This window comes from Streptomyces sp. AM 4-1-1 (assembly GCF_029167625.1).
Classification (GTDB): Bacteria; Actinomycetota; Actinomycetes; order Streptomycetales; family Streptomycetaceae; genus Streptomyces.
Genome location: NZ_CP119145.1, coordinates 4,427,765 through 4,485,170, shown reverse-complemented (window position 1 = coordinate 4,485,170; position 57,406 = coordinate 4,427,765). Strand labels below are relative to the sequence as shown.

General features: G+C 73.1%; 45 protein-coding genes and 3 pseudogenes (2 of these 48 cut by a window edge). 21 read left to right on the top strand and 27 right to left on the bottom strand.

Annotated features, from left to right (window positions below):
• Both purU and PZB75_RS18975 read right to left on the bottom strand, forming a co-directional pair.
• On the bottom strand, nt 1-451 hold the beginning of the coding sequence (purU, locus tag PZB75_RS18980) for a formyltetrahydrofolate deformylase (protein WP_275536501.1). Its footprint begins 458 nt before the window's first position; the window shows 451 of its 909 coding nt (coding positions 1-451); it begins with the start codon at nt 449-451; the stop codon falls past the left edge of the window.
• 28 nt (nt 452-479) lie between these two features.
• Nucleotides 480-926: a hypothetical protein gene (locus PZB75_RS18975; RefSeq protein ID WP_275536500.1), complete on the bottom strand. Its 447-nt coding sequence runs from the start codon at nt 924-926 to the stop codon at nt 480-482.
• Between the two features lie 223 nt (nt 927-1,149).
• On the opposite strand from PZB75_RS18975, the gene PZB75_RS18970 reads away from it, so the two are divergent.
• Complete coding sequence (locus PZB75_RS18970; protein WP_275536499.1) at nt 1,150-2,442, top strand: ABC transporter substrate-binding protein; 1,293 nt, start codon at nt 1,150-1,152, stop codon at nt 2,440-2,442.
• Nucleotides 2,443-2,552: 110 nt separating this feature from the next.
• Here the strand turns inward: PZB75_RS18970 and PZB75_RS18965 are convergent, their stop codons facing one another.
• Both PZB75_RS18965 and PZB75_RS18960 read right to left on the bottom strand, forming a co-directional pair.
• On the bottom strand, nt 2,553-4,037 hold the full coding sequence (locus PZB75_RS18965; RefSeq protein ID WP_275536498.1) for a hypothetical protein: 1,485 nt from the start codon (nt 4,035-4,037) through the stop codon (nt 2,553-2,555).
• A gap of 245 nt (nt 4,038-4,282) precedes the next feature.
• Nucleotides 4,283-5,665, bottom strand: coding sequence for a transcriptional regulator (locus PZB75_RS18960; RefSeq protein ID WP_275536497.1), 1,383 nt, complete (start codon nt 5,663-5,665; stop codon nt 4,283-4,285).
• A gap of 251 nt (nt 5,666-5,916) precedes the next feature.
• Here PZB75_RS18960 and PZB75_RS18955 point away from each other — a divergent pair, with 251 nt between their 5' ends.
• From PZB75_RS18955 to PZB75_RS18945, 3 genes are read left to right on the top strand one after another with little or no spacing between them, the layout of a single operon-like run.
• The gene (locus PZB75_RS18955) at nt 5,917-6,600 is read left to right on the top strand and encodes a bifunctional DNA primase/polymerase (RefSeq protein WP_275538763.1); all 684 of its coding nucleotides are present in this window, start codon (nt 5,917-5,919) and stop codon (nt 6,598-6,600) included.
• Nucleotides 6,601-6,638: 38 nt separating this feature from the next.
• A complete protein-coding gene (locus PZB75_RS18950; RefSeq protein WP_275536496.1) occupies nt 6,639-7,487 on the top strand; it encodes an ABC transporter ATP-binding protein in 849 nt (282 codons plus the stop codon).
• Nucleotides 7,484-9,145, top strand: coding sequence for a transporter (locus PZB75_RS18945; protein ID WP_275536495.1), 1,662 nt, complete (start codon nt 7,484-7,486; stop codon nt 9,143-9,145). Before PZB75_RS18950 ends, PZB75_RS18945 begins: the two co-directional genes overlap by 4 nt.
• A gap of 628 nt (nt 9,146-9,773) precedes the next feature.
• Here the strand turns inward: PZB75_RS18945 and PZB75_RS18940 are convergent.
• Nucleotides 9,774-10,634: pseudogene (locus PZB75_RS18940) on the bottom strand (alpha/beta hydrolase); the annotation flags it as partial.
• A 792-nt stretch (nt 10,635-11,426) separates the two neighbouring features.
• Nucleotides 11,427-12,119: a metal-dependent transcriptional regulator gene (locus PZB75_RS18935; protein ID WP_275536494.1), complete on the bottom strand. Its 693-nt coding sequence runs from the start codon at nt 12,117-12,119 to the stop codon at nt 11,427-11,429.
• Between the two features lie 220 nt (nt 12,120-12,339).
• Here PZB75_RS18935 and PZB75_RS18930 point away from each other — a divergent pair, with 220 nt between their 5' ends.
• Complete coding sequence (locus PZB75_RS18930; RefSeq protein WP_275536493.1) at nt 12,340-13,095, top strand: SIS domain-containing protein; 756 nt, start codon at nt 12,340-12,342, stop codon at nt 13,093-13,095.
• 511 nt (nt 13,096-13,606) lie between these two features.
• On the opposite strand, the gene pdxH is transcribed toward PZB75_RS18930, so the two are convergent.
• On the bottom strand, nt 13,607-14,233 hold the full coding sequence (gene pdxH / locus PZB75_RS18925; RefSeq protein ID WP_275536492.1) for a pyridoxamine 5'-phosphate oxidase: 627 nt from the start codon (nt 14,231-14,233) through the stop codon (nt 13,607-13,609).
• A 244-nt stretch (nt 14,234-14,477) separates the two neighbouring features.
• Between pdxH and PZB75_RS18920 the strand changes: the two are divergent.
• A pseudogene (locus tag PZB75_RS18920) lies at nt 14,478-14,729 on the top strand (citrate/2-methylcitrate synthase); the annotation flags it as partial.
• Nucleotides 14,730-14,821: 92 nt separating this feature from the next.
• Here the strand turns inward: PZB75_RS18920 and PZB75_RS18915 are convergent.
• The 8 genes from PZB75_RS18915 to PZB75_RS18880 form a co-directional block, all read right to left on the bottom strand.
• The gene (locus PZB75_RS18915; protein ID WP_275536491.1) at nt 14,822-15,496 is read right to left on the bottom strand and encodes a TetR/AcrR family transcriptional regulator; all 675 of its coding nucleotides are present in this window, start codon (nt 15,494-15,496) and stop codon (nt 14,822-14,824) included.
• On the bottom strand, nt 15,484-16,218 hold the full coding sequence (locus tag PZB75_RS18910) for an enoyl-CoA hydratase family protein (protein WP_275536490.1): 735 nt from the start codon (nt 16,216-16,218) through the stop codon (nt 15,484-15,486). The genes PZB75_RS18915 and PZB75_RS18910 overlap by 13 nt, the downstream gene beginning before the upstream one ends.
• A 105-nt stretch (nt 16,219-16,323) precedes the next feature.
• Entirely contained in the window at nt 16,324-17,580 is a 1,257-nt protein-coding gene (locus PZB75_RS18905; RefSeq protein ID WP_275536489.1) for an acyl-CoA dehydrogenase family protein, read from the bottom strand.
• Nucleotides 17,577-19,547, bottom strand: coding sequence for a biotin carboxylase N-terminal domain-containing protein (locus PZB75_RS18900; protein WP_275536488.1), 1,971 nt, complete (start codon nt 19,545-19,547; stop codon nt 17,577-17,579). The genes PZB75_RS18905 and PZB75_RS18900 overlap by 4 nt, the downstream gene beginning before the upstream one ends.
• 7 nt (nt 19,548-19,554) lie before the next feature.
• Entirely contained in the window at nt 19,555-21,153 is a 1,599-nt protein-coding gene (locus PZB75_RS18895; RefSeq protein ID WP_275536487.1) for a carboxyl transferase domain-containing protein, read from the bottom strand.
• Nucleotides 21,150-23,147: an acyclic terpene utilization AtuA family protein gene (locus PZB75_RS18890; protein ID WP_275536486.1), complete on the bottom strand. Its 1,998-nt coding sequence runs from the start codon at nt 23,145-23,147 to the stop codon at nt 21,150-21,152. The genes PZB75_RS18895 and PZB75_RS18890 overlap by 4 nt, the downstream gene beginning before the upstream one ends.
• A 29-nt stretch (nt 23,148-23,176) precedes the next feature.
• Entirely contained in the window at nt 23,177-23,968 is a 792-nt protein-coding gene (locus PZB75_RS18885) for a TIGR03084 family metal-binding protein (protein WP_275536485.1), read from the bottom strand.
• Nucleotides 23,969-24,143: 175 nt separating this feature from the next.
• Nucleotides 24,144-25,094: an EamA family transporter gene (locus PZB75_RS18880; RefSeq protein WP_275538762.1), complete on the bottom strand. Its 951-nt coding sequence runs from the start codon at nt 25,092-25,094 to the stop codon at nt 24,144-24,146.
• Nucleotides 25,095-25,458: 364 nt separating this feature from the next.
• On the opposite strand from PZB75_RS18880, the gene PZB75_RS18875 reads away from it, so the two are divergent.
• On the top strand, nt 25,459-26,439 hold the full coding sequence (locus tag PZB75_RS18875; RefSeq protein WP_275536484.1) for a LysR family transcriptional regulator: 981 nt from the start codon (nt 25,459-25,461) through the stop codon (nt 26,437-26,439).
• 60 nt (nt 26,440-26,499) lie between these two features.
• Here the strand turns inward: PZB75_RS18875 and PZB75_RS18870 are convergent, their stop codons facing one another.
• Nucleotides 26,500-29,505, bottom strand: a complete 3,006-nt coding sequence (locus tag PZB75_RS18870) for an FAD-binding and (Fe-S)-binding domain-containing protein (protein ID WP_275538761.1) — start codon at nt 29,503-29,505, stop codon at nt 26,500-26,502.
• Nucleotides 29,506-29,978: 473 nt separating this feature from the next.
• Between PZB75_RS18870 and PZB75_RS18865 the strand changes: the two genes are divergently transcribed.
• The 6 genes from PZB75_RS18865 (at nt 29,979) to PZB75_RS18840 (ending at nt 35,404) form a co-directional block, all read left to right on the top strand.
• The gene (locus PZB75_RS18865) at nt 29,979-31,643 is read left to right on the top strand and encodes an ATP-binding protein (protein ID WP_275536483.1); all 1,665 of its coding nucleotides are present in this window, start codon (nt 29,979-29,981) and stop codon (nt 31,641-31,643) included.
• Nucleotides 31,640-32,068, top strand: a complete 429-nt coding sequence (locus PZB75_RS18860; protein ID WP_275536482.1) for a roadblock/LC7 domain-containing protein — start codon at nt 31,640-31,642, stop codon at nt 32,066-32,068. Before PZB75_RS18865 ends, PZB75_RS18860 begins: the two co-directional genes overlap by 4 nt.
• Nucleotides 32,065-32,433, top strand: a complete 369-nt coding sequence (locus tag PZB75_RS18855; RefSeq protein ID WP_275536481.1) for a DUF742 domain-containing protein — start codon at nt 32,065-32,067, stop codon at nt 32,431-32,433. The genes PZB75_RS18860 and PZB75_RS18855 overlap by 4 nt, the downstream gene beginning before the upstream one ends.
• Nucleotides 32,414-33,094, top strand: a complete 681-nt coding sequence (locus PZB75_RS18850; RefSeq protein WP_275536480.1) for an ATP/GTP-binding protein — start codon at nt 32,414-32,416, stop codon at nt 33,092-33,094. The genes PZB75_RS18855 and PZB75_RS18850 overlap by 20 nt, the downstream gene beginning before the upstream one ends.
• A 424-nt stretch (nt 33,095-33,518) precedes the next feature.
• The gene (gene serC, locus PZB75_RS18845) at nt 33,519-34,637 is read left to right on the top strand and encodes a phosphoserine transaminase (protein WP_275536479.1); all 1,119 of its coding nucleotides are present in this window, start codon (nt 33,519-33,521) and stop codon (nt 34,635-34,637) included.
• Nucleotides 34,638-34,792: 155 nt separating this feature from the next.
• The gene (locus PZB75_RS18840; RefSeq protein ID WP_275536478.1) at nt 34,793-35,404 is read left to right on the top strand and encodes a Uma2 family endonuclease; all 612 of its coding nucleotides are present in this window, start codon (nt 34,793-34,795) and stop codon (nt 35,402-35,404) included.
• 60 nt (nt 35,405-35,464) lie between these two features.
• On the opposite strand, the gene PZB75_RS18835 is transcribed toward PZB75_RS18840, so the two are convergent.
• Together PZB75_RS18835 and PZB75_RS18830 are read right to left on the bottom strand one after the other, a co-directional pair.
• A complete protein-coding gene (locus PZB75_RS18835) occupies nt 35,465-35,989 on the bottom strand; it encodes a GNAT family N-acetyltransferase (RefSeq protein WP_275536477.1) in 525 nt (174 codons plus the stop codon).
• A gap of 79 nt (nt 35,990-36,068) precedes the next feature.
• Nucleotides 36,069-37,070 (bottom strand): WD40 repeat domain-containing protein, encoded by a 1,002-nt coding sequence (locus PZB75_RS18830; protein WP_275536476.1) that lies wholly within the window; start codon nt 37,068-37,070, stop codon nt 36,069-36,071.
• Nucleotides 37,071-37,176: 106 nt separating this feature from the next.
• Between PZB75_RS18830 and PZB75_RS18825 the strand changes: the two are divergent.
• Nucleotides 37,177-37,518 (top strand): annotated as a pseudogene (locus PZB75_RS18825) (hypothetical protein); the annotation flags it as partial.
• Here the strand turns inward: PZB75_RS18825 and PZB75_RS18820 are convergent.
• A complete protein-coding gene (locus PZB75_RS18820; protein WP_275536475.1) occupies nt 37,503-38,009 on the bottom strand; it encodes a hypothetical protein in 507 nt (168 codons plus the stop codon). The pseudogene PZB75_RS18825 and the gene PZB75_RS18820 overlap by 16 nt on opposite strands.
• Nucleotides 38,010-38,100: 91 nt before the next feature.
• Here PZB75_RS18820 and pip point away from each other — a divergent pair, with 91 nt between their 5' ends.
• Nucleotides 38,101-39,072: a prolyl aminopeptidase gene (gene pip / locus PZB75_RS18815; RefSeq protein ID WP_275536474.1), complete on the top strand. Its 972-nt coding sequence runs from the start codon at nt 38,101-38,103 to the stop codon at nt 39,070-39,072.
• Nucleotides 39,073-39,312: 240 nt separating this feature from the next.
• On the opposite strand, the gene PZB75_RS18810 is transcribed toward pip, so the two are convergent.
• From PZB75_RS18810 to PZB75_RS18795, 4 genes are all read right to left on the bottom strand, one after another.
• Entirely contained in the window at nt 39,313-40,314 is a 1,002-nt protein-coding gene (locus PZB75_RS18810; protein ID WP_275536473.1) for an aldo/keto reductase, read from the bottom strand.
• 250 nt (nt 40,315-40,564) lie between these two features.
• Nucleotides 40,565-41,137: an RNA 2',3'-cyclic phosphodiesterase gene (gene thpR, locus PZB75_RS18805; RefSeq protein ID WP_275536472.1), complete on the bottom strand. Its 573-nt coding sequence runs from the start codon at nt 41,135-41,137 to the stop codon at nt 40,565-40,567.
• Between the two features lie 295 nt (nt 41,138-41,432).
• Complete coding sequence (locus PZB75_RS18800; RefSeq protein ID WP_275536471.1) at nt 41,433-42,767, bottom strand: MFS transporter; 1,335 nt, start codon at nt 42,765-42,767, stop codon at nt 41,433-41,435.
• 93 nt (nt 42,768-42,860) lie between these two features.
• The gene (locus tag PZB75_RS18795) at nt 42,861-43,301 is read right to left on the bottom strand and encodes a MarR family transcriptional regulator (protein ID WP_275536470.1); all 441 of its coding nucleotides are present in this window, start codon (nt 43,299-43,301) and stop codon (nt 42,861-42,863) included.
• A 133-nt stretch (nt 43,302-43,434) separates the two neighbouring features.
• Between PZB75_RS18795 and PZB75_RS18790 the strand changes: the two genes are divergently transcribed.
• On the top strand, nt 43,435-43,788 hold the full coding sequence (locus PZB75_RS18790) for a hypothetical protein (RefSeq protein ID WP_275538933.1): 354 nt from the start codon (nt 43,435-43,437) through the stop codon (nt 43,786-43,788).
• Here the strand turns inward: PZB75_RS18790 and PZB75_RS18785 are convergent.
• Nucleotides 43,781-45,235, bottom strand: coding sequence for an NCS2 family permease (locus PZB75_RS18785; protein ID WP_275536469.1), 1,455 nt, complete (start codon nt 45,233-45,235; stop codon nt 43,781-43,783). The genes PZB75_RS18790 and PZB75_RS18785 overlap by 8 nt on opposite strands.
• A gap of 220 nt (nt 45,236-45,455) precedes the next feature.
• Between PZB75_RS18785 and PZB75_RS18780 the strand changes: the two genes are divergently transcribed.
• Both PZB75_RS18780 and PZB75_RS18775 read left to right on the top strand, forming a co-directional pair.
• Nucleotides 45,456-45,749: a DUF2530 domain-containing protein gene (locus tag PZB75_RS18780; protein WP_275536468.1), complete on the top strand. Its 294-nt coding sequence runs from the start codon at nt 45,456-45,458 to the stop codon at nt 45,747-45,749.
• A 300-nt stretch (nt 45,750-46,049) separates the two neighbouring features.
• Entirely contained in the window at nt 46,050-48,452 is a 2,403-nt protein-coding gene (locus PZB75_RS18775; protein ID WP_275538760.1) for an HAD-IC family P-type ATPase, read from the top strand.
• 15 nt (nt 48,453-48,467) lie between these two features.
• Here PZB75_RS18775 and PZB75_RS18770 read toward each other — a convergent pair whose 3' ends face one another.
• The 3 genes from PZB75_RS18770 to PZB75_RS18760 all read right to left on the bottom strand — a co-directional run bounded on the left by PZB75_RS18770 (nt 48,468) and on the right by PZB75_RS18760 (nt 54,344).
• Nucleotides 48,468-48,905: a hypothetical protein gene (locus tag PZB75_RS18770; RefSeq protein ID WP_275536467.1), complete on the bottom strand. Its 438-nt coding sequence runs from the start codon at nt 48,903-48,905 to the stop codon at nt 48,468-48,470.
• A gap of 294 nt (nt 48,906-49,199) precedes the next feature.
• Complete coding sequence (locus PZB75_RS18765; RefSeq protein WP_275538759.1) at nt 49,200-52,457, bottom strand: molecular chaperone Hsp90; 3,258 nt, start codon at nt 52,455-52,457, stop codon at nt 49,200-49,202.
• A 933-nt stretch (nt 52,458-53,390) separates the two neighbouring features.
• Entirely contained in the window at nt 53,391-54,344 is a 954-nt protein-coding gene (locus PZB75_RS18760; RefSeq protein ID WP_275536466.1) for a DUF3027 domain-containing protein, read from the bottom strand.
• Between the two features lie 836 nt (nt 54,345-55,180).
• Here PZB75_RS18760 and PZB75_RS18755 point away from each other — a divergent pair.
• The 3 genes from PZB75_RS18755 to PZB75_RS18745 form a co-directional block, all read left to right on the top strand.
• Nucleotides 55,181-56,611: an MFS transporter gene (locus PZB75_RS18755; RefSeq protein ID WP_275536465.1), complete on the top strand. Its 1,431-nt coding sequence runs from the start codon at nt 55,181-55,183 to the stop codon at nt 56,609-56,611.
• Between the two features lie 27 nt (nt 56,612-56,638).
• Nucleotides 56,639-57,118: a DUF2771 domain-containing protein gene (locus PZB75_RS18750; protein ID WP_275536464.1), complete on the top strand. Its 480-nt coding sequence runs from the start codon at nt 56,639-56,641 to the stop codon at nt 57,116-57,118.
• Nucleotides 57,119-57,228: 110 nt separating this feature from the next.
• Nucleotides 57,229-57,406 carry the beginning of a futalosine hydrolase gene (locus PZB75_RS18745; protein ID WP_275536463.1) on the top strand. Its footprint extends 551 nt past the window's final position, so 178 of the gene's 729 nt are visible here — the first part of the coding sequence; the start codon lies at nt 57,229-57,231; its stop codon lies off the right edge, out of view.

The window sequence follows — 57,406 nt, the reverse complement described above, 5'->3', positions numbered from 1 at the left end:
AGGCGGCCAGCTCGGCGAAGTCCGTGTGGTTGGAGACCACCGCCGCGATCTCGACCGGCAGCGCCCCGATCCGGGACCGGAACAGCAGGTCGTTGAGGCAGTGCCCGTACTTGCTGACCATCAGCACGATCCGCATCCGGTCCGCGACCCGGTGGATCTGCCAGTCCATCCGGAACGAGTCGCCGATCGCGGCGAAGCTGGCCCGCAGCTTCTCCACCGTGACCGGGGCGTCCGCCGAGAAGTGGACGCGCATGAAGAACAGGCCGGTGTCGTGGTCCCCGAACTGCTGGCTGTCCTCGATGTTGCAGCCGGTCATGAACAAGTAGCTCGACACGGCGTGCACGATGCCCTGTTTGTCCGGGCACGAGAGGATGAGGACGTACTGCTCGGCGGCGGCGGAGTCGGCGGTGCGAGCGGGGATGGCGGAGTCGGCAGGCTGCGGCGCGGTCATCCTCGTAGAGTGCCACACCGCCCGGCGGTCAGCCGGTTCTGGTCATGATGCGGAGCACGTCCAGCGAGCGCGGTGGGACGTCCGGGTCCTCGCCGTCGTTCGTGGCGAGCAGCACATGCGCCTCGCGGGCCGCCCGTACGGCCTCCGGCCAGCCGTGATGCTCCAGATACGCCGATACGGGAGCGTCCGCGCCCACCTGGTGCATGATGCGCAGCACCCGCAGCACGGCGACGTCCACGAGGGCGGACTCGCCGGAGTCGCGGAAGATCGTCCCGACGTACCTCTCGGCCGACCAGTTGTCCAGCCAGGTGTCCTCGACCAGGCGGTACACGGCGTCGGTGACATCGCCGTACCCCTCCCGGCCGGACAGCCAGCACTCCTGGTGGAAGACGGGGTCGGAGAGCATGTGCAGCGCCGAGCGCACGTTGCTGCGCCAGCGCCACCACGGAACATCGTTGAGCGACATGGAACCCATGGTGGATGAGCGACGCCCTCGACGGGAAGAGTTCTCCGAACCTTGCTGCACGGTTGTCGATCGTACGTTCTCCGCCGGCCGGGGCGCACGGCCCCCGGTTCCGCCCGGCGGGAGGGGAAAAGCGGGCCGGGTGCGGGGCCGCCCCCGTAATTCACCACGGCGTCATCGATTGTTGCCCCGCTCACACTCCCACGTTACTCCGGACGCGGAAACGTGCGGGCCCATGACCGGACGGCGACACCCCTCTTCCCCCCGCCCCCGCCACCGGCGCCTCCTGTGCGCGGCGGCGGCCGGGGTCTCGCTGCTCACCGGCTGCGGGGTGCTCCCTGGTGACCCGGGGGATTCCAGGGAGCCCCTCACCGTGATGACCTGGGCACCCGAGGGCACGGCGGGACCGGCCACGGTGAACATGGCGGGCATGCCCGCCATGGCCGACGCCTACGCCCGCTGGATCAACCGGCGCGGGGGCATCGACGGGCACGAGTTGCGCGTCATCACCTGCGACGAGGGCGACACCTCGCTGGGCGCGGCGAACTGCGCCCGGCAGGCGGTCGACCACCGGGTGGTGGCGGTCGTCGGCTCGTACAGCGGACACGGCCGGGCGTTCATGGCCCCGCTGGAGGCCGCCGGAATCCCGTACATCGGCGGTTACGGCGCCTCCGGCGAGGAGTTCACCAGCTATCTGTCGTACCCGGTCAACGGCGGCCAGTCCGCGCTGCTCGCGGGCAACGGCAAGCAGCTCGCCCGCGTCTGCGAGCGGGTCTCGCTGGTGCGCCCGGACACGGTGGGCGGCGACGGCCTGGCCGCCCTCCTCAACACCGGCCTCGCGGAGGCCCACCGGCCCGCGTCCGCCGACATCAAGGCCCCGGAGGACGCCACGTCCTACGAGGAACCGGCCGCGACGGCGCTCAGGAGGGCGCCCGGCGGGTGTGTGACGGCGGTGCTCGGGGAGCGCACGGAGACGTTCTTCGACTCGTTCCGGCGGCTCGGCCCCGAGCGCGCGGGGGTACGGATCTCCTCGGTGCTCGGCAGCGTCGGCCAGCCGCTCATCGACCGTACGGGCGGGCGCGACAGCCCCTTCGAGGGGGCGTACCTCACCGGCTGGTACCCGGAGTCGGGCGATCCGCGCTGGGACGCGATGCGGCAGGTGATCCAGGGGTACGCGTTCGGTGACGACCGGATCGACCCGGACGACACCGGGGTGCAGACGACGTGGATCGCGTACACCGCGCTGAAGGCGGTCGTGGAGGCGCTGGACGAGCCCCGGATCACCGCGGGCCGGGTGGCGACGGCCCTCAACCGGGGCACGGAGGTGGACACCGGGGGCCTGACCCCGGTACTGCGGTGGGGCTTCGGTGATCTGCTCGGCTCGTCCGCGTACCCCCGCATCGTGAACCGGCACGTCACGTTCCAGATCGTCCGGGACGGGCGGCTGGTCGCCCAGCGCAAGGGGTTCGTGGACGTCACCGAGACCCTGTCCGACGCCCGGCTGTCCGACGCCCGGCCGGCGGGGTGAGGGGCGGGGGTACGGGGTCCCGGGGGCCCGGACGGCAGGCGTCGCGCCCCCTCCACGCCCCGACGCACCCGTTCCCCCGCGCACCCCGCCGGCGTCCGGGCCGGACCCGGTCAGAGCTGGGTGGGGGCCCGGCGGGTGAGGCCGTACTTGTCGGCGATGGTGTTCCACAGTCCGGACGCCCGCTGCTTGGCCGTGCTGGCCTCGCCGCTGGCGCGGTTCGCCTCGGCCGTCTCGGACGTCTGCCGCGCCTTGCCGTGCTTGCACACCTTGCCGTTGTTCTTGGCCTGTCCCGCCCAGGCCGCGTAGTGGTCGTCGGCCGACGCCGACGCCTCCCACGCCTTGGTCAGCGAGGACGCCAAGGCGCCGTGCTCGGGCAACTGGTCGATGGTCAGGTCCCCCAGCCGGGTCACCAGTTCGCGGCGCTGCTCGGCCGCGCCCTGGAGATCGGTGGTGGCCCGGTCCAGGTCCTGGCAGCCCTTGATCTTCTCCACCGCGCCGATCACCGCCGCCCGGCTGCTGTTGCTGTCGGCGAGCAGCTTGTCGAGCGCCTGCGCCTGCGACTCGGCCGGGTCAGCGGCCTTCTCGGCGGGCTTCGACGCGGGTGAACTCGCGGACGCCACCGGCTGCTTGTTGTCCGAGGTGTCTTCGCCGCCGCTCAACAGGGCGCCCGCGCCGAGCCCGACGACGGAACAGCCGACGACGACGGCGATGATCAGCGGGATGTGCCTCGGCTTCTTGCGCTGCGCGGCCCGGCCCTGCGGCGGCTCCGCGTCGGGGGCGGCGGCCTGCTGGTACGCCTGCCGGGGCTGCTGCGGCGGCTTCGGCCGTTGCCCGACCGGGTCGAACCGGGGCAACTGCTGGGTGCCGCCGGACGGTTCGTCGCTGCGGAACAGGCTGTCGAACTCGGCGGGCGGCGGACGGTCGCCGGGCGTCCCGGGCCTGATGCCGTACGGGGCGCCGCCGGGTACCGGGGGGATGTACTGGGTGGCGTCCGCGTCGGAGGGTCCGCCCGGCTGCGCCGACCCCTGCGGGAGGAACTGGGTGGCCTCAGCGGGGCTCTCGGGCGGTACGCCGCCGGGCACGGGCGCGATGAACTGGGTCGCGTCGGCGTCCTGGCCGCCGGGCTGCCCGGCCTCGGGCGGCAGCGGCTGGGCGTACGGCTGAGGCCCGGCCTGACCCCCGTACGGCTGAGGAGGGGCCTGGTTCCCGTACGGCTGCCGCCCCGGCGGCACGGCCGACCCGCCCCCGTACGACTGCTGTGCTCCGTGCGGTGGCTGTGCTCCGTGCGGCTGGCCCTGCGCGGGCGGCAGCGGCTGGGCATGCCCCGGTCCGGGCCGCTGGAACTGGTCCTGCCGCGGCTGCCGCTGTGCGTACGGGGGCTGCTGCGCGTACTGCTGCCGGTCGCCCTGCTCGGGTCCGGGCTCCTGCGGCCAGGACTGCTGCTGCCCCCACGGCTGACCGCCCGCGGGCCCGGTCCGGTCTGCGGTTCCTCCAGCCGCCCAGGGGTCGCCACCCTCTGCGGGCAGCACGAGACCTTCGTGCGCGGGCCGTACAGCAGGGTGCTGCTGTTCGTCGCCCTGACCGCTCTGCGTCACCGGGACTCCTACATGTGAACCTACGGAATCGTCACCTCACGCTATCGGGTGGTCGCGGCGCTGTGCCACGCGCGTGGCGTCGCCCGCCGCCTCCAGGCGGGCACGAGGCGCGCGCCGGGGCCGCACGGTCGGGTGAAGCCGCTGGTGGCGGGCGCCGCGGGCCCGGCTCACCACATCCGGAATCCGGGAATCGGATCGGACGGAGTGCGCTCGGAAGATCCGCGAGGCGACCCCGCGGGCGGGTCTCAGGCCGCCTGCAACTCCATCCTGGCGCCGAACTCGCGGACCGCGGGCTCGTCGCCGTACGGCACGAGGCGCTGCTGAAGGTCCTCCAGATACTCCGCGCCCCGGCTGGAGCGGACCGTGGCCAGGAGTTCCATCGCCTCGGTGCCCGTGTGGCAGGCCTGTTCCACCTCGCGCCGCTGGACCTGGGCCGTGGCGAGCAGGACCAGTCCGATCCCGCGGCGGCGGGCCCGGGACTCCGGGAGGCCCGCCAGGGCCTCGGAGGCACGCCGGGCCGCCTCCTCCGCCTGTCCGAGGTCGCGGTGGCAGTGGGCCAGCTCGTCGGCGAGGTAGGCGTGGTCGAAGTGGGCGATCCAGTCCGGGTCGTCGCCCTTCTCCGGGTCCGCGTGCTCCAGGGCGGTCAGCGCCCGGCCCGCGGCGAGCCGGCAGGTCTGGGCGTCGCCGAGCAGGGCGTGACCGCGGGCCTCGGCCGCGTGGAACATCGCCTCCGCCCGTGGTGTCACCCGGCCGCGCGCCCCCTCCAGGGCGGCGCGGGCCAGCTGGGCGATCTCCCTCGGGTTGCCGAGCTGGGCCGCGAGATGGCTCATCGAAGCGGCCAGCACATAGCCGCCGTACGCCCGGTCGCCCGCCGCCTGGGCCAGTCGCAGGGCCTGGATGTAGTAGCGCTGGGCGAGCCCCGGCTGGCCGGTGTCGATCGCCATGTAACCGGCCAGCTCGGTCAGGCGCGCCACCGCCGCGAACAGCTCCCGGCCGACCGTCTCCCGGTACGCGCCGGACAGCAGCCCGGAGACCACGCTGTTGAGGTAGTGCACCAGGACCGGCCGGACGTGTCCGCTGCCGTACCGGTGGTCGAGGTCGACCAGGGCGGCCGTCATCGCCCGTACCGCCTCGACGTCCGACCGCCCGACCCGCGCCCCGGCCGTCCGCGCGACCTGCGGGTCCGCGCCCGTGATCAGCCAGTCGCGGCTGGGTTCGACCAGCGCCGACGAGGCGACCGACGAGCCGGACAGGAAGTCGCGACGGCCGACGTCGCTGCGCCACAGCTCACAGACCTGCTCGATCGCGCCGAGTACGGTCGGCGCGAACTGGAGACCGACGCCGGCCGCCAGGTTCTTGCCGTTGGCCATGCCGATCTCGTCGATCGTGACCGTGCGGCCCAGCTTCCGGCCCAGTGCCTCGGCGATGATGCCCGGCGCCCGGCCGCGTGGCTGCTGCCCGCGCAGCCAGCGGGCCACGGACGTCTTGTCGTAGCGGAGATCGAGCCCGCGCTCCGCTCCGACCATGTTGACGCGGCGGGCGAGACCCGCGTTGGAACATCCGGCTTCCTGGATGAGCGCCTGGAGCCGTTCGTTCGGCTGGCGGGCGACGAGAGGCCTTGTTGCCATGTTTCCCCCTGGGCCGCAGTGATCGATGGAGGGGATCACTGCCCGGCTGTTGGACAAGGAATGCGTACATTCAGCACGTTCGTCGTGCCCGTTCCCCCGGAAGTGGGTACCCAGCCACCATCGCTCCACCTCACGCGCGCCCCCGGCCATGCACCCGTGCGCCCCGCGTGCTGGACCGGTGCGCCCTCCTGACACCCCGGGCGCGACCGTAACCCCCCGTGACCCCGGGAGTTGAGCTGTTCGTGGAAAAGCTGATCACAGTCACGCAGGCCGGCCCGGTCCCCCGGCACACCGTTCCCCAGCAGCGGGGCGAATTCCAGCTGGCCGCCGCCGTGCGGTACACGGAGGAGCGGCACTGGGACGTCTGCGCGGGCACCTGGCTGGAGACCGTGGGCGGTACGGAACACTGCTCGTGCGGCGATCTCGGCTGCGCCTCGCCGGGCGCGCATCCCGCCGGGGCCGACTGGGCGGGGCTGGCCACCGGCAGCGCCGCGGCGGTCCGCCGGATGTGGACCGAACACCCCGGCGCCTGTGTGCTGTTGCCGACCGGCCGCGCCTTCGACGTGCTGGACGTGCCGGAGTCGGCGGGGTTCCTCGCGCTGGCCAGGATGGAGCGGCTGGGGCTGCCGCTCGGCCCGGTCACCCGCACGCCGGACCGCCGGATGTGCTTCTTCGTGCTGCCGGGCGCGGCCGACAAGGCGGCCGGTCTGGCACGGGAATTGGGCTGGTCGGCCGATGCGATCGGGCTGGTCGGGCGGGGTACGGGCCACTACGTCGTGGCCCCGCCGACCCGGGTCGGCGGCCGGGGCGCGGTGCAGTGGGCCCGCCGCCCCTCCCAGGCGAACCGGTGGCTGCCGGACGCCGTGGAGCTGATCAGCCCGCTCGCGTACGCCTGCGGAAGGGACGCCGCCGACGCGCGCACCAGGCTTTCGTAGGCTGGCCCCGATACGGGGACTTCGAAAGGCTGTGCACCATGTCGGACCGGACAGAGGCATACGGAGCGGACAGGGCGGGCGGCGAACGCGGCGCCGACGCGGCGGGCGGGGCGCGGGTGGCGCCGCCCGCCGTCCGCGTGGAGGGGCTGTGGAAGCGGTTCGGTGAGCAGACCGCCGTCGCGGGCATCGACCTGGAACTGCCCGCGGGCAGGTTCGTCGGGCTGGTGGGGCCGAACGGCGCCGGGAAGACCACCACCCTGTCGATGGTGACCGGGCTGCTGCGGCCGGACATGGGGAGGATCGAGGTCGCCGGGCACGACGTGTGGCGGGACCCGGTCGAGGTGAAGTCGCGGATCGGGGTGCTGCCGGAGGGGCTGCGGCTCTTCGAACGGCTCTCGGGGCGCGAACTCCTCGCGTACAACGGACGGTTGCGTGGGCTGCCGGGTGAGGAGGTCGACAAGCGGGCCACCCAGCTCCTCGACGTACTGGATCTGGCGGGCTCCCAGCACAAGCTGGTCGTGGACTACTCGACCGGCATGCGGAAGAAGATCGGGCTCGCCGCCGCGCTGCTGCACAACCCGGAAGTGCTGTTCCTGGACGAGCCGTTCGAGGGTGTGGACCCGGTGTCCGCGCAGACCATCCGAGGCGTCCTGGAGCGCTACACCCGCTCGGGCGCGACGGTGATCTTCTCCAGCCATGTGATGGAACTGGTCGAGTCGCTGTGCGACTGGGTGGCCGTCATGGCGGCCGGCCGCATCCGGGCCCAGGGCACGCTGGCGCAGGTGCGCGGCGAGGCGCCCTCGTTGCAGCAGGCGTTCCTCGAACTCGTCGGCGCGGGCGGCCGGGACACCGGGGACTCGCTCGACTGGCTGGGCGGCGACCGATGAGCGTCACCGATCTCCCCGCGGGCGCTCCCGCCACCGCGCCCGGCGCGCGCCCGGCCGGGGCGCAGGGGCTGACCCCCGTCTTCGTACGGCTGAAGCTGGCGCTGCTGCGCAACGGGCTGCGGCAGTCGTCCGGGCGCCGGGCCGCGTACGTCACCAGTGTCGTCGTCACCCTGCTGTTCACCGCGCTCCAGCTGACCGGTCTCGTGCTGCTGCGCGGCCACGCCCACGCGGACGCGCTGGTGGTGCTGCTCGTGGCGGTGCTGGCGCTCGGCTGGGCCGTGATGCCGCTGTTCTTCCCTAGCGGTGACGAGACCCTGGACCCGACCCGGCTGGTGATGCTGCCGCTGCGGCCCCGGTCGCTGATCGTGGCGCTGCTGACGGCGTCGCTGGTCGGCCTCGGTCCGCTGTTCACGCTCTCCCTCGCGGTCGGCTCGGCGATCGCACTGGCGCACGGCGCGGCGGGTGCGGTGTTCGCGGTGGTGGCCGTACCGCTGGCGCTGCTGGTCTGCGTGGCGCTCGCGCGGGCCGTCGCGGCGGGCAACATCCGGCTGCTGACCTCGCGCAAGGGCCGCGATCTGGCGGTTCTGAGCGGTCTGGTGATCGCGGTGGGCATCCAGTTCGTCAACTACGGGGCGCAGCGGCTCGGCGCGGCGGGCGGGCTGGCCTCCCTCGACCCGGCAGCGGCCGTGCTGCGGTGGGTGCCGCCGGCCTCGGCGTTCGGGGCGGTGGACTCCGCGTCGAAGGGGGCGTACGGGCAGGCCGTGGCGCAGTCGCTGCTGGCCGTGGCGGCGCTGGTGTGCGCGGTGTGGCTGTGGCAGCGCAGCCTGGAGAAGCTGATGACGGCCCCGGACGGCTCGACGCTCGCCGCCGCGTCGCAGCCGGAGCGCGCGAGGTCCGGCAGGAGCGGTGGCGGGCTCTGGAAGCTGCTGCCGGAGGGGCGTACGGGCACGGTGATGCAGCGCAGTCTGCGGTACGCGGTCCGCGACCCGAAGACCAAGGCGGCCTGGGTGACGTCCCTCGCGGTCGGTCTGATCGTGCCGGTGATCAACGCGGTGCAGGAGCATGGCTCGGTCTACTTCGCGTGCTTCGCCGCCGGGATGCTCGGCACCCAGATGTACAACCAGTTCGGGCAGGACACGTCCGCCTTCTGGATGGTGTCGCTGACGATCTCGTCGGCCCGGGACGCCTATCTCGAACTCCGGGCGCGCGCCCTGGCATTGCTGGTGGTCACCGTGCCCTACTCGGTCCTGGTGACCGTGGTGACGGCGGCGGTCGTCGGGAACTGGAAGGCGCTGCCCGAGGTGATGGGCCTGTCGCTCGCGCTGCTCGGCGCGATGCTCGGGCTGGGTGCGGTGGCCTCGGCCCGTTTCGCGTACTCGATCCCGCAGGACGGCGCGCACAAGAGCGTGGCGCCCGGACAGGCCGGGATCGCCTCGATCAGCATCTTCGGCGGGATGCTCTTCGCGGCGGTGCTGTCCGCGCCGCTGATCGCGCTGACGATCTGGCTGCATCTGAGCGGTGGGCACGGCTGGCTGTGGCTGATCCTGCCGGTGGGGGCGGGCTACGGAACGCTGATCGGCTGGGCGGGGCTGCGGCTGGCCGCCCCGCGCACGGCGGACCGGCTGCCGGAGATCCTGGCCGCGGTCAGCAAGGGCTGACCGGTCGGCGGACCAGGGGCACGGGGCTTCCTTCGGGGGTACGGGGTCAGGGGGCTGCGGGGCTCCAGGGGCACGGGGGTCGTGGGGCGCGGGGCTTGGCGGCTTCGGGGTCGCGGGGGCGGGGGCGCGGGGCGTGGCGGCTTCGGGGTCGTGGGCTTGGCCGCTTCGGGGTCGTGGGGCTTCGGGCGCGTGCCGCTTCGGGGTCGCGGGCTTCGGACACGTGCCGCTTCGGGGTCGTGGGCTTCGGACACGTGCCGCTTCGGGGTCGCGGGCTTCGGACACGTGCCGCTTCGGGGTCGTGGGCTTCGGACACGTGCCGCTTGGGGGTCGTGGGCTTCGGACACGTGCGGGTCCGCAGCCAAGGGGTTACGGGGACAGGAGTCGCGGTGCTCCAGGGCTACGGGGTCGGGCGGGCACTGTCCGCCGGGGTCACGTCATGGGGAGACGGATTCCTCGGTCTCGGCGGGGTCCTCGGCGCCGCAGGGTCGTCCGTCCCGGCCGGGACGGCGGTCCCGGTGGGATCATCCGTCCCGGCGGAAGCCTCCGTCCCGGCAGGGACTTCGGTCCCGACGGGATCATCCGTCCCGGCAGGGACTTCGGTCCCGGCGGGGTCCTCGGTCTCGGCCGGGTCCTCGGCGAACTGCTCCAGGAAGGGTTCGACCGCCGCGCGCCAGCCGTCCGGCTGGTCGTAGTGGACGAGGTGACCCGCGTCCACCACCTCCGCGTACTGCCCGCGTGGCAGCACCCGCACCATTTCCTGGGCCTCGGCCCGTCCCAGCTCGCCGTCGAGTCCGCGCAGCACCAGCGTCGGGCAGCGCACCCCGGCCAGTTCCTCCCAGTGCGCGTCGTACACCCAGGTCGCCCGGGTCCTGAGCATCTGGCGGCGTGAGAACACGGGCCGCCAGCCGTCCGCCCGCTCGGCCATCACCTCCGCGTAGAAGTCGCCGCGCGCCGGGTTCGGCCGCTCCACCCACGGGTCGTCCTCGCCGAACCACTTCCGTACGTCGGCGAGCGTCGCGAACGGCACCGGCCAGGTCTTGAACCAGTCCTCCCACTCCCGCTGGGAGGCCGCTCCCAGCGCGGTGGCCCGCATGTCACAGATGACCACGGCCCGGACCAGGTCGGGGCGCTTCGCGGCGAGCTGCCAGGCGGTGAGCGCGCCCATCGCGTGCCCGATGAGGATCACCGGGGCGAGCCCGAGCTGTTCGATCGCCGCCTCCACGTCGGCCACGTACGCCTCACGGTCGTACGGACCCTCGGCGGGTTTCTCGCTGCGGCCGTGGCCCCGCTGGTCCAGGGCCACCGCACGGTACCGGTCGGAGAGCCGGCGGGCGGTGGCCGCCCAGTGCGAGGCCCGGCCCATCAGCCCGTGGAGCAGTAAGATCCCGGGCGCGCGCCCACCCTCCGCAGGTCCCTTGGGCGGATCGGCGAACTCCCAGGCCGCGAGGCGTACGCCCCCGGTCCCGGTCACATCGATGCGCCGCACCATCTGTCCTGGCACCCCCTTCTGGTTCTCGGTCACCACGTGAACGCGTCACGGCAGACTATCGAACAAAAATTCGAAGGCCGAGGTCTGCTCACCAACACCCCTCGTTCGAGTGACACCGCCCAAGGATTGGCGACGGTCGGCGAGGGGAGATCTTCTGCGGGAGGCGGACCGTTCGGGGACGACGGTCCGAGGGGATTGGCCTTGAGAGCTCGGGGCTCCAGGTCAGCCACGGGGAGGACGGGCCCCGGCGCCGTGCGGTGCCGGGGCCCTCTCCCGCGCTCACGGGCCTCCGGCGCAGGGGGACGTCGACGGCCGGGGGGACCAGGGCGGCGTGGCCCCGGGTAGCCACCTGCCGGCGCGTGTGCCGGTGCCTCGTGAGTCGTCGCGGCTTGTGCCGGTGCGGCGTGTGCCACTGCCGCGTGTGCCAGTACGACCGGCGCATTCCCTGCCCCCTCCCCGATCGCGCGGCCCGGCCGGCCGTCGTCCTCAGGTCATATGCAGTGCGTCAGCGACAGCCTGGCACGGCATTCGCCCGAGCGCTGCCCTTGCGGCCGGAAATCGACACGTGGTGGCCGCGGTTCAGCGGCTCTCCTTCGCCGAGGGGGCCGCAGGCGTACTCCGGGGCGGCGTGGGCCGCAGGCGATGCCTGCGGCCTCGGGTGGAAGTGCGGGTGCGGGTCCGGAGCCGGTGGGAGTGCGGAACCGGGTCGGCGGGGGCGCGAGTGGAGACGGGGAGGGTGGTCCGATGCGGGAGCGGCCGGTGCGCTTGGCCGCTACCGCACCGCACCGTCCCTCACTGCTTGGCGACGAAGACGTGCGCGGCGACCTCGGAGTTCAGCTCCGCCGCCTCACCGCTGCTGCCGATCAGGACTCCGCCCGCGGATTCCGTCACGCTGACCACGGAGCCGGGCTGCACGCCCGCCCGTCGCAGCGTGTACATCAGCTGGGCGTCCGTCTGGATGGGCTCGCCGATCCGGCGCACCACGACGGTCTTGCCCTCGATGCCCGGGTCGAGATCGGCCAGGCTCACCATGCCCTCGTTCAGGAACGGATCGGCCTCGGTCTTCTCACCCAGCTCCTCCAGGCCCGGGATGGGATTCCCGTACGGAGACTCCGTCGGGTGCCGCAGCAGCTCCAGCACCCGCTTCTCCACGGCCTCGCTCATCACGTGCTCCCAGCGGCACGCCTCCGCGTGGACCTGTTCCCACTCCAGTCCGATGACGTCGACGAGCAGGCACTCGGCGAGCCGGTGCTTGCGCATCACGCGGGTCGCCAGTCGGCGGCCTTCCTCCGTCAGTTCGAGATGGCGGTCTCCCGCGACGCCGACCAGGCCGTCACGCTCCATGCGCGCCACCGTCTGGCTGACCGTCGGACCGCTCTGGTCCAGCCGTTCAGCGATCCGGGCGCGCATGGGGACCACGCCTTCCTCTTCGAGTTCGAGGATGGTGCGGAGATACATCTCCGTTGTGTCGATCAGTCCGGACATACGTGCCCCTCGATGAAATCGTGCGATGGCCCTGGCTCAATTCTTACTCATGACGCCGACAACCGTGTTCCGTCGGCAGCCGGGCGGTCGCGACCGGTCCCCGAGGCGGTATTGACAGGTCGCTGGTCCAGACCGCAACGTGATCGCGGCACGGACCGCCCCTGATCAACACCGTACGGACACCCACCCCCATAGCCCACCGCCGGAAAGGTCTCCATACATGAGCGACAGCAAGCTGGCCGGTCAGTTCTTCGACGCGGCGATCGGCCTGCTTGAGCGAGTACGCGACGAGGAGTCCGGCAACATCGCGGCCGCCGGTGCCGCGATCGCCGACACCGTCGCGGCGGACGGACGCCTCTTCGCGTTCGGCGCGGGGCACTCCTCGCTCGCCGCCCAGGACGTCGTCTACCGGGCCGGTGGACTCGCCCTGATGAACCTGCTCGCCGTACCCGGCACGCTGGGCGTCGACGTCATGCCCGCGACCCTGGGCTCCGCCCTGGAGCGGGTCGACGGTCTCGCCGGTGCGGTGCTGGACTCCAGCCCCGCCGAGCGCGGCGACGTGCTGGTGATCATCTCGCTCTCCGGGCGCAACGCGCTCCCGGTGGAGATGGCGATCAACGCCCGCGCCCTCGGGCTGAAGGTCGTCGGTGTCACATCGGTGGCGTACGCGGACAACACCCGCTCCCGGCACACCTCGGGCGGGTTCCTGAAGGACCACTGCGACATCGTCCTCGACAGCAAGATCTCGATCGGGGACGCGGAACTGACGGCCGAGGGCATCGAGGCGCCGTTCGCGCCCGCGTCGACCGTCGTCACCAGTGCCCTGATGCAGGCCATGATGGCCGCCGCCGCCGAACAGCTGGTGGCCCGCGGCATCGAACCGCCGCTGCTGCGGTCCGGGAACGTCGACGGCGGCCACGAGTGGAACGGCCGGGTCATGACGAAGTACCGCGACCGGATCTTCTACCGGTCGTAGGAGTCACGGCAGACGTGGAGCGGGGGCGGAGGCCGGTGCCGGCCTCCGTCGTGTGCGCCCGGTCGCCCGGCCCTGACGGAGGCCGTCGTCCGGCCCGGGGGGCGTCAGAAACACTTCTGATAAATCGGTTGTGTGCGCGCGGAGGCGGTTCCTATGGTGTGGGTACACGTTGAAAGGAGGTGATCCGGAAGTGCAGTCTTCTCGGACTCGTGAGGTGACTGCGGGCTGACGGCTCGCTGTCGCACTCTTGTGCACCTCGGCAGGCTGTCTGCCGAAACCCAATGCAGTCACCGCCCGCGGGCTCGCCGGTAAGTCCGGCCGGCTCCTCCGCAAGGAGGAACCAGAGCCCGCGGGTTTCTGCGTTCCCGGTGCCGCCGGCCCCTCGGAGCGGCGGCACGGGCAGGCGGTGTCACGGGCGGGGCCGCAGCACAGGCAGAACCGGACCACGGGCAGAACCGGACCACGGGCAGAGCCGGGTTACGGGCAGAACCGGACCACGGGCAGAGCCGGACTACGGGCAGAGCCTTTGGAGCCGCCAGCCGTTCCCCTCGCGCACGTACCGCAGCCGGTCGTGCAGCCGGTTCTCGTGCCCCTGCCAGAACTCCACCGCGTCCGGTACGACGCGGAAGCCGCCCCACTCCGGCGGCGCCGGGACCTGTTCGCCCTCCGGGTAGCGGGTCGCCAGTGCCTCGTACCGCTCGACGAGTTCACGGCGGGTGCCGATCGGTGCCGACTGGTCGCTGGCCCAGGCACCCAGCTGGGAGCCATGCGGGCGGGTACGGAAGTACGCGACGGTCTCGCCCCGGCCGACCCGCGCGGCGGTGCCCGTGACGATCACCTGGCGGGCCATCGGGTGCCAGGGGAAGAGCAGCGAGACGTACGGATTGGCGGCCAGCTCGCGTCCCTTGCGTGAGCCGTAGTTCGTGTAGAAGACGAAGCCCCGGGCGTCGAACTGCTTCAGCAGCACCGTGCGGGACGACGGGCGGCCCCCGGGGGTGGCGGTCGAGACCACCATCGCGTTCGGCTCGTGGAGGGCGCCGCCCCCGGCGACCTGGCGGAACCAGCGGGCGAACTGTTCCATCGGATCGGGGGCGAGCGCGTCCTCGGTGAGGTCCTCGGAGCGGTACTGCTCGCGCATCACGGCCGGGTCGGCGGTCGACCGGGAAGACTCGGGGGAAGGCGTCGGACCCGGGGAGGACGCGGAGGAGGACGGCCCGGAAGGGGCTCCGGGGGAACCGGGGGAGATCCCGGGAGAAGACGGAGCGGACGAAGTCACGTCCGAGGGATCTGCGGCGTCTGCGTTGGGCACGGGGCCATCTTCCCGCAGCGGTCGAACAGTGCGCGGGGAGGGTCCGGGGCGTACGTGGGGAGGGCCCTCGGGCCCGGACCGGGTGCCGACGACGAACGTCGGGTTCTGGGCGGCGATCGTGCTGGACTTCGCCGAGTTCCCGGCGCACATGTGCACGTCGATGTTCACCTGTGCCCGCACGGCGGGCTGGTCGGCGCACATCCTGGAGCGGAAGCGGACGGGACGGCTGGTGCGCCCCTCGGCGCGGTACGTCGGTCCCGGGAGCCGTGACCCGCGCGAGATCGAGGGCCACGGGGAGATCCCGGGCCACGGCGAGACCGCGTAGAACCGGACGGCGTCCGGTACCCGCACCCGGCACCCGGCACCCGGCACCCGGCACCCGGCACCCGCGGAAACCTGCCGCCTGCCGCCCACCGCTCAGCCGGTGGCGGGCGGGGCGTCCGGGCCCCGTACCGCCGGGCCCAGTGCTCCGTCCACCAGCTCCGCCCACTGCGCCACCACCCCGCGCCGGCGGGCCGTGTCGTCGGTGAGGAGGTTGGCGAGGCCCAGGCCCCGGGCCATGTCGAGCAGGCCCTGGACCGTCTCGCGCACCCCGGGCCTGGTCTCGTCCGCGCCGAGGAGTCCGACCGCGATGCGGTGCGTCTCCCGGCCGACCCGCGCTTCGAGTTCGGTGACCCTCGGGCGGAGCTGGTCCTCGTCGGACGCGGCGACCCAGAGATGCAGCGCGGCGCGGAAGAGCGGGCCGGTGTAGAGGTCGACGAGGGCGGCCACCACCGCCGGCCGGTCCTGCACGGGCAGGGCGCGCAGGGCGGCGGAGCGCTCCTCGGCGACGTATTCGACGGCCCCAGTGAAGAGGTCCTCGCGGGTCGGGAAGTGGTGCTGGGCCGCGCCGCGCGAGACGCCCGCGCGTTCGGCGACGACGGAGACCGTGGAACCCGCCCAGCCGTGTTCGGCGAGGCAGGCGACGGCGGCCTCCAGCAGCCGCTGCCGGGTGGCCCGGCTGCGGTCCTGTTTGGGCGCCTTGCCGGTGGGCCGTTCCTGCGGTGCGTCGAGGGCCGTGGCCGGTCCGTCCGGTGGTGTCACAGCGTCCATGCCGGGTCCCGCCGCTCGAAGAAGGCCGTCATGCCCTCGCGTGCCTCGTCCGAGGCGAAGAGCGACGCCGAGTGGCCGACGAGTTCGTCGGCGTACGCGTCGAAGCGGTCCCGGACGGCCCGGGTGGCCAGCCGCTTCGACTCCGCGAGCCCCTGCGGCGAGGCCCTGCGCAGTCCTTCGAGTACGGGCACGAGTCCCCGGTCCACGTCGTCCGCCGCGATCGTGACGAGCCCGGTGCGGGCGGCCTCCGCCGCGTCGAACCGCTCCCCGGTGAGGTAGTAGCGGCCGACGGCCCTCGGGTCCATGCGCGCGGGCAGCACCAGGGAGATCACGGACGGGGCGAGGCCGAGCCGGGACTCGGTGAGCGCGAACGTCGTGTCCGGACCCGCCACCGCGATGTCACAGGCGCCGAGCAGACCGAGCCCGCCCGCCCGCACATGCCCGGTGACGCGCGCCACCACCGGTTTCGGCAGCTCGACGATCCGCCGGAGCAGGGCGACGAACGCGGCCGGGTCCGGCGGGGCGCCGAGGTCGGCGCCCGCGCAGAACGTGTTGCCGGTGTGGGTGAGGACGACCGCCCGCACGGTGTCGTCGCCCGCGCACGCGTCGAGCGCGTCGGACAACTCCCCGACGAGCCGCGCGGAGAGCGCGTTGCGGTTCGCCGGGGAGTCGAGGGTGAGCGTGGTGACGCCCCGGTCGTGGGACGGGACGGACAGGGTCACGGGTGGTCCTCCCTTTCGCGCTCGCGCGGTTCGCGGTGTACGGGGGCCGACGGTACGGGACTCGGCGGAACGGGGCTCGGCGTGGTGCGGGGCGGTGCGCTCCGGTCAGTACGACTTGGGGAGGCCGAGGGTCTGGTGGGACACGTAGTTGAGGATCATTTCCCGGCTGACGGGTGCGATGCGCGCGACCCGGGCCGCCGTGACCAGGGACGCCAGCCCGTACTCGCGGGTGAGGCCGTTGCCGCCCAGGGTGTGCACGGCCTGGTCGACGGCCCTGACGCACGCCTCGGCCGCCGCGTACTTCGCCATGTTGGCGGCCTCGCCCGCGCCGATGTCGTCACCGAGGTCGTAGAGCGTGGCGGCCTTCCGGGTCATCAGCCCGGCCAGCTCCAGTTCGATGTGGGCCTGGGCCAGCGGATGGGCGATGGCCTGGTGGGCGCCGATGGGTGTCTTCCACACCTGGCGTTCCCTGGCGTACGTGACGGCGCGGCCGAGGGCGTGGCGGCCCATGCCGAGGGCGAAGGCGGCGGTCATGACGCGTTCCGGGTTGAGTCCGGCGAAGAGCTGGAGGAGGCCCGCGTCCTCGTCGCCGACCAGGGCGTCGGCGGGCAGCCGCACGTCGTCGATGACCAGCTCGAACTGCTTCTCCGGTGCCTGGAGTTCCATGTCGATCCGGTTGCGGTGAAAACCCGGTGCGTCGCGCGGGACGATGAACAGGCACGGCTTGAGCCTGCCGGACCTGGCGTCCTCGGTGCGTCCGACGACGAGGGTCGCCTCGGCGATGTCGACACCGGAGACGAAGACCTTGCGGCCGGTGAGCAGCCAGTCGTCCCCGTCCCGGCGGGCGGTGGTGGTGATGCGGTGGGAGTTGGAACCGGCGTCGGGTTCGGTGATGCCGAAGGCCATGGTGAGGCTTCCGTCCGCCAGTCCGGGGAGCCATCGGCGCTTCTGGGCGTCGGTGCCGAAGCGGGCGATGACCGTGCCGCAGATCGCCGGGGAGACGATCATCATCAGCAGCGGGCAGCCGGCCGCCCCCAACTCCTCCAGGACCATGGAGAGTTCCACGAGGCCGGCGCCTCCGCCGCCGTACTCCTCGGGAAGGTTGACGCCGAGGTAGCCGAGCCGGGCGGCCTCGGTCCACAGCTCGTGGGGGTGGCCGCCCGCGCTGACGACGGTGGCCAGGTAGTCGCGTCCGTAGCGTTTCCCGAGGGCGGCGACGGCGGCGCGCAGGGCCCGGTGCTCCTCGGTTTCGAGGACGGCCGGGCCGACGGGGTCGGTGACGCGGTGAGGGGCGGTGCGGTGAGGTGCGGTGGTGCCGTGAGAGGTCGTGCCGAGGGGGGTGGTGCCGGGGACGGTGCTCATGAGTGCTCCTCCGGTGCGGCGGGTTCCTGGGCGTTCTCCTGTACGACGGCGAGCAGTGCGCCGACCTCCACCTGGCGGCCGGGCTCGGCGTGCAGGGCGGTGAGGGTGCCGGTGGCGGGGGCGAGGACGCGGTGCTCCATCTTCATCGCCTCCAGCCAGATCAGCGGCTGCCCGGCGGTCACGGCGCCCCCGGTGACGAGTCCGTCCGCGAGGCGGACGACCGTGCCGGGCATGGGGGCGAGCAGGGAGCCGGGGGCGGTGTGGGTGGCGGGATCGGTGAAGCGGGGCAGGGCGGTGAAGGTGTACGAGCCGGCGGGACCGTCCACGTACACCTGGTCGTGGTGCGCGGCGACGGCGAAGTGCCGTGTCACACCGTCCACTTCGAGGCTGACACGGTCCGGGCGGGCGCGCACGACCCGGGCGCCGGATTCCGGGGCCGGGCCGTCGCGGGTGGTGCGGTAGGCGATCTCGTGCTCGGTGGCGTCGGGTTCGCTCCGGTAGCGCTTGGTCTGCGGCCCTGAGGGGACGTTGCGCCAGGCGCCGAGACGGGCCGGGCCCGGTGCGTCGGCGGCGGGCCGGACGGCTTCCGCGAGCGTCGCCGCGACGGCGGCGAGGCGCTGCTCCCGTGGGTCGGGGGCGGTGGTCAGCGCGGCCAGGTGGCGACCGTAGAAGCCGGTGTCGAGGCGGGCCCCGGTGGGGTCCGCGAAGTCGGGGTGGCGCAGGGAGCGTACGAGCAGTTCGCGGTTGGTGACCGGTCCGTGGACACGGGCGCGTTCCAGGGTGCGGGCCAGCAGCCGTACGGCCTCGGCGCGGCTCGGCGCGTGCGCGACGACCTTGGCGAGCATGGGGTCGTAGTGCACCCCGACGGTGTCGCCGTCGGTGTACCCGGCGTCCAGGCGCACCCCCGGGCCCTCCGGTACGTCGAGGGTGTGCAGGGTCCCGGCCCGGGGCCGCCAGTCGTGGGCGGGGTCCTCGGCGTACAGCCGGGCCTCGACCGCGTGTCCGCTCGGCTGCGGCGGTTCGGCGGCGGGCAGCGGTCCGCCCTCCGCGACACGCAGTTGCAGGGCGACCAGGTCGATCCCGAACACCGCCTCGGTGACGGGGTGTTCGACCTGGAGGCGGGTGTTCATCTCCAGGAAGTACGGGTCCTTGCCCGCGGACACCAGGAACTCGACGGTGCCCGCGCCCCGGTAGCCGACCGTGCGGGCCGCCGTCACGGCCGCCCCGTACAGCCGGGCGCGCAGTTCGTCGGTGAGGCCGGGGGCGGGGGCCTCCTCGATGACCTTCTGGTGTCTGCGCTGGAGGGAGCAGTCGCGGGTGCCGAGCGTCCACACCCCGCCGTGCGCGTCCGCCATGATCTGGACCTCGATGTGCCGGCCGCGCTCCACGTACGGTTCGGCGAACACCTCCCCGTCCCCGAAGGCGGCCACCGCCTCGGCCGTGGCCGCCCGCAACTCACCTGCCAGTTCGGGGAGTTCGCGGACGACACGCATACCGCGTCCGCCGCCGCCCGTCGCCGCCTTCAGCAGCAGCGGCAGGTCGTCGGCGGTCGCGGTGCCCGGGTCGACCGGCGCGAGCAGCGGTACGCCCGCCGCGCCCATCAGCTCCTTGGCCCGGGTCTTGGACGCCATCGCCGCGATGGCGTCGGCGGGCGGCCCGACCCAGAGGAGTCCGGCGTCCGCCACGGCGCGGGCGAACGCGGCGTTCTCGGAGAGGAATCCGTAGCCGGGGTGGACGGCGTCCGCGCCCGCCGCCAGGGCGGCCCGGACGAGGAGATCGGCGCGGAGGTAGGTGTCGGCGGGGGCGGCGCCCGGCAGCCGTACGGCCGCGTCCGCCTCCCGGACGTGCGGGGCGTCGGCGTCCGGGTCCGAGTGCACGGCGACGGTGGCGATGCCGAGGGCGCGGCAGGTGCGGAAGATCCGGCGGGCGATCTCGCCCCGGTTGGCGACGAGCAGGGTTCCGATCATTCGGTCCTCACATCCGGAAGACGCCGAAGCCGCCGCGGGCGCCCTCGATCGGTGCGGTGTGGATCGCGGACAGGCAGATCCCGAGGACGGTCCTGGTGTCGCGGGGGTCGATGACCCCGTCGTCGTACAGCCGCCCGGAGAGGAACATCGGCAGCGATTCGGACTCGATCCGCTGCTCGACCATGGCACGCAGTCCGGCGTCGGCCTCGTCGTCGTACGGCTGTCCCTTCGCGGCGGCGGAGGCGCGGGCGACGATCGACAGGACGCCCGCGAGCTGTTGCGGGCCCATGACGGCGGATTTGGCGCTGGGCCAGGCGAAGAGGAAGCGGGGGTCGTAGGCCCGCCCGCACATGCCGTAGTGCCCGGCACCGTACGAGGCGCCCATCAGGACCGACAGGTGCGGGACCCGGGAGTTGGCCACGGCGTTGATCATCATCGCGCCGTGTTTGATGATGCCGCCCTGTTCGTACTCCTTGCCGACCATGTATCCGGTGGTGTTGTGGAGGAAGAGGAGCGGGATGTCGCGCTGGTCGGCGAGCTGGATGAACTGCGCGGCCTTCTGCGACTCCGCGCTGAACAGCACGCCCCGGGCGTTGGCGAGGATGCCGACCGGGTAGCCGTGCAGCCGGGCCCAGCCGGTGACCAGGCTGGTGCCGTACAGCGGTTTGAACGCGTCGAAGTCCGAGCCGTCGACGAGCCTGGCGATGACCTCACGCGGGTCGAACGGCACCTTGAGGTCGCCGGGCACGATCCCCAGCAGCTCGTCCTCGTCGTACTTCGGCGGCTCGGCGGGGCCCGGACCGGGGTGCGCCTTGCGCCAGTTGAGGCGGGCGACGATCCGCCGTGCCTGGCGCAGCGCGTCCGGTTCGTCCACCGCGAAGTGGTCGGCGAGCCCGGAGGTGCGGGCGTGCATGTCGGCGCCGCCGAGCGATTCGTCGTCGCTCTCCTCGCCGGTCGCCATCTTCACCAGCGGCGGTCCGCCGAGGAACACCTTCGAGCGTTCCTTGATCATGACGGTGTGGTCGGACATCCCGGGCACGTACGCGCCGCCCGCCGTGGAGTTCCCGAACACGACGGCCACGGTGGGGATTCCAGCGGCGGAGAGCCGTGTGATGTCCCGGAACAGCGCCCCGCCCGGGATGAAGATCTCCTTCTGCGAGGGCAGGTCGGCGCCGCCGGACTCGACGAGGCTGACGCACGGCAGCCGGTTGGCGAGGGCGATCTCGTTGGCGCGCAGGGCCTTCTTCAGGGTCCAGGGGTTGGAGGCCCCGCCGCGCACGGTCGGGTCGTTGGCGGTGATCAGGCATTCGACGCCCTCGATGACGCCGATGCCGGTGACGAGCGAGGCGCCCACGGTGTGGTCACTGCCCCAGGCGGCCAGCGGCGACAGTTCGAGGAACGGTGTGTCGGGGTCGACCAGCAGCTCGATCCGTTCCCTGGCGAGGAGTTTGCCGCGCGAGCGGTGCCGGTCGGTGTACTTCCGGCCGCCACCGGCGAGCGCCTTGGCGTGCTCGGCGTCGAGTGCGGCGAGCTTGCCGAGCATGGCGGCGCGGTTGGCCCCGTACTCGGGATCGGTGGGGTCGAGTGCGGTGGGGAGGACGGTCATGGGCTCACCTCCGGTGCGTGGGCGTCCTGGAGCAGCCGTACGGGGATGTCGGCGTACCGGGAGCGCAGCCACTCCCCCACCGCCTTGGCCTGCGGGTCGAACCGGTGCTGGGCCGCGACGCCCTCGCCGAGGAGCCCGTGGACGACGAAGTTCAGGGCGCGGAGGTTCGGCAGGAGATGGCGTACGACGGTGAGTCCGGCGGTCTCCGGGAGGAGTTCCCGCAGCCGCTCGACGGTCAGTTCGTGGGCGAGCCACCGCCAGGCGTCGTCGGTGCGGACCCAGACGCCGATGTTGGCGTCCCCTCCCTTGTCGCCGCTGCGGGCCCCGACGACCCGTCCGAAAGGGGCGCGGCGGGTGTCCGCGTACGCCTCGGGGAGTGGATCGGGGAGCGTGGGTGGTGGGACGGGTACGAGTACGCGGGTGTGTACGGGAGGTGGTATCCGTTCCCGGCGCCCGTCCGGGAGTACGGCGATGTGCTCGACCTCCCCGGCCGGCAGGTGGTCGGCCTCGAACACCCCGTAGGGGGCGCCTCTGCCGGGCGGGGCGGTCAGATGGAAGCCGGGGTAGCTGCCGAGGGCCAGTTCCACGGCGGCCCCGGACACCGACCGGCCGACCGCGTCGGCGTCCGGGTCCCGGACGACGAGCCGCAGCAGCGCACTGGCGGTCTCCTGGGTGGCCGCGTCGGGCCGGTCGGTACGGACCAGTTCCCACCGCGCGTCACGCGGTGGACGGGCGGTGCGCGCGAGGGCGTCCGCGAACTGTTCCCGCACCAGGCGGGCCTTGGCCTCGATGTCGAGCCCGGTGAGCACGAACCCGACCTCGTTGCGCCAGCCGCCGAGCCGGCAGCGCCCGGCCTTGAGCGTGGGGGGCGGGGGCTCGCCGCGCACCCCGCGGACGCGCACCCGGTCCCGGCCGTCCGGTGTGAGCCGTACGGTGTCGAGCCGGGCGGTCACGTCCGGTCCGGCGTACCGGGCGCCCGTGGTCTCGTAGAGGAGCTGGGCGGTGACCGTGCCGAGGTCGACCACCCCGCCCGTGCCGTCGTGCTTGGTGATGACGCAGGACCCGTCGGAGTGGATCTCGGCGAGTGGGAAGCCGGGGTGGCGGAGGTCTGGGGCGGGGAGGCCGGGGCGGCGGGGGGCGTCCTGGTCCGCGTGACTGTCCCGGTCCGCATAGGCATCCCGGTCCGCATAGGCGCCCCGGGCCGCGTGGGCATCCCGGTCCGCGTGGGCGCGGTGGTCCGCGTGGGCGCCCCGGGCCGCGTGGGCGTGGTGGTCGTCATGGGCGTGGTGGTCCGCGTGGGCACCCCGGTCCGCGTGGGCGCGGTGGTCCGCGTGGACGCGGTGGTCCGCGTGGGCGCCCCGGGCCGCGTGGGCGTGGTGGTCGTCATGGTCGCGGAAGAAGGCGTAGTTGCCGCCCGTCGCCTGGGTGCCGCACTCCAGCAGGTGTCCGGCGACGACGGCCCCGGCGAGCGCGTCGTGGTCGTCCGGTCCCCAGCCGAAGTGGGCGGCGGCGGGGCCGGTGACGAGGGCGGCGTCGGTGACCCGCCCGGTGACGACCACGTCGGCCCCCGCCCTGAGACAGGCGGCGATCCCGGCGCCGCCGAGATAGGCGTTGGCGGTGAGGAATCCCTCGGGCACGGGGAGGCTGTCGCCCTCGACGTGGGCGACCCGGACCCGTACACCGACCTCGTCCGCCAACTCCCTCACGGCGTCGGCCAGCCCGGCCGGGTTGAGGCCGCCCGCATTGGTGACGATCCGCACGCCACGGTCCTGGGCGAGCCCCAGTCCCTCCTCCAGCTGGCGCAGGAAGGTGGTGGCGTATCCACGGGCCGGGTCCCTCAGTCGGTCGCGGCCGAGGATCAGCATGGTCAGCTCGGCGAGGAAGTCGCCGGTCAGCACGTCGAGGGGGCCGCCGGTGAGCATCTCGCGCATGGCGTCGAAGCGGTCGCCGTAGAAACCGGAGGCATTGCCGATCCGCAGCGGTCTGCCCGGCATACGTCCGCCGGGCCGGGCCGGTCGGCGGGTCACCTGTCCGCCCTGCGGGGACGTCCGGGACCGGCGGGTCCGGCGAACGCCTGCGCGATGTCGAGCCACCGGTCGGCGTCGGCGCCCGTGGCGCGTACGGCGAGGTCGTCGCGGTGGGCGCGCTGGGTGACCAGGAGGCAGAAGTCGTACAGCGGCCCGGTGACACGCTGACCGGCTCCCTCCGGACCGTACGTCGTCAACTCGCCCGTGGGCCCGATGAGTTCGACGCGGAACTCCTCGGTGGGCGCCTCGATCCCGCGTACCAGGAACGCGTAGTCCCTGGCGCGCACCCCGATCCGTGCCACATGCCTCAGCCGGGTGGTCGGTTCCCGGACGATCCCGAGCGCGTCGGCGATGTCCTGACCGTGTGCCCAGGTCTCCATCAGCCGCCCGGTCGCCATGGACGCCACGCTCATCGGCGGCCCGTACCACGGGTGTCTGCCACCCGGGGGCGCGCTCCTCAGCGCCTCCTGGAGCCGGTCGCGCCCCTCCCGCCACCCGGCGAGCAGCACATCCGGCGCGAGCCGGGCGCCCTCGTCGGCGCCCCGGTCGACGAATCCCCCGGGGTCGGCCGCCGCCCGTTCCGCCTCCGCGCGGAACGCCTCGGGGTCGGTCACGGAAAGCAGCGCGGCCCGGTCGGTCCACGCCAGGTGGGCGATCTGATGGGCGACGGTCCAGCGTGGCGCGGGGGTCGCCGAGGCCCACACGGCCGGGCTCGGCCCTCCGACGATCAGGTCGAGTTCGGCACTTTCGGCGCGCAGATCGTCGAGCACGGCTGAGGCATCGGACACGGTGCGCTCCCTGAGGGCGTGACGTGGAATGCGGCGTGCCCAGGAGCATGGCAGCGGGCCCAGAAACAAGCAAGCGCGCTTGCATGATTTTCTCGGGCCCGTGCCTCAGACCACCGATCGCTCGGGCCCGTGCCTCACACCACTCCTCAGTCCACCGTTGGCTCGGGCCCGCGCCTCAGACCACCGGTCGCTCGCGACCGCGGTTCCGCCTCCGCTTCCGTATGCCACCGCCACCGCCACGGCCGCCGATCTGACCGCGTACCGCACCGAGGCTCGCCGCGATGACCAGCGCGATGGCCAGGGCGTCGGTGGTGGACAGGGCCTGGTCCAGGATCAGGAACCCGGCCATGGCGGCGACGGCCGGTTCCAGGCTCATCATCACGGCGAACGTGGACGCGGACAGCCTGCGCAGCGCCATGAGCTCCAGGGTGTACGGGAGCACCGAGCTGAGCAGCGCCACGAGGGCGCCCAGCCCCAGCGTGGACGGCACGATGATCTTCGAACCCGACTCCATGATGCCGAGCGGCAGGGAGAGGAGCCCGGCGACGATCATCGCGAGGGCCAGCCCGTCCGCCTGGGGGAAGCGCCTGCCCGTGCGGGCGCTGAACAGGATGTACACCGCCCACATCGCGCCCGCGCCCACGGCGAAGGCCGCGCCGACCGGATCGAGACGGTCGAATCCGCCGCCGCCCAGCAGGACCACGCCGCAGAGCGCGAGACCCGCCCAGACGAAGTTGACCGGTCGGCGCGAGGCCACGACCGAGAGGACGAGTGGCCCGAGCACTTCCAGGGTGACCGCCGCGCCCAGCGGGATGCGGGCGGACGCCTGGTAGAAGAGCGTGTTCATCGCGCACATCGCGATGCCGAACGTGACGACCGTCCCCCAGTCGGCGCGCGAGTGGCCGCGCAGGGTCGGCCGGCAGACGGCCAGCAGGACGAGCGCGGCGACGGCCAGCCGGAGCGTGACCACGCCGAGCGCTCCCGCACGGGGCATCAGCAGCACGGCGAGGCCCGCGCCGAACTGTACGGAGAGGGCGCCGGCGACCACCAGGGCGACCGAACCGAGCGCCGCCCTCCGGCCCTGGAGACCGGTCGGCGCCGCACCGGCCGGCGCGGAACCGGACACTGCGGGGCCTGACGGCTCGGGGCCGGCCGCTGCGGAACCGGACGGCCCGACGCCGGTCGCCGCCGGGCCGCCGCGGTCCGGGCCGCCCGGTCCCGCACCGCTCGGACCGGCCACCGCCTCCGGCACCGTGACGGCCGCGACCGCCGCTGCCGCCCCCGGTCCGGAGACCGTCCCCGCCTCCGGTACGACGGCCGCCGTCGACGGCGGCGTGCTGCGCTCCTCGCCCACCTCGTGACCTTTCTCCCTCAATGCCCCCGAGTGCTGAATCCGCGGTTCCGCGTGACGCGTGTACCCACCCCCTACCGTAGAGACCTCCGCGCGACACGGGAAATGCCTGATCGGCCTGCCGTTATGCTCAGATCGCATGAGCACTGAACGCGGCATCGAGATCAGGCATCTCCGCGTCTTCCTCGCCATCGCCCAGGCGGGCTCCGTCACCCGCGCCGCCGCCCGTCTCGGCCTCACCCAGCCCGCGGTCTCCCGCACCCTCGCCGCGCTGGAACAGCGGCTCGGAATCCTGCTCGTCGACCGTTCGACCCACCACCTCGAACTGACCGCCGAGGGCGCCGACCTCCGCGACAAGGCCACCGCCGTGGTCACCGCCTTCGACGAGGCGCTGGACGTGGACCGGCTGCGCCACCGGCCGCTACGGCTCGGGCACGCCTGGTCGGCCTTCGGCCCGTACACCACGCCACTGCTCCGGGCCTGGCGGGAACGGCACCCGGAGACCGCGCTGGAACTGCTCCGCATCGACGACCGCACCGCGGGGCTCACCCGGGGGGAGGTCGACGCCGCCCTGCTGCGCGGGTCCGTCGAGGCGCCCGGGGTGGTCGCCGACGTGCTGTTCCGCGAGGGCCGGGTGGCGGCGGTCGCCGCCGACGGGCCGTGGGCCGGGCGCGCCTCGCTCTCCCTCGCCGACCTGGCGACCGGGACGGTGATCCTGAACACCGTGTCCGGCACCACGACCGTCGGCCTCTGGCCGCCGCTCGCCGGGCCGGCCGCCGTCCTCACCGTCGCCAACACCGACGACTGGCTGACCGCCGTCGCGGCCGGTCGCGGCGCCGGGGTGTCCACCGCCTCCACGGCGGCCGTGCATCCCCATGCGGGAGTCGTCTACCGGCCGCTGGACGACGCACCGCCCGTCCCCGTCCTGCTCGCCCGCCGGACCGGAACCGGCCATCCCGCGCTGCCCGCCCTCGCCGCGCTCGCCCGCGAGATCGTCGGTACGGAGGCAAAGGCGGAGGCAAAGGCGGAGGCGGAGGCGGAGGCGGAGGCGGAGGCGGAGGCGGAGGCGGAGGCCGAGGCGGAGGCCGACGCCCGGTCCAGCCGGGTGCCGGACGGCTGACCCGCACATCCACGCCCCCTTCGGGGCACCGGCGCACGGGTGGGGAAGTCCCGCCCGGACCTACTCCCCCTCCAGTCCCTCCGCCAGCAACTCCGCGAGGTGGCGGGCCCGGTGGCCGCCCAGCTGGGCGAGCTGGGTGCGGCAGGAGTAGCCGTCCGCGAGCAGTTCCGTACCGGGTCCGGCCGCGCGTACGGCGGGCAGCAACCGGTCCTCCGCGCAGGCCACCGAGACGTCCCAGTGCCCGCGCTCGAAGCCGAAGTTCCCGGCGAGTCCGCAGCATCCGCCGCTCAACTCACCGTTCAGACCCATTCGTTCGCGCAACGCGCGGTCCGCCGCGTCACCGAGGACCGCGTGCTGGTGGCAGTGCGTCTGACCCACGACCTCGCGGTCCAGTCGGGGTGGCGTCCAGTCGGGGGCGTACTCGGCCAGGTACTCCGCCAAGGTCCGGACGGAAGCGGCGAGTTGTGCGGCCCGGGGGTCGTCGGGGAGGAGTTCCGGCAGATCCGCGCGGAGGGCGGCGGCGCAGCTCGGTTCGAGGACGACCAGCGGGAGGCCGAGGTCGGGGGCCATCCGGTCCAGGGTGCGGCGGAGCACCGCTCGCGCCTGGTCGAGTTGGCCGGTGGAGACATAGGTGAGGCCGCAGCAGACCCCGGTGGCCGGCAGCGTGACCTTGCGCCCGGCGGCCTCCAGAACGCGTACCGCCGCCTGTCCGACCTGCGGCGAGAGATGGTCGGTGAAGGTGTCCGGCCAGAGCAGCACCGGGGGCACGGAGGAGGCGGGAGGCCGGGAGGGCCCGGGAGGCGTGACAGCCGCAGGCCGTACAGACGCCGCGGGAGGCACTGCGGACCCGTGAGGTGCGGCGGACCCGGGCCGTACGGCGGCCTCGGGCCGTACGGCGGGCGCTCCCGATTCTCGTCCCCCTTCCCGTTCCCGCGCGAACCAGTGCCGGAAGGTCTCCGTCGCCAGCGGCGGAATGCCGCGTTCCGGCGCGATCCCGGCCACGCGCCGGGCGAGCGCCGCGAGGGGCCGTATCCGCGCCAGCGCGTTCAGCGGGCGCGCGAGGGGCGCCGCGATCCGCAGCCAGCGCGGCAGCCGGCCCAGCGCGTAGTGGGCGGCGGGGCGGCGGCGCCCCTCGTAGTGGTGGTGCAGGAACTCCGCCTTGTAGGTGGCCATGTCCACGCCCACCGGGCAGTCGCTGCGGCAGCCCTTGCAGGAGAGGCAGAGGTCCAGCGCGTCCCGTACCTCCTCCGAGCGCCAGCCGTCCGTGATCACCTCGCCCGCGAGCATCTCGTGCAGCAGCCGTGCCCGGCCCCGGGTGGAGTGGGCCTCCTCGCCGGTCGCCCGGAACGACGGGCACATCACGTCGGCGCCCGCCGCCTCCGTCGTACGGCATTTGGCGACGCCCACACAGCGGCGGACCGCGGCCGTGAAGTCGCCGCCGTCGTGCGGGTAGCCGAAGGCGACGTCCACCGGGCGTCTCGGCAGCACGTCGAAGCGCAGGTTCTCGTCGAGCCGGGCCGGCCGGGCCAGCATTCCGGGGTTCATGCCGCCGTGCGGGTCCCACAGGTCCTTGAACCGGCCGAAGAGGGCGACCAGTTCGTCCCCGTACATGCGCGGCAGGAGTTCGGCGCGGGCCTGCCCGTCGCCGTGTTCCCCGCTCAGCGACCCGCCGTGCGCCACCACCAGCGTGGCCAGGTCCTCGGAGAACCGGCGGAAGCGGGCGACGCCCGGCGGGGTCAGCAGGTCGAAGTCGATCCGGACGTGGATGCAGCCGTCGCCGAAGTGCCCGTACGGGGCGCCGCGCAGCCCGTGTTCGGTGAGCAGGGCGCGGAACTCGCGGAGGTACGGTCCGAGCCGGACGGGGGGCACGGCGCAGTCCTCCCAGCCGGGCCACGCCTCCGAACCGTCCGGCATCCGGGTCGCGGTGCCCGCCGCGTCCTCCCTGATCCGCCACAGCGCGCGCTGTTCGGCCGGGTCGGTGACGACGGCGCCGTCCAGCGCGTCCGCCGCCCGCAGCACCCGCTCCGCGTGTGCGCGCGCCTCGGCGGGGGTGTCACCGCCCGTCTCGACGAACAGCCAGGCCCCGCCGCGCGGCAGCCCGGCCGGTTCGCGCACCAGGTCGGCGGCCATGCCCTCGACGGTGAGCGGCTGGTGGGCGAGGAGGCCGTACGCGGCGTCGGCCGCCGCCGACTCGTCCGGGAGGCCGAGGACGGCGAGGGCCCGGTGCCGGGGTGTCGCGACGAGCCGTACGGTCGCCTCCGTCACCACGCCGAGGGTGCCCTCGCTGCCGCAGAACGCCCGCGCGAGGTCGGGACCGCGCTCGGCGGGGCGGCCCGGGGCGTGCCCGGTCCCGTCCCCCGGGGCGTGCTCGCGGGCGGGTCCTGAGGTGTGTTCCGGGAGCAGGGCGTCGAGCGCGTAGCCGGAGATGCGGCGCGGCAGGTCGGGGAAGCCGGTGCGCAGGAGCGCGAGGTTGGCGTCGACGAGTTCGCGCAGGCCGGCGGGCGCGCCGGGCCCCCAGCCCCGGCCGATCCGGTGCGCGGGGCCGCCGCCGTAGCGGACGACGGAGAGTTCACCGATGTTGTCGGCGGTGGTGCCCCAGGCGACGGAGTGCGAGCCGCAGGAGTTGTTGCCGATCATGCCGCCGAGGGTGCAGCGGCTGTGTGTCGAGGGGTCGGGGCCGAAGGTGAGCCCGTGGGGAGCGGCGGCGGCGCGCAGGTCGTCCAGGACCACGCCCGGCTGGACGACGGCGGTACGGGTCTCGGCGTCCAGTGCCACGATCGACCGAAGATGGCGGGTGAGGTCGAGGACGACGCCGGTCCCGGTGGCCTGTCCGGCGATGGACGTGCCGCCGCCGCGCGGCACGACCGGCACCCCGTGCTCACGGCAGACGGCGAGCGCGGCGGCCACGTCGTCGGCGTCGCGCGGGGCCACGACACCGAGCGGCACGCGACGGTAGTTGGAGGCGTCCATCGTGGTCAGGGCCCGTGCGGTGGCGTCGAACTCCACCTCACCGCGCACGGCGTCGCGGAGCGACCGGGCGAGCGCGGTGCGGTCGGTCTCGGACATCCCGGTCGGCCCGGACGCCCCGGACGCCCCCGTGACCGGCGCGCTCCGCGCGGTCGGCGTGACCGGCGCGGCACGTCCGCTCCTCGCGCTCGGCGAGGTCTGCGGGGCGGGCGGGATCGGCGCGTTCGGTTTCGAGGGGAGTCGTCGCTGCGGGCCATCCGATTCGGGCATGACTTCAGGATGCCGTCCCCCGGCCGCGACCACCGGTTCCGCCCGGACCTCATACGCCGGAAATTCGGTGGAAGTCACGGAAAACGGTTCGATGCTTTTCAGCCACACTTTGCCAAAACGATGAAGGCAGATCCCTCGTTGAACGGAAGTGACCATGGGAATCACCCAAACGGTTCGTCAATTCTCCTATAGTGACCACCACTTGATCGTGAATTAACAGCTCCGGATATCGCGCTTCACCCTCCCTGTACCGAACCACCCGATCTGCCCCGTCCCGTCCCGTCCGCTCCCGAGGACTCCGATTGCGCCCCTCATTCCGGCCGACCGCGCTGGCCCTGCTGGTCACGGCGGCCGTCACCGGTTCCCTGTGTCTGTGGGCGGTACTCGCCGCCCCCGTCTCGATACGGACCACACTCACCTGGGGGGCGGGCTCTGCCGCCGCGCTCCTGTCGGTGGCCATGGCCGTCACCGTCCACACCGTCCGCACCTCGCGCGCCCTGCGGGCCAAGCTCGCCGCCGACACGCAGCGCTTCACCGCGGAGAGCGCGCGCCTCGTCTCGGCCTCCGCCGTCGAGGCGCAGCGCTTCACCACCGACACCGCCCGCATCAGGGCGGCCGCGTCGGCCGAGACCGCCCGGGTCAACGCCGAGGCGACCGCCGAGGCCAGGCGTATCGCCGAGGCCGCCGCCGCCGAGGTCGCGCGGATCGCGGAGGAAGCCGCTCAGGAGACCGCGCGGCTCACCATCGAGGCCGAACGGGCGCGGGCCCGCACCACCCGCGCCGAGACCGAGCGCTCCGCCGCCATCGCCTCCTGCGCCAACGCGGCGGGCCGCATGCAGGCCCTGGCCACGAGCATGCTCGCCGACCTGCGCGAGATGGAGCACCGGCACACCGCCGAGGACGTGCTGGGTGATCTGCTGCACCTGGACCACCGCACCGCCCAGGCGGGACGGCTCGCCGACTCCATCGCCGTGCTGACCGGCGCCCGGTCCGGCCGCCGCTGGGCGAAGCCCATCGTGATGGAGTCCATCCTGCGCGGCGCGATGGGCCGGATCGGCGGCTACCAGCGGGTCCGTCTGCACTCGACCAGCGATGTGGCCATCGCGGGCCACGCGGCCGAGGGCGTCATGCACGCCCTCGCCGAACTGCTCGACAACGCGGCCAACTTCTCGCCGCCCACCGCCGAAGTGCATGTGTACGTCGAAGAGGTCCCCGCCGGTATCGTGATCACCGTCGAGGACAGCGGCCTGGTGATGAGCGATGTACAGCTCCGCCGGGCCGAGCACGCCGTGTCCTCGGAGAACCAGGACCTCGGCGCCCTCTCCGGCACCCGCCTCGGTCTCGCCGTCGTCGGCCGGCTGTCGCGCAAGCACGGCCTCACCGTGTCGTACCGGCCGTCCGCGCGCGGCGGCACGGGCGCGCTGATGATGCTCCCGCAGGAGCTCATCGCGCGCACGCCCGCGCCCGTACCCGCCCTCACGGCGTCACCGACAGCGGCGGGGCGTGCGGCCCTGGAGCCGGAGCCCACCCACGAGACGGCCGCCACGGAGGCGGCCGCGAAGGCGGCGGACACCTCGCACCCCACGAACCTCCCGCACTCCCCGTACATCCCGAAGACCTCGTCCACCACGGACACCGCGACCTCCTCGTACCCCGGGGCCTCCCCGTACTCGGCGAGCGGCGCCCCCACCGAGTGGTCCGGGGAGACCGCGCCCCCCGCGGACACGTCCTCCGACACCACCACCGGCATCCCGACCCGGTTCGGCGAGAGCGGCCTGCCCAAGCGCCGCCGCGGCCGGACGCTCGCCGCCGCGGAGTCCCGCAACGCCGCCGCGGCGGGCTCCCCCGACTCCGACGAACCCTCACGGCCCCGTACGTCCGATCCGAAGACCCAGGCGGACCGCTTCAGCAGTTTCCGCCAGGCCGTACGGGCCAAGTCCCCGCACCCGGAAGGCAACACCCCATGACCGCGACCACCGACGAGAAGCTCAACTGGCTGCTGGAGGGGCTGCTTGAGCGCACGCCCGGCACCCGCCACGCCCTCGTCCTCTCCCGAGACGGCCTCAAGCTGTGCCGCACACCGGAACTCTCCGTCGACCAGGCCGACCAGCTCGCGGCGATCTCCGCCGGCATCCAGAGCCTGTCGCACGGCGCGTCCGTGGAGTTCGGTGACGGCAGCGGTGGTGTGCGGTCCGCGATGACGGAGTTCTACGGCGGGGTGCTGTTCATCGTCGAGGCGGGCGCCGGCGCCCACCTCGCGGTCGTCGCGTCCGAGGAGTCGGACGTCGGCCTCGTCGGGCACAACATGAGCGAACTCGTCGAACAGCTCGGCGAACACCTCAGCGCCCCGCCGCGCACGCCGTCCGCCGCCGACACGGCCGCGGGCGTATGACGGGCCCGCGCCACCGCCCCGGGCGGGACGACGACCCGGACCGGCTGTACACCCTCACCGGTGGCCGTAGCCGGTCCGATTCGGCCGCGTGGGACCTGGTGACACTCGTGGTCGCCGAGTGCGAGCCGACCCCCGGCATGCAGTCGGAGCACGTCGCGATCCTGCGGATGTGCGACCACCCCACCGCGGTCGTCGAGATCTCCGCGAGCCTCGGGCTCCCGGTCAGCATCGTGCGGATCATGCTCTGCGATCTGCTCGACACCGGCCGGATCAGCGCCCGTCACCCGCGTACGGCCCGGGTCGCGGACAGGCTCCCCGACCCCGACATCCTGGAGCAGGTGCTCGTTGGACTCCGCAATCTCTGACCGCGCCACCCTGAGGGCGACGGCCGACAACGGTCTGAAGATCGTGGTCGTCGGCGGCTTCGGGGTCGGCAAGACCACCATGGTCCGATCCGTGAGCGAGATCCGTCCGCTCAACACGGAGGAGACCATGACCCGCGCGGGGGAGGCCGTCGACCACCTCGACGGCGTCCAGTCGAAGACGTCCACCACGGTCGCCTTCGACTTCGGCCGCATCACACTCGACGCACGCTCGGTGCTGTACCTCTTCGGCGCGCCCGGACAGGAACGCTTCTGGTTCCTGTGGGACCGGCTGTTCTCCGGCACTCTCGGTGCCGTCGTGCTCGTCGACACCCGGCGGCTCGCCGACTCGTGGTACGCCATCGACCGGCTGGAACACCACGGCACGCCGTTCATCGTCGCCTGCAACGACTTCGGCGGCCCGCTCCACACCGAACAGCAGATCCGGGAGGCGCTGGACCTCGGGGACGACGTACCGCTCGTGGAGTGCGACGCGCGGGACCGGTCGTCGAGCAAGTACGTGCTGATCACGCTCGTACAGCATCTGCACGCCCTGTCGACGGCCCGCGCCGCGGCCGCCGCCGCGCCCGCCGGGTACGCCCCCGGCGCACCACCCGAGGTGGCGGCCGTCGACGCGGCGAGGACACCGGAGCCGCTGTCCTGACCCGGTAGCGCCTCTCCCTGGCCCCGGGCCACGGACCCCGTACCGCCGCCGGACGCCCGCTCCCGGGGCGAAGGGGCCGAACAAGCCCGAACCGGCCGGGTCGTACCGGGAGACGCGCGACGGACACGGTCCGGCCGTCCCGGTCGCGCGTACCCGGCGCCGTCCCCGCCCGGCCGGTCGTCGGCCACCGCGCGCGTCCGGGCACCACCCCGCCCGGACGCGCGTACCGCCACCACCCCGCGCGCCCGCCACCGCCCGTACCACCGCATCGCGCCGAGCGGCCGCGCACCCGTCACCGTCCCTGCCCCCGCCTCGCCCGTCGGCCGGTCGCGTCTCGTCACCGCCCGTACCGCCCCCAGCCTGGCGTGTCTCATCCGACGGACAAACCCCTCGGCCGTCCGCCTGAACGGCTACGCTCCGACTCGTGGCCGATATCCAGATTCCCGCTGACATCAAGCCCGCCGACGGACGCTTCGGCGCCGGTCCTTCCAAGGTGCGGACGGAAGCGCTCGACGCGCTGGCCGCCACCGGTACGTCTCTTCTCGGCACGTCCCACCGCCAGGCCCCGGTGAAGAACCTGGTCGGCTCGGTGCGTGACGGCGTGCGCGACCTCTTCTCCCTCCCCGAGGGGTACGAGGTGATCCTGGGCAACGGCGGCTCGACCGCCTTCTGGGACATCGCGACCCACGGTCTGATCGAGTCGAAGTCCCAGCACCTCACCTTCGGCGAGTTCTCCTCGAAGTTCGCCAAGGCGTCCAAGCTCGCCCCGTGGCTGGGTGAGCCGTCCGTGATCTCCTCCGACCCGGGCACCCACCCGGAGCCGGTGGCCGAGGCGGGCGTCGACGTCTACGCCCTCACCCACAACGAGACCTCGACCGGTGTCGCGGCCCCGATCAAGCGGATCGCGGGCGCGGACAACGGCGCGCTGGTCCTGGTCGACGCCACGTCCGGCGCGGGCGGCCTGCCCGTCGACGTGACCGAGTCGGACGTCTACTACTTCGCTCCGCAGAAGTCCTTCGCCTCCGACGGCGGCCTGTGGATCGCCGCGTTCTCCCCGGCGGCCCTGGAACGCGCGGCCCGTGTCCACGCGTCCGGCCGGCACATCCCGGAGTTCTTCTCGCTGCCGACGGCGATCGACAACTCGCTGAAGAACCAGACGTACAACACCCCGGCCCTGGCCACGCTCTTCCTCCTGAACGAGCAGCTGAACTGGCTGAACAGCCAGGGCGGCCTGGACTTCGCCGTCCGCCGCACGGCCACCTCGGCCACGCACCTGTACGGCTGGGCCGAGGACTCCAAGTACGCGTCCCCGTTCGTCACCGACCCGGCGAAGCGCTCGCAGGTCATCGGCACGATCGACTTCGCGGACGAGATCGACGCCGCCGCGGTCGCCAAGGTGCTGCGCGCCAACGGCATCGTCGACACCGAGCCGTACCGCAAGCTGGGCCGCAACCAGCTCCGGGTGGCGATGTTCCCGGCGATCGACCCGGCGGACGTCGAGGCGCTGACGGCCTGCGTCGACCACGTGATCGGGAAGCTGTAACGGTCACACTCACGGAAGGGGCCCCGGGCGGACGCGCAGGCGTCACCCGGGGCTTTCTGCCGCCACCCGACAGGGTGTGCGGCCCGCATCCGGGACACGCACGGGCGTCGGTCCTACGATGATGTTCTCGACGACAGCCACCCGGGAGGTCCGCAATGTCCGCAGCAGCGGTCGAGCATCCCTGTGACGACGAGCCGGAACCCCTGCTCGATACGGCCAACAGGCTCACGCGGCAACATCCGGGCTACCGCGTCGAGATCATCGGAGGCGTCATCACCGTGGCCCCACCCCCGAACGCTTCGCACGCCGACGTACTGACCACACTCATGATCCCATTCATCGCCGCCGGCCTCCACGCCGAAGAGTCCCGAGTCCTCCAGGGGATCGGCGTATGGCTGCCGAGCGGCCCCGAGGACTACGCCATCCCCGATCTCTCCCTAGTCGACGCCGATCTCGACGAACACCTGCTCGAAAACGGCTGTTACGACCCGGCGGTCTTCCGTCTCGTGCTGGAGGTCACCTCCAGCAACTACAACAACGGCCTGCGGAACAAGGTCGCCACTTACGCGGAGGCGAAGATCCCGGTCTACGTCATCGTCAACCGCAAACACGCCCGGTTGCATGTCCTGACCGAGCCGATGAGCAGCGACTACGCCGGACACGAGGTGTACGCCGCAGGCCAGAAGCTCGTCCTGCCCGCCTCCATCGGCGCCGAGGTCACCCTGGACGTCGAGGAGCTGCTGCGGACCGGACGGCCCCGGGGCTGAGCCCCGCGCCCCGGCCGTCGGGCACCCGCCCGTACGCACACCGGGCGTGCCCGGGGAGCCTCAGGCCGGACCCCGGCGCCAGCGCAGCTCGCCGTCCTCCCACTCGTCGGTCGGCGTGAGCCCGGCGGCGGCGGCCACGGCCGCCGAGGCCCCGTGGTCCGGGTGGATGTGCGCGATGACGGTACGGATTCCGTTCCGCTCCTCCAGCAGGTGCGCGACGAGCCCGGCCGCGGCCTCCTTCGCGTAGCCGTTGCCCTGCCATCCGGTGCCGATCACCCAGGCGATCTCCGCCCGTGAGCCGACCGTCGTGGCCTGGACGTATCCGGCCAGCCGGCCCTCGTCACGGACCTGGAGCACCCAGTTCCACCAGCGTTCCGAGGGGTCCGGCGAACCGGCGGTCTGCCGGACGTACCGGGCCCGCAGCTCGTCCGGCCCGGCCGGGCTGCCGCCGATGTACGTGTGCAGGGCCGGGTCGGCGAGGACCGCGGCCATCTCGTCGGCGTGCTCGACGCGCAACGCGAGCGCGTCGAGCCGCGCCGTGGAGAAGTCCTCGGGCCCGTCGCCCGCCACCGTTCGCCCACCCATGTCCACCGTAACCACCGCTTCCGACCCCTCCACTGTCACCGCTTCCGGGGCCCTGGCGTTCCCGCGCTCCGGCCACCGCTCACTTCTTTCCCCCACGACGTCTCAGTCCGAAGACCAGCACGGCCAGGCCGCCGAGGACGAGCACACCCGTCGTCGCACCGCCCCGCCCGCCGCCGCCGTCCGGGGACGCCGCTCCGGACGCGCGCGACGACGGTGATGATGCCCCATCGCTCCCCCCGGCCTTCGCACCGCCCTCCACATCCACCCGCACCACACCGCTCCGCTTCCCCTCCGAGCCGAACATCAGCCCGGTGCCGTCGGCCGTGTACGTCACCGATTCGGCCTGCCGCTGGAACGGCGCGGCGATCCGGTGGTCGGCGCCCAGCCGCCCGTTCTCGAACGCGTAGCCCCGGGCGCTGAAGTACGAGCGCAGCACCAGCTCCGTACCGTCCGGTGAGAACGCCCCGTCCGTCACCCACGGCACCTCGCCCACCCGACGGAACACGTTGGCGGAGCCGGTCGTCAACCGCTCCGGGCCCTCGTAGAGCCCGCCGCCGTCCTCGTTCTTCGAGGCGATGTAGACCCGGCCGGTGCGCGGGTGGACCATCAGCGCCTCCGCGTTGCGCGGCCCGTCCGCGTACCGCACGACGAACTGCGTGGCCCGGACCGTGGTGTCCTTCAGTTCCCTCGGCTCGGGGAAGCGGTAGATCCAGACGTGGTCCCAGGTGCCGTCCAGGTTGTCACCGATGTCCCCGACGTACACATTGCCGTCGGGGCCGATGGATATCGCCTCCACGTCGCGCGGCTCCCCCACGCCCAGCATGGTGACCGTCGCGACGGTCTTCCCGGTCCGCGAGTCCACGGCGAAGACGTACGGGCCGTCGTCGCTGTCGTTGTGCGTCCAGTAGACGCCCGGGTGGAGACGGCTGGCGGCGAGCCCGCTGGACTCGGTGATCCGGGGGTCCTCGATGGTGAAGCTCCGGTCGGCGGGGCCCGGACCCTCGGCGACGGCCGGGGCCGCGCCCGCCCCCGCGAGGAGGAACAGCGCGGCGGCTCCGGAGGCAATCGGGTACGAACGCATGCGCCCAGTCTCCACCGTCACGTCACGGGCCCGGTCACCGATCGGAGATGATCGCGGCATGCGATTCCTGTTCGTCGGCGATTCCATGACCATGGGCCGCGCCGGCGACCCGGGCGTCCGCGCCGTACTGCTGCCCGTCATCCCCGACGTACGAGCCGAGACCGACGCCCCGTTCGCCGCCGAGTGCGACCGCTTCGACGGGCTCCTCGGCAAGACCGTCGCCGACCTCGACGAACCGGGCTCGCCCCTGCTGCCGGCCTCGCACCCGACGGCGTACGACATCCACGCGGACACCTACGACGGCACCCGTCACGGCCCGGCCGGCGAACACAAGCCGACGGGCTCCTTCGCGGACGCGACGCGCCAGCCATGGTCGCCGGGCGGCCCGTACGCGGCGCGCGACCGCCACGGCCGGCCCGCTCCGGCCGACGCTCAGCGGTCCGGGTAACGCTCCCCGCACTCGCTGCAGAACTTCGGCGCCGACTCCTGCGGGAGCCTCCCGCAGGCCGGGCAGACCCGGTCCAGCATGCAGGGCGGCTCGCCCCCCTCGTACAGCGGCGCCGGGGCGCGCCCCGAGGCCGGGGCGGACGCGATCGTGAGCCCGGGACGGCGGCGGTGGACGGTCAGATAGGCGAGCCCGTCCGGGCCCGCCGTCACCGCGCGGCGCGAGGTGCGCGGCAGCCAGACCACCGTGGTGGGGACGGCGGTCACCGCGTCGGGACCGATGCCGATCCGGCCACTGCCCGCGATGACCACCACGAGCACGTCCAGCACGTCCTCCTGATGCTCACCGACCTCGGCGCCCGGCGGCAGCCGTACCAAATTGGCGTCCAACTCCCGTCCCTGCTCGGCCAGTTGCCAGAGCGCGCCACGGGCGTCCGGGGCTGCGGCGGTCAACAGGCCGTCGAGTACGGCGAGTACCTGCGGAATGGCGGTCACCGTCCCAGGCTACGCCGCCCGGAAAGCGGGGCGCGGGGACCGGGTGCGCGCTCGTACGCTGGGCGTCCGACCGAACAAGGGAGACCAGACCGTGGACCGCCGGCCCGACGAGATGTACCCGCCCATCGAACCGTACGACCAGGGGATGCTGGCGGTCGGTGACGGCAACCTCGTCCACTGGGAGGTCTGCGGCAACCCGGACGGCAAGCCCGCCCTCGTCGTGCACGGTGGCCCCGGGTCCGGCTGCACCCCGCACCACCGGCGGCACTTCGACCCCGAGCTGTACCGGGTCGTCCTCTTCGACCAGCGCGGCTGTGGGCGCTCCACCCCGCACGCGAGCGACCCGGCCACCGACATGAGCGTCAACACCACGGACCATCTGATCGCCGACATGGAGCGGCTGCGCGTCCGTCTGGGCATCGACCGCTGGCTGCTGTACGGCGGTTCCTGGGGGTCGACGCTGATCCTCGCGTACGCCGAGCGGCACCCGGAAAGGGTCTCGGAGATCGTGATCCCGGCGGTGACGACGACCCGGCGCAGCGAGACCGACTGGCTGTACCGGGGCGTGGGGCGGATCTTCCCGGAGGCGTGGGACCGGTTCCGCGCGGGCGCGCCGGAGGGCGTGCGGGACGACGAGCTGCCCGCCGCGTACGCCCGGCTCATGGAGAGTCCCGACGCGGCGGTGCGGGACCGGGCGACCGCCGACTGGTGCGCCTGGGAGGACGCGGTGCTCTCCCAGGAGACGTACACGGGCCCCGCCCCGTACAGCGGCCGGCCGGGTCCGGCGCGGCAGGCGCTGGTCCGGATCTGCACGCACTACTTCTCGCACGGCGCGTGGCTGGAGGAGGGCGCGCTGATCCGTGACGCGGGGCGGCTGGCGGGCATCCCGGGTGCGCTGGTGCACGGCCGTTTCGACCTCGGCGGCCCGCTGTCCACCGCCTGGGAGCTGGTCCGCGCCTGGCCGGACGCGGAGCTGACCGTGATCGAGGACGCGGGGCATCTGGGCGGGCCGGCGACGAGCCGCGCGGTGCTGGCGGCCCTGGACCGGTTCGCGCGGCGGTGAGGGCACGGGCGCGGTGACCTCTTGGGGGACGCGGTACGCACACCGGGGCGCGATGTCACGGCACGGGCGCCGACGGGCCGCATGACGCACTTCGCGTACAGACCCTGCGTACAGGCCCCGCGTACGGAACGGGCGTGTCACGCACCGTACGACGCCCGGTCGGCCGCGCCCCCTGTGCGGGGCGCGGCCGACCGGGCGTCCGGGCGTTCCCGGCGGGCCGGGGCGCTCATCGGCGGCGCGTCACCAGGCGAACGCCTCCGGAGACGGTCCGGGGCCCGGGAAGATCTCGTCGAGCCCGGTCAGGACCTCGTCCGACAGCTCCAGCTCGACGGCGCGCAGCGCGGAGTCCAGCTGCTCCTTCACACGCGGTCCGACGATCGGCCCGGTCACGCCCGGCCGGGTCAGCAGCCAGGCGAGCGCCGCCTCGCCGGGTGCCAGACCGTGCTTGTCGAGCAGGTCCTCGTACGACTGGATTCGTTCCCGTACGGCCGAGTTGGCCAGCGCGTCGGCGGACCGGCCGGTCGCCGAGCGGCCCCCGCCGCCCTCACGGTCCTTCTCCTTGCGGATCACACCACCGAGCAGCCCGCCCTGGAGCGGCGACCACGGGATGACTCCGAGGCCGTACTCCTGGGCGGCCGGGATGACCTCCATCTCGGCGCGGCGCTCGGCGAGGTTGTACAGGCACTGCTCGCTGACCAGTCCGTACGAGCCGAGGCGGTGGGCGGTCTCGTTGGTCTGGGCGATCTTCCAGCCGGGGAAGTTGGACGAACCGGCGTAGAGGATCTTGCCCTGCTGGATCAGTACGTCGATGGCCTGCCAGATCTCCTCGACCGGGGTGGACCGGTCGATGTGGTGGAACTGGTACAGGTCGATGTGGTCCGTCCGCAGCCGCTTCAGGCTGGCGTCGACGGCCCGGCGGATGTTGAGGGCGGAGAGCTTGTCGTGGTTGGGCCAGGCGTCGCCGTCGGCGGCCATGTTGCCGTAGACCTTGGTGGCGAGGACGACCTTGTCGCGCCGGTCGCCGCCCTTGGCGAACCAGGTGCCGAGGATCTCCTCGGTGTGCCCCTTGTTCTCGCCCCAGCCGTAGACGTTGGCCGTGTCGAAGAAGTTGACGCCCGCGTCGAGCGCGGCGTCCATGATCGCGTGGCTGTCGGCCTCATCGGTCAGAGGACCGAAGTTCATTGTGCCGAGGACGAGTCGGCTGACCTTGAGTCCGGTGCGTCCGAGCTGCGTGTACTTCATGGACACCAAGCCAACGCCTTGGAGTCCACTCGAAGCAAGCGTCCCCGGGCCCGGCTCCGGACCGCTCGCCCGGGTGGCCGTCAGCAGCCGTGGTGCCGGCCACCGACGGCCGTGGTGCCACCGCCGTGGTGTCGGCCGTCAGCCGCCGACGGCCGCCGCCACGGCCACGACGGCCAGCATCAGCACGAGTACGAGGGCCATGACGCGGTTTCTTGTCTTCGGGTCCACCCGTCGAGCGTAGCCGCACCGCTCAGCGCCCCAGCGGCCAGCCCGCGACCACCTCGTACGCGGGCCGCGCACCGGGCACGCCGCCCACGGGCGGGTGGCTGCGTACGAGGGAGATCCCGGTGACCTGCCATGGGGTGCCCCGGAAGGCGCCGAGGGCCGTGACGTACGGCCGGAGATCGGTCGGGGCCCGGCCGCGGGCGAGTGTGAGGTGGGGCGTGTGTGAGCGGCCCGGTTCCACCGGCAGCCCGGTGCGGCGGGCTGCGGCGTCGACGCGGGCGGCGAGCAGCCCGAGCGTGTCGAGCCCGCCGTCGGCCCCGGCCCACAGCACCCGGCCGTCGAACCGGCCGGAGCCCCCGATCCGCAGCGGAAAGGGTTCGGTGCGGTGGGCGGCCCGCGCCAGCCGCTCGTGCAGCTCGGTCATCAGCTCCTCGTCCACCCCGCCGAGGAAGGCGAGCGTGAAGTGCCATCCGGGGGCGTCGGTCCAGCGGAGCGCGTCGCCGCCGGGAAGCGCGCGCAACGGCGCGACGGTCCTGCGCAGCTCGTCGAGGGCGTGGGCGGGCGGCAGAACGGCCACGAAGAGTCTCGGCGGGCTCATGCGGCGAGTGTCGCACCGTAACCGGCGTACCGGCGGGTCCTGGTCACCGTGCGTATCGTTGAAACGCGCGGCTGCACGCACTCAGGCGGCAGCGGGGAGGAGCGCCACGATGACCGTCATGGAGACTGACAGGATCGAGATGGCCGACGACCGGCCCGGTGCGGGTCTCGCACCGGGCCGGGGCCGTGTCCTGTCGGGGGGGCCTGCGGAGCGCCGGACCGTACGCCTCCTCCGTTCGCGTCCGTCAGGCGTTCACTCGCGTCCGTTCGCGTCCGTTCGCGTCCGTCCGCGTCCGTCAGGCCGCCGTCGCCAGTTGTTCGCGCTGCTCGAACCGCACATGTGGGCGGCCCTGGCGCATGTCGACCTTGAGCCGGAGGCCGCCGACGCGGGCCAGCATGAAGCCCACCCCGAGCGCGGCGAGCACCGAGAGCAGTCCGCCGGAGGCGAAGCCGACGCGGGCGCCGTAGGTGTCGCTGAGCCAGCCGACGAGCGGGGCGCCGATCGGCGTACCGCCCGCGAAGACCATCATGTACAGGCTCATCACCCGGCCGCGCATCTCCGGATCGGCGGCCATCTGCACGCTGGTGTTGGCGCTGATGTTGGTCGTCAGGCCCAGCATTCCGACCGGGACCAGCAGCAGTGAGAACAGCCAGACGGTCGGTGCGAAGGCCGCGGTGATCTCCAGGAGACCGAACGCCGTACCGGCGGCCACCAGCATCCGCAGCCGCGAGGAACGGCGGCGGGCGGCGAGCAGGGCCCCGGCGAGGGAACCGGCCGCCATCAGGATGTTGAAGAACGAGTACATCCCGGCGCCGCCGTGGAAGACGTCGTCCGCGAAGGCCGTCAGCCAGATCGGGAAGTTGAACCCGAACGTGCCGACGAAGCCGACCAGGACGATCGGCCAGAGCAGGTCGGGGCGTCCGGAGACGTACCGCAGCCCCTCCCGGAGCTGTCCCTTGGCGCGTGGCACCACGACCGTCCTGTGCAGCTCGTTCGTCCGCATCATCAGCAGGCCGACGAGCGGCGCGGCGAACGACAGGCCGTTGAACATGAAGGCCCAGCCGCTGCCGACCGTGGTGATCAGGGCGCCCGCGACCGCGGGGCCGATGAGCCGGGCGGACTGGAAGTTCGCGGAGTTCAGGCTGACCGCGTTCCGCAGTTGCGCGGGACCGACCATCTCGGAGACGAACGACTGGCGCGCCGGGTTGTCCACGACGGTCACCAGGCCGAGCAGGAAGGCGATCAGATAGACGTGCCAGACCTCGACCTGACCGGAGAGGGTCAGTACGGCGAGTGCGATGCCGCAGAGTCCGAGCGCGCCCTGGCTGATCAGCAGCAGTTGGCGCTTCGGGTAGCGGTCGGCGATGACGCCGCCGTACAGACCGAAGAGGAGCATGGGCAGGAACTGGAGCGCTGTGGTGATACCGACGGCGGTCGCGGAGCCGGTGAGGCTCATCACGAGCCAGTCCTGCGTGATGCGGGACATCCAGGTGCCGGTGTTGGAGATCACGGCGCCCGTGGCGAACAGGCGGTAGTTACGTATCTTCAGCGACGAGAAGGTCCCGCCGGGCTTGCTCTCGTGGGTGGAAGTCGGTGCGGGGGCGGAGTCTGCTCCGGGTCCCGTACTCAAAAGGGTTCGCCTCCTCGGCGTCTACGTTTCGTCGGCTGACGAGGACGTGACGGTGGAGGCGGCGTCGGCTGTGCAGCGGCGCCGCCCGGCGCGTCACAGGTGGGCGAGCTTCTCCAGCACGGGCGCGGCGGTCCGCAGCTTCTCCCACTCGTCCTCGTCCAGGCCCTCGGCGAGTGACGTCAGCCAGGCGTTCCGCTTGCGGCGGCTCTCTTCGAGCATGGCTTCCGCCTGCTCGGTCTGGCTGACCATCTTCTGCCGACGGTCATCTGGGTGCGGTTCGAGCCTGACGAGTCCCTTGGCTTCGAGCAGGGCGACGATGCGGGTCATCGACGGCGGCTGTACGTGCTCCTTGCGGGCCAGCTCACCGGGGGTGGCCGAACCGCAGCGGGCGAGGGTGCCGAGCACCGACATCTCGGTCGGGCTCAGCGACTCGTCGACACGCTGGTGCTTGAGGCGCCGGCCCAGCAGCATCACGGCGGAGCGAAGGGAGCTCACGGCGGCGGCACTGGCACCGTCGTGGATCAGGTCAGGCATGTTTGTTAGCGTAACTCATTACCTACCCTAAAGACCACCCGGTGGTATTCGCGCGAGAAACCGGTCACTCAAACGAGTGAGACGGCTCCGAAAAGTGACACGAATCGCCATGCGGGGCCCGAGCCTGCATGGCATGGGATCGACAGTGCTCAGCCTTCGGGTGGACGGTGAGCTCCTGGACCGGCTCCGCCGACGCGCCGCCACACGTGGGATGAGCGTCCAGGACTATGTGGTCCGGACGCTCGTTCGCGACGACTTCGACGAGCGCTTCCAGGCGGCCGTGGAGAAGACGGAGGAGTTCTACGGGGCCCGGCGACAGGAACGCCGGGAGGGGGAGGCGCGGGAGAACGGGGACGTGGTCGCGGACGGAACGGGGAAACCCCAGGACGCGTCGGGGCCCGGACGACCCCGGGGCGCGCGGGAAACGCGGGAAACGACGGCCGACCCGGCGGACCGGGTCGGCCGTGGGGGTGAGGGGATCACGTGAGGCCGAGCGCCGGCATCGCGTAGTAGAAGACGAACACCGCCGACACCACGTACATCGCCGCCGGGACCTCGCGTCCGCGGCCGGCCGCCAGCCGCAGCGCGCAGAAGGCGATGAAGCCGATGCCGATGCCGTTGGTGATCGAGTAGGTGAGCGGCATCATCAGCATGGCGAGGAACGCCGGGATGGCCAGCGTGAAGTCGCTCCAGTCGACGTCCCGCACCGAGCCCGACAGGATCAGGAAACCGACCGCCAGCAGCGCCGGGGTCGCCGCCTGCGACGGGACCATCGTGGCCAGTGGTGTCAGGAACAGCGCCACCGTGAAGAGCAGCCCGGTCACCACGCTCGCGAAGCCGGTCCGCGCGCCCTCGCCGACACCGGCCGTGGACTCCACGAAGCAGGTCGAGGCGGACGAGGAGCTGGCGCCGCCCGCGGCGACCGCGATGCCGTCGACGAACAGCACCTTGTTGATACCGGGGAAGTTGCCGTCCTTGTCCATCAGCTTCGCCTCGTCACCGACACCGAGGATGGTGCCCATCGCGTCGAAGAAGCAGGACAGCAGCACGGTGAAGACGAAGAGGATGCCGGTCAGCACCCCGACCTTCGAGAAGCCGCCGAACAGGCTGAGCCGGCCGATGAGCCCGAAGTCCGGAGTGGCGACCGGATTGCCGGGCCACTCGGGGACGGTCAGGCCCCACGCCTCGCCGGGCAGGTCGGCGACCGCGTTGATGATCAGCGCGACGACGGTCATCGTCACGATGGAGATCAGGATCGCGCCCGGCACCTTGCGGACGATCAGCGCGAGCGTGAGCAGCGCGCCGAGCACGAAGACCAGGACCGGCCAGCCGTTGAGGTGTCCGTCGTTGCCGAGCTGGAGCGGGACGGTGGTGTGGGCGGCGTCCGGGACACGGGAGACGAATCCCGAGTCGACCAGGCCGATCAGCAGGATGAAGAGGCCGATGCCGATCGCGATGCCCTTGCGGAGCGAGAGCGGTACGGCGTTCATCACGCGTTCCCGCAGCCCGGTCGCCACCAGCAGCATCACGACGATGCCCGCGAGGACGACCATGCCCATCGCGTCGGGCCAGCTCATCCTGGGGGCGAGCTGGAGGGCGACGACGGTGTTCACGCCGAGCCCGGCGGCGAGCGCGATCGGCACGTTGCCGATGACGCCCATCAGGAGCGTGGAGAACGCCGCGGTCAGCACTGTCGCGGTGACCAGCTGGCCGCCGTCGAGCTGGTGCCCGTACATGTCCTTCGCGCTGCCCAGGATGATCGGGTTGAGCACGATGATGTACGCCATGGCGAAGAACGTGGCGAGTCCGCCACGGATCTCGCGGCCGACCGACGACCCCCGCTCGGAGATCTTGAAGAAACGGTCCAGGCCGCCGTGCGGCTCCGGAGCCGAGGGCTGCTTGGCGTCGACCGGAGCGGTGGCCGAGGGGGACATGGATGACCTCAGTCGATACGGGGGCGTACGGGCGATGACACGCGCGGGAGCCGCGGGGAAGAAGAAAATCAGTCAACTTTGGATGTTCACACGAATGAATCGAGTCATCCATAAGCGTGTTCAGTATGAATACATAAGGCGAAGATCGCTATCTCCGCGCGTAGACCCTTGCGTCACCTGCCCCGACAGCCCCTGAGTGCACGACGCCTACACTGACCGCATGGCGAAGTGGACACCGAAACACGAGGCACCCGAGCCCCTGGAGGGGCCCGTCGTCGCCACCATCACGGGCGGCACGATCCTCTGGTTCGTCCTCTTCCTCGTGCAACTCCCCTTCTACGGCTGGTTCGACGACCACGGGCACACCTGGTGGGTGTGGACCTGCCTGGCCGGCGCGGGGCTCGGGTTGATCGGCATCTGGTACGTACGGGGGCGGGACGCGGCGCTCAAGCGGGCCGCGGCTTCGGCGACCGGGGCCGGTGCGGAGGCCGGGAACAGCACCCCTGGGGGGTGAACGGGGCGTTCCGCCCGTACGGTCGGAACCATGACGCAGCGGGCACTTGACTCCTCAGGAGGCTCCGGGGACCCCGGAAACCCCTCCGGACCCTCCGATCCCCCGTCCGGTTCCCCTCATGTACGGCCTGCCGACGAGCGGCCCGGCCACGAGCCGTCAGGCCAAGGCTCGTCCGACCACGATCCGTCCGGTCACGATTCCTCCGACCACGATCCGTCCGGTCACGATTCCTCCGGTCACGGCTCGTCCGGTCACGGCTCGTCCGGTCACGGCTCGTCGGACGGTTCCTCCCGGCCGGTGATGATCGACGCCGGTTCCGAGCTGGACCCGGTGCATCCGATGGCGCTGCCGGAGTCCACCGAGCGGGCCCGGGGGCTGTCCACGGCGGAGGTCGCCGAGCGGGTCGCCCGGGGAGAAGTCAACGACGTACCCGTACGGTCCTCGCGTTCGGTCGCCGAGATCGTCCGCGCCAACGTCTTCACCCGCTTCAACCTGATCATCGGCGTGCTCTGGCTGATCATGCTGTTCGTCGCGCCGATCCAGGACAGCCTGTTCGGCTTCGTGATCATCGCCAACACCGGTATCGGGATCTTCCAGGAGTGGCGGGCCAAGAAGACCCTGGACGGACTGGCCGTCATCGGCGAGGCGAAGCCCACCGTCCGGCGCGACGGCACCGCCACCGAGATCTCCACCTCCGAGATCGTCCTCGGTGACGTCATCGAGATGGGACCGGGCGACAAGGTCGTGGTCGACGGCGAACTCACCGAGGCGGACGGCCTGGAGATCGACGAGTCGCTGCTCACCGGAGAGGCCGACCCGGTCCTGAAGAGGCGTGGCGACACCGTGATGTCGGGCAGCTTCGTCGTCGCGGGCGGCGGCGCGTTCACCGCCACCAAGGTCGGCCGCGAGGCGTACGCGGCGCAGCTCGCCGAGGAGGCGTCCCGCTTCAGCCTCGTCCGGTCCGAGCTGCGCACCGGCATCAGCACCATCCTGAAGTACGTGACCTGGATGATGGTGCCGACCGCGATCGGTCTGGTCATCAGCCAGCTCGTGGTGAAGGAGCACAACCTCAAGGAGTCGATCGCCCGGACCGTCGGCGGCATCGTCCCGATGATCCCCGAGGGCCTGGTCCTGCTGACGTCGGTGGCCTTCGCGATCGGTGTCGTCCGGCTCGGCCGCAAACAGTGCCTGGTCCAGGAGCTGCCCGCGATCGAGGGGCTGGCCCGCGTCGACGTGGTCTGTCTGGACAAGACGGGCACCCTCACCGAGGGCGGCATGGACGTCAGCGAGGTGCGGACGCTGGGCGACGCGGACGAGGAGTACGTGCACCGGGTGCTCGGCGCGCTCGGCGCGGCCGACCCCCGGCCCAACGCCAGTCTCCAGGCCGTCATCGACGCCTACCCGGCCACCGGGGGCTGGCGCTGCACGCACTCGCTGCCGTTCTCCTCGGCCCGCAAGTACAGCGGCGCCGAGTTCGACGAGTCCGACGGGCAGCACTCGACCTGGCTGCTCGGCGCCCCGGACGTGCTTTTGTCGGACGGGGACGACGCCCTCACCGAGATCGAGCGGCTGAACGAGCAGGGGCTGCGGGTGCTGCTGCTGGCCAGGGCTCGCGGCGATCTGGAGGCCGACGAGGTGTCCGCAGGAGCCGTACCCACCGCGCTGGTCGTCCTGGAGCAGCGGCTGCGGCCGGACGCCGGGCGCACCCTCGCCTACTTCGCCGATCAGCGGGTCAGCACGAAGGTCATCTCCGGTGACAACGCCGTGTCGGTCGGGGCGGTCGCCGCGAAGCTCGGCATGGCGGGCGCCGAACACCCGATGGACGCGCGCCGGCTGCCCGGCGACCGGGACGAGATGGCGGCCGCCGTCGAGGACAACTCGGTCTTCGGCCGGGTCACCCCGCAGCAGAAGCGCGACATGGTCGCCGCCCTCCAGTCGCGCGGCCACACGGTCGCGATGACGGGCGACGGGGTCAACGACGTGCTGGCGCTGAAGGACGCCGACATCGGGGTGTCGATGGGCTCGGGATCGGAGGCGACACGGGCCGTGGCGCAGATCGTGCTGCTCGACAACAGCTTCGCGACCCTGCCGTCCGTCGTCGCCGAGGGCCGCCGGGTGATCGGCAACATCACCCGGGTCGCGACGCTGTTCCTGACGAAGACCGTGTACTCGGTGCTGCTGGCGGTCCTGGTGGTCTGCTTCCAGGTCGAGTACCCGTTCCTGCCCCGGCATCTGACGCTGTTGTCGACGCTCACCATCGGCATCCCGGCGTTCTTCCTGGCCCTCGCGCCCAACAAGGAGCGGGCGCATCCGCACTTCGTACGCCGGGTGATGCGGTACGCGGTCCCGTCGGGCGTCATCGCGGGCGTGGCGACGTTCCTCACGTATCTGCTCGCCCGGCACCACTACACGGGCCCGGACGCGCTGGACGCGGAGACCAGCGCGGCGACGCTGACGCTGTTCCTGGTCTCGATGTGGGTACTGGCGATTATCGCCCGCCCGTACACCTGGTGGCGGATCTGTCTGGTGCTGGCGATGGGGGTGGCGTTCCTGATCGTGCTGGCCGTGCCGTGGCTCCAGACGTTCTTCGCCCTGAAGCTGGTGGGTACGACGGTGCCGTGGGCGGCGGTGGGGGTCTCGGTGGCGGCGGCGGCCGTCCTGGAGCTGGTCTGGCGCCTGATCGGCCGCCGCTTCGGCGTGTGAGCGTGCTGCGGGGGCCTACTTCAGGCCGGCGGAGGCATCACCCGGGATGCCGGTACGGGCCGGTGGGAAGATGCACGCGGAGATCGGGGATGTGCCCGGCTTCCGGACATCCTCCGCCTTCCCGTGGCCGGCCCGGACCCTGAAGCGGTACATGCTGTCGTTGTTGTCACCGGACTGGTTGACGACGAACCGCGTGATGCTCCCGTCCGGTCGGCATATGTTCACCTTCCGGAGGACCTCGCTCCCGGGAGCGAGGTCGGGCAGGATGATCCTGATGACGGTGTCGGTGGCCCCGTCAGCGGGCGGAGCGGACAGGGAGCGACCGTGGTCGGCGGCAAAACCGGTCGGGGTGGCGTCGGACGGCGACGGCTGGAGCGCCTGCGCGTTCGGCACGGCCAGCACGGACAGGGCGAGGGCGCCTGACGCGACGGCGACAGTGGTACGGATATTCATGTGTGTCCTCAATGGGAGAACGGCCCCTGAGCGATGTGGAGTTCGCCCCGGAAGGCCCGTCGTGGTCAACGAGTCCGCTGACTCGACCGACGAGACCACGGCGGCCCGGAAAAGGTTGCACAGGAATGGGCGTTTCCTCGCGGATCTCATGACTCATCCGCATTCCCGGCGCCGGCGCCCGAGGCGCCCCCGCCGGACAGACAGGCGGACCGGGGCCGGAGAACGCGGCTCGACCCGCTCCCCGGCCTCCTCCCGGTCCGCTCCCCCGACGCCGCGCGTCCCACCGGCCCGCGTTCAGTCGAACCAGCGGTCCCGCGCCAGTTCCTCCGTCCGGGACGGGTCCTCCAGCAGCGCCGCCACCTCGAAGCGGCGCGGCCACTGCCCGGCCGCCCAGGCCAGCCCCGCCGCGACTCCCTCCACGGTCGAGGCGTGCACCGTCCCGTCCGGCGTGCGGCGCCAGTCCAACTCCACTCCGCCCGCGCGCAGTTCGCCATGCTCCAGATAGGTGTCCGGAGTGCCCGCGCCGAGCAGCAGCCGTACCGCTTCCGGCACCCTGTGCTCCTCGCCCTCCGTCGAGACCTCCGCCTCGACGGTCTCGCCGAGCCGCCGCACCTGGAACAGCTCGGCCAGTTCGGCCGCGCGGGCCGGGGCCACCGGCAGCAGCGGGAGCCCGCCCGTCAGCGGCAGCAGATCGGGCGCGTCCGCGATCAGCGCGTCCCGCGCGTCGACGACCCGCACCTCACCGTCGACCACCGCCCGCAACTCGTCGGGCAGCGTGACCTGTTCGGGGTCCAGCTCGGCCAGCGCCGTGTACAGCGAGTGCAGTTGTACGGCTCCGACCGGGCGGTCCGGGTCCGCCAGCCGCCCCAGCAATTCGGCCGCGCCACCCGGTTCGTCGAGCAGGGCTGCGACCGAGGTCCGTACGCCGAGGGCGCGCAGCACCTGTCCGTCGTCGAATCCGGTGGCGTCGGCGGCGTCGTAGAGCCCGGTCAGCCTCGGGTCACCGCCCGCAGCGCGCAGTCCCGCCGGGCGGCGGCCGTCGAGCACCGGGTGGTCGCGCAGCCACCAGGCGGTGTACGGGCGCACGGACCGGGTCGTGCCGTCCGGCAGCAGCACCCGTACCGGCTGGGTGAGCGCGTCCCGCAGCGGCGGCCGGGCGAGCATGGCGAGCGCCTGCGGCCAGGCGTCGTCGTCGACGAGGTCCAGGTCGCGTACGGCGATCAGTTCGGTCACGACCGGCGGTACCGGGGTGTCGGGCAGCTGGTCGAGCACGTCCTCGCACCACACGTCGACGGCGTCGAGCAGGCCGGCGTCGTCGGGTTCGGCGAAGTCGCCGTCCCTGGGCTCCAGTTCGTCGGGGTCGAGGACCACGTCGGTGGTCCGCACGAGCGCGAAGTCGGCCAGCACACCGCAGGCGGTGAGCGGCTGTTCGCCCCAGCGTTCGGCCAGCTCCTCGTCACAGAAGGCGAGTTCGCCCTCGCGCATGATCCGGGCGAACGGGCTTCCGGGGAGCACGAGTTCGCCGGCCGGTGCGGGTTCGCCGTCCTCGTCGGGGAGGGCGAGCGCGCCGAGCCAGGGTTCGTCACCGGCCTCGATCCGGGCGTCCCTGACGAGCGTCAGGACGGTGTCGGCGAGTTCGTCGGCGTCCAGCGCGTCCTCGTCCCAGATCTCGCCCGCGTCCATCGATCCGGCGACGGCCGCCCGCACCTGCGGGGTCGTCAGCACGGCCCGCGGGGTGGCGGGCAGCGCGCCCAGCTTCTCCAGCAGCGGATGGGCCGCGTCCGGGTGGGCGACCTTCAGGCCGAGCCTGGCGAGGCGTTCGAGGACCGGTCCGGTCAGCCCGTCGGGCAGCGGCAGCAGCACCTGGCGCGGGCCGATCGCGGTGCGCGGGACCGCCGCCCCACGACTTCCGGGACCCTCGTCCCCGGGACCCTCGTCATCGGCGGACACCTCGGCCCGCTCGCCGGAGGCCGTACCGGAGCCCCCGGCGAGCGGCACCGGCAGTCCGGAGAGCCGGTCGGGGTCGACGCCCGCGAGGCTGTCGTACAGCCGCCGCCACCAGTCCGGCTGTCGTTCCAGCCCGGCGAGCCGGTCGATCGCCTCGGTCAGCGGCACCCGGGCGATGCCGAGGGTGCGCAGCTCGGCGCGGCGTTCGAGCCCGGCGGGCAGCAGACAGGGCAGGACCTCGGCGAGCACCCGTACGGTCTCGGCGCCGACGCCCTCGACGACCTCGGCCTCGACGGGCCGCAGGGCGGTGGGGGTCTCCCGGGGCGCGCCCGGCTCCCAGTCGTCCCAGCGCTCGGGTTCGGCGGCCGGATCGCGGGGTGCGGCGGGCTCCAGGAACGCGACGCGCGGCAGCCGTTCCAGGATCGCCGCCCGCAGTGCCCCGTCCAGCACGCCCTTGCCGAGCGGTCCGGGCACGAGGTCGATGGTGGCGACGGTCACCGGCTGCCACGCGGCGAGCAGTTCGGCGTACGCGTCGGCGGCGCGCGCCACCAGGAAGTCGGTCAGCGGTCCGGGCGCGGGGTGGCGCCGGCTGGTGTCGAGCGGCAGCGACGCGATGAGCAGCGCGGGTACGCCGAGGGGTTCGTCGGTGGGCGTCGGGGCGTGCACGACGGGTGCGGTACGGGGGTGGCGCGGGGCGCCGTCCTCGGCGACCGGCACGGCCCAGGTCACCGACCAGTGCGGGCGCAGCCGTTCCTCGACGGGCCGGTCGGCGAGCAGCGCGGGTTCGACGGCGCCGTGGCGGGTGACGGTGCGCCAGCGGTTCGTACCGTGCGCGGAGTCGTCGACGTGGATGTACGGGCCGTGCTCCGAACGGCGCAGCGTCCGTACCCCTTCGGGGGTTTCCAGTACGACCTCGTCCAGTCCCGGGAGGGTGAGCAGGAGGGCGTCGTCGACCGCGCCGAGCAGCCGCTCGACCAGGTCCTCGGCGCCGCCGTCGCGCAGCGGGAGGACGACGACGGTGTCGTATCCGTCGGGTGCGGTGCCCTCGGCGGGCAGCGGGAGGCGCAGCAGGGGTACGTGGCCGTCGCGGCGGCGGAGTTCGTCGCCGAGTCCGGGGCTGCCGGTGGCCGCTCCCCGGGCGAGGTCGCGGGCCTCGGCGAGCGACCAGCGGACGCCGCCGTGCCGGCCGATGACGGCGGGTTCGTCGCTGACGGCGAGGACGGCGGCGAAGCCGACGCCGAAGCGGCCGACGGCCGTCTCGTGGCCCTCGCGTTTGGCGGAGGCGCGCAGCGTGCTGAGTGATTCGACGCCCGTGGCGTCCAGCGGGGCGCCGGTGTTGGCGGCGGCGAGTACGGCCCGGTCGTCGGGCCCGTTCGCCGGGTGCAGGGTGAGGCGGAGCCGGCCGGGGACCCCGGCACGGGCCGCCGCGTCGGCGGCGTTCTGGGCCAGCTCGACGACGAGCCGGTCCCGGTAGCCGCCGAGCGCGAGGTCCTCCTCCGCGTTGGCGTCCTCACGGAACCGTGCGGGACCGGCGCCCCAGGCGTCGAGCACCCCGCGCCGCAGCCGTGCCGTCCCGAACGGATCGGCCCCCTCGGTCGCATTCATGCTCACGCTTCGACTCCCTCTGTTCCGGTGCGGCTTGCCGTGCGCGGGCCCCGTCCGCGTGCCGCGCGGGCGGTACCCGTGCCGCCAAGTGTGCGCCCGAACGTACCGCGCGCGGCGGGACCCGGTCGCACGGTCCGCTCCGCACGGGCCCGGGACGGGGTCGCGGGCGCCGGGAGAGGCGGGTACGGGAGGTGCGGGAGGAGCAGGCAGGGCAGGCAGGGCGGGAGTGGCAGGTGGCGGCCCCTAGGCGCGGGCACGGGAGACGGGGACGGGGGTGAGCGGGGCGGGTGCGGGGAGCCAGGGCGGGTACGGGCAGGCGGCACCGAGCGGGTCCGGTACGGGCACGCGGCACCGAGCGGGTCCGAATACGGGCCCGTGGCGCGCGGAGCGATCACCACATACCGGTCCGCCCGCGCGCACCGAGCGGCCGCACGACGAGCCGCCGCGCTCCGGGCCGCCGTGCACCGCCCACGCGCCGAGATCCGCCGCGCGACGAGGCACGAGGGCTTCACCGCGCGACGACCGCCCGATGGGGCTTCCAGGAGGACGGCCGGAAGGGTGCAGGAGTGCTCCAGGACCCGGGACCCCGGGCCCCGTACAGCCCGCCGGACCGTCAGGCTTGGGGCTTCCGGGACGGCCGTGTCAGGAGTGCTCCGGGGCCCGGGACCTCAGGCTCCGTACAGCCCGCCGGACCGTCAGGCTTGGGGCTTCCGGGACGGCCGTGTCAGGAGTGCTCCGGGACCCGGGACCTCGGGCCCCGTACAGCCCGCCGGACCGTCAGGCTTGGGGCTTTCAGGACGGCCGGGTCAGGAGTGCCCCGGGGCCCGGGACCTCGGGCCCCGTACGGTCCGCAGGACCGTCAGGCCCGCCCCGCCGGTCCGGCCGGGTCGGAAGTGACCCGGCCGTCCGCAGGGCTGTCGGGCCCGATCCGGATCAGGAGTGACCCAGGTCGTCCGCGGGGCTGTCCGGGTCCGACGGCACCGATCCGCTGTCACGGGCCGGGCGCAGCGGATACTCGTCCACCCGCAGGGTGTCCAGGGCGTGCGGGGCCGGCCTCGGGGGCGTCGGCATCACCGCGGCCTCGGAGTGGCCGCCGCAGCCGTACGCCAGCGAGACCACGTGCCCGTCCGCCGGGCTGAACTCGTTCGCGCACACCCCGAACGCCTGCCGCAGCGAGCCCGCCATCGGCACCAGGAACCCGCAGGAGACACAGGGGGCGGGCGCCGCCTGGGCCATCGGGGTCTTGGCGCCGAACGCCTCGTCCCAGCGGTCGGCCGCCGTGTGGAGCCCGTACCGGGACAGCACCCGTGCCCGGCGTACGCCCAGCTCGTCCGCGACCGCCGCGATCGAGCCGCGCTTCGTCGCGTCGGGTTCGGCGCCCGGCCCGGGGCGGAGGGTCAGCTCCGCGTCCTCCGCCTCGACCAGGTCGGCCAGTTCGCCGGACACCTTGGGGACGACGGAGTTCGGCGGCGGCTCGTCGCCGCCCGTGTATCCGGGCTCCAGCCGCAGGTCCTCGGCCTCGGTGGGCAGCAGATCGCCGGGGCCCATGTCACCCGGGCGCAGCCGCTCGCTCCACGGCACCCACTCGGGGGCCAGCATCGCGTCGGGGCCGGGCAGCAGAACCGTCTCGTCCAGCGTGACGAGCTTGGCGCGGGAGGCCCTGGCGACCGTCACCGCCCAGCGCCAGCCCCGGTAGCCGGGGTCCTCGCACTCGAAGTAGTGGGTGACGACCCGGTCCCCCTCGGAGACCAGGGACACATGGTCGCCGACCACTCCGGGCGCGGCGGCCTCCTCGGCCGCCGCTCGGGCGAGGTCTACCGCTTCGGCGCACAGGCGGTCGGGGGCAGGGGTACGCGCAGTACGGCTTCGCGTCGTAGCAGCACTCACAGGTCTCGCTTCTCTCCATACGCCGTCTCACGAGCGCGCCAGAGCTCATCCATTCGCGGCCACGACGGATGCGAGCGGAGCGGACCTGGGGGCCGCTTCGACGTCCACACCCGTTGTGTCTGTCTCGGGCACGCCTTCTGCCACCCATTCTGCGGGGTCGCTGAGAGTCGCGCGGCCAAGAACAACCGTCGGTGGCGCGTTAGGCACGCTACCCTCTCCGCCGCTCCCCGCCCACCTGCCCGTCCGGAACGTGGCCGCGCGAACGGGCCGCGAACCGGTCCGGGACCGCCCGGGGACCGGGCCCGAGCAGGTACGAACCGGGCCGGGACGGATACCGCCGCCCCGGGGACGAAGACGCGCCGAGCCGCTTCGGCGCCGGGCCGTGTCCGGTCCGTGTCCTCGCCGTGACCAGGTCGTGTCCTCGCCGTATCCCGGACGCGCCCGCCTTGGCACTACACATTCCCGCCACGGTCACCGGGGACCGGCACGGACACCGGGATCGCCACCACCCCGGCGCCGTGCCGACGGCGTCGCCCGCCCCGTCCGAGCCACCCGGCCCGAACCACCGGGGCGAGCCACCCCACCCGAGCCATCCCGCCCGAGCCGCCGACCCGGGCCACCCCGTCCGAGTTACCCGACCCGAGCCGCCGGAGCGAGCCACCCAGCCGGACCGCCCCGACCGCGTGGCGAGGCCCGCACCACCGTCCCCCTCAGCCCCACGCGCACCCGACGTGCGCTCCATGCGCGCAGCTCGCTCACCGCCCCGGCAGCCGCCGTGTGCCACGCCATGCGCCCGAGTGCGTTCGCTTCGGCAGGTGTTGGGGCACTATGACGAGGTGGCCATCACCAGGTCGTCCGATCGGCCGGGCCCGCTCCGCAGGGCGGGACGGTCGACGGGTCATGCCCTGCGCCGTCCGTTCACGGGCACCGCGAGGGGCATCCGGCGGGCGACGCACGCGCACGGTGCCGGGGAGTCCGGGCTCGGGAAGCTGATCGAGCTGCACGCCGTGAACGGCGCGGGCGACGTGATGATCACGGTCGCGCTCGCCTCGACGGTGTTCTTCTCCGTACCGACCGACGAGGCCCGGGGCCGGGTTGCCCTCTACCTCGCCATCACGATGGCCCCCTTCACCCTGCTCGCACCGGTCATCGGCCCGCTCCTGGACCGGTTGCCGCACGGCCGGCGGGCCGCGATGGCGGGCGCCATGCTGGCCCGCGCGCTGCTCGCCCTCACCATGTCGGGCGCGGTCGCGACCGGCGGTCTGGAGCTGTATCCGGCGGCGCTGGGCGTGCTGGTCTCGTCGAAGGCGTACGGGGTCATCCGCAGCGCGGTCGTGCCACGCCTGCTGCCACCACGGTTCTCCCTGGTGAAGGCCAACTCCCGGGTCACCCTGGCCGGACTGCTGGCGACCGGTGTCGCGGCCCCGATCGGGGCCGGGCTCCAGTCCTTCGGCTCCGCCTGGCCGCTGTACGGCGCCTGCGCGATCTTCCTCGGCGGTACCGTCCTCGCCTTCACCCTGCCGCCCAAGGTGGACTCGGCGAAGGGCGAGCGCCGGGCCAAGCTGGCGCTGCCGCACGGCGGAAGCACGCCACCGGGCGAACAAGCCCGCGCGGCGGAATCCGACACGGGGAGCGGCCGGGTCCGCTCCCGCAGGATGCGGCCGAAGCCCCTCGGGCTGCGGTCCGTCGGCCCCTCGGTGCTGCACGGACTCCAGGCGAACGCAGCGCACCGCGCGCTCTCCGGGTTCCTGATCTTCTTCCTGGCGTTCCTGCTGCGCGAGCACCCGCTCGCCGGGCAGAGCGCCGCCGTCTCCCTGGGCATCGTCGGCGTCGCGGCCGGGGCGGGCAACGCGGTCGGCACGGCGGTGGGTTCCTGGCTGCGGGCCCGGGGCCCGGAGATGATCATGGCGGCCGTGCTGGGGCTCGCCCTGGTCTCCGCCGTGCTCGCGGCCCTGTTCTTCAACACCGTCCTGGTCGCCGTGCTGGGCGCGGTCGCGGGCTTCACCCAGGCCCTGTCCAAGCTGTCGCTGGACGCCGTGATCCAGCGGGACGTGCCGGAGGAGGTACGGACCTCGGCGTTCGCCCGGTCGGAGACCGCGCTCCAGATGGCGTGGGTGGTGGGCGGCGCCATCGGCATCGCGCTTCCCCTCAACGGCGTACTGGGCATGTCGGTCGCCGCCGGGCTGCTCGTGCTGGGCGCGGTGACGTCCGTACGAGGTCTCCTGAGCATCGCCCGGCGCGGCTCGCACCACCCCCGCGTGGCGTGAGACGGGACGACCGATAACCTTCGGCCCATGACCGTTGCGTTCTTCTCCGGTAAGGGCCGTCGAATCGGCGTCGCTCTCGGTGCCGTGTCCGCGGGACTCCTCGTCCTCTCCGCCTGCGACAAGCCGACGCCCATCGCGACCGTGACGGTCGGCGGCGACTCCGTGCACTCCGAGGCCGCCTGCTACAACGACGGCAAAGTCCTCTCCGACAGCGATGCGCAGAGCTGCCTCGCCAAGAAGGAGGGCAAGACCATCAAGCTCGGGATGGAGGAAAGGGTCCACTTCGGTGTCGACCCCGAGATCGCGGACAACGGCTGGATGCTCTTCATCGACGGCCAGCAGGCCGAGCAGGAGCCGTACAAGAAGACCTACCGGACCATCTCGGGCAGCGCCTTCTTCTCCAGCCAGAGCGGTCAGCCCTCGAAGAAGACCCGGGTCAGCGTCGTCGAGACCAAGAACGGCAAGTTCGCCGGCGTCTGGCACTTCAACTTCGAGAAGGCCTCCTGACCTCCCGGTCCCCCGGACCCCGGTCTCCCGAAGCCCGGTTCCCCGGAACCCCGGCCCACCGGCCGCCCGAAGTCCTGACCGCCGGTCGTCCGGCCCCGGAGGACCGATCCGTGCGTGTGCTCGTCGTGACCGCTGTCCCGGCCGAACGGGACGCGGTCACACGCGCGTTCGGGGGCGCCTGCGCGATACGCGCCGTGCCCGGCGCGGAGCTGCACCGGGCCGGCCCCTTCGACGTCCTCGCGGCCGGTGCGGGACCGGCCGCCGCGGCCGCCGCGACCGCCTTCGGGC

Excerpts from the sequence above, each read along its gene's own strand:
- PZB75_RS18975 (WP_275536500.1), bottom strand. The coding sequence starts at position 926 with ATGGGTTCCATGTCGCTCAACGATGTTCCGTGGTGGCGCTGGCGCAGC.
- PZB75_RS18970 (WP_275536499.1), top strand. The coding sequence starts at position 1,150 with ATGACCGGACGGCGACACCCCTCTTCCCCCCGCCCCCGCCACCGGCGC.
- PZB75_RS18960 (WP_275536497.1), bottom strand. The coding sequence starts at position 5,665 with ATGGCAACAAGGCCTCTCGTCGCCCGCCAGCCGAACGAACGGCTCCAG.
- PZB75_RS18950 (WP_275536496.1), top strand. The coding sequence starts at position 6,639 with ATGTCGGACCGGACAGAGGCATACGGAGCGGACAGGGCGGGCGGCGAA.
- PZB75_RS18945 (WP_275536495.1), top strand. The coding sequence starts at position 7,484 with ATGAGCGTCACCGATCTCCCCGCGGGCGCTCCCGCCACCGCGCCCGGC.
- PZB75_RS18935 (WP_275536494.1), bottom strand. The coding sequence starts at position 12,119 with ATGTCCGGACTGATCGACACAACGGAGATGTATCTCCGCACCATCCTC.
- PZB75_RS18930 (WP_275536493.1), top strand. The coding sequence starts at position 12,340 with ATGAGCGACAGCAAGCTGGCCGGTCAGTTCTTCGACGCGGCGATCGGC.
- pdxH (WP_275536492.1), bottom strand. The coding sequence starts at position 14,233 with ATGCGCGAGCAGTACCGCTCCGAGGACCTCACCGAGGACGCGCTCGCC.
- PZB75_RS18915 (WP_275536491.1), bottom strand. The coding sequence starts at position 15,496 with ATGGACGCTGTGACACCACCGGACGGACCGGCCACGGCCCTCGACGCA.
- PZB75_RS18905 (WP_275536489.1), bottom strand. The coding sequence starts at position 17,580 with ATGAGCACCGTCCCCGGCACCACCCCCCTCGGCACGACCTCTCACGGC.
- PZB75_RS18900 (WP_275536488.1), bottom strand. The coding sequence starts at position 19,547 with ATGATCGGAACCCTGCTCGTCGCCAACCGGGGCGAGATCGCCCGCCGG.
- PZB75_RS18895 (WP_275536487.1), bottom strand. The coding sequence starts at position 21,153 with ATGACCGTCCTCCCCACCGCACTCGACCCCACCGATCCCGAGTACGGG.
- PZB75_RS18890 (WP_275536486.1), bottom strand. The coding sequence starts at position 23,147 with ATGCCGGGCAGACCGCTGCGGATCGGCAATGCCTCCGGTTTCTACGGC.
- PZB75_RS18875 (WP_275536484.1), top strand. The coding sequence starts at position 25,459 with ATGAGCACTGAACGCGGCATCGAGATCAGGCATCTCCGCGTCTTCCTC.
- PZB75_RS18870 (WP_275538761.1), bottom strand. The coding sequence starts at position 29,505 with ATGTCCGAGACCGACCGCACCGCGCTCGCCCGGTCGCTCCGCGACGCC.
- PZB75_RS18860 (WP_275536482.1), top strand. The coding sequence starts at position 31,640 with ATGACCGCGACCACCGACGAGAAGCTCAACTGGCTGCTGGAGGGGCTG.
- PZB75_RS18855 (WP_275536481.1), top strand. The coding sequence starts at position 32,065 with ATGACGGGCCCGCGCCACCGCCCCGGGCGGGACGACGACCCGGACCGG.
- PZB75_RS18840 (WP_275536478.1), top strand. The coding sequence starts at position 34,793 with ATGTCCGCAGCAGCGGTCGAGCATCCCTGTGACGACGAGCCGGAACCC.
- PZB75_RS18835 (WP_275536477.1), bottom strand. The coding sequence starts at position 35,989 with ATGGGTGGGCGAACGGTGGCGGGCGACGGGCCCGAGGACTTCTCCACG.
- PZB75_RS18830 (WP_275536476.1), bottom strand. The coding sequence starts at position 37,070 with ATGCGTTCGTACCCGATTGCCTCCGGAGCCGCCGCGCTGTTCCTCCTC.
- PZB75_RS18810 (WP_275536473.1), bottom strand. The coding sequence starts at position 40,314 with ATGAAGTACACGCAGCTCGGACGCACCGGACTCAAGGTCAGCCGACTC.
- thpR (WP_275536472.1), bottom strand. The coding sequence starts at position 41,137 with ATGAGCCCGCCGAGACTCTTCGTGGCCGTTCTGCCGCCCGCCCACGCC.
- PZB75_RS18795 (WP_275536470.1), bottom strand. The coding sequence starts at position 43,301 with ATGCCTGACCTGATCCACGACGGTGCCAGTGCCGCCGCCGTGAGCTCC.
- PZB75_RS18790 (WP_275538933.1), top strand. The coding sequence starts at position 43,435 with ATGGGATCGACAGTGCTCAGCCTTCGGGTGGACGGTGAGCTCCTGGAC.
- PZB75_RS18785 (WP_275536469.1), bottom strand. The coding sequence starts at position 45,235 with ATGTCCCCCTCGGCCACCGCTCCGGTCGACGCCAAGCAGCCCTCGGCT.
- PZB75_RS18780 (WP_275536468.1), top strand. The coding sequence starts at position 45,456 with ATGGCGAAGTGGACACCGAAACACGAGGCACCCGAGCCCCTGGAGGGG.
- PZB75_RS18775 (WP_275538760.1), top strand. The coding sequence starts at position 46,050 with ATGATCGACGCCGGTTCCGAGCTGGACCCGGTGCATCCGATGGCGCTG.
- PZB75_RS18770 (WP_275536467.1), bottom strand. The coding sequence starts at position 48,905 with ATGAATATCCGTACCACTGTCGCCGTCGCGTCAGGCGCCCTCGCCCTG.
- PZB75_RS18765 (WP_275538759.1), bottom strand. The coding sequence starts at position 52,457 with ATGAATGCGACCGAGGGGGCCGATCCGTTCGGGACGGCACGGCTGCGG.
- PZB75_RS18750 (WP_275536464.1), top strand. The coding sequence starts at position 56,639 with ATGACCGTTGCGTTCTTCTCCGGTAAGGGCCGTCGAATCGGCGTCGCT.